Annotated in this window: 47 protein-coding genes, 1 pseudogene and 1 riboswitch (1 of these 49 only partly in view); of the genes and pseudogenes, 31 read left to right on the top strand and 17 right to left on the bottom strand. The window is 72.2% G+C overall.

The window, feature by feature from the left end; all coding sequences use genetic code 11:
• On the bottom strand, window positions 1-106 hold the 5' portion of the coding sequence (locus ACIPUC_RS23055; protein WP_446591899.1) for an AMIN-like domain-containing (lipo)protein. 401 nt of this gene lie to the left of the window's left edge; 106 of the gene's 507 nt are visible here — the first part of the coding sequence; its start codon is at window positions 104-106; the stop codon falls past the left edge of the window.
• A gap of 169 nt (window positions 107-275) precedes the next feature.
• Between ACIPUC_RS23055 and ACIPUC_RS23060 the strand changes: the two genes are divergently transcribed.
• Window positions 276-893, top strand: coding sequence for a hypothetical protein (locus ACIPUC_RS23060; RefSeq protein ID WP_446591773.1), 618 nt, complete (start codon window positions 276-278; stop codon window positions 891-893).
• 54 nt (window positions 894-947) lie between these two features.
• Here ACIPUC_RS23060 and ACIPUC_RS23065 read toward each other — a convergent pair whose 3' ends face one another.
• The 4 genes from ACIPUC_RS23065 to gcvT form a co-directional block, all read right to left on the bottom strand.
• Window positions 948-2,330 (bottom strand): L-serine ammonia-lyase, encoded by a 1,383-nt coding sequence (locus tag ACIPUC_RS23065; RefSeq protein WP_446591775.1) that lies wholly within the window; start codon window positions 2,328-2,330, stop codon window positions 948-950.
• Between the two features lie 259 nt (window positions 2,331-2,589).
• On the bottom strand, window positions 2,590-3,846 hold the full coding sequence (gene glyA / locus ACIPUC_RS23070) for a serine hydroxymethyltransferase (protein ID WP_446591777.1): 1,257 nt from the start codon (window positions 3,844-3,846) through the stop codon (window positions 2,590-2,592).
• A gap of 14 nt (window positions 3,847-3,860) precedes the next feature.
• Window positions 3,861-4,241, bottom strand: a complete 381-nt coding sequence (gcvH, locus tag ACIPUC_RS23075) for a glycine cleavage system protein GcvH (protein WP_446591778.1) — start codon at window positions 4,239-4,241, stop codon at window positions 3,861-3,863.
• A gap of 88 nt (window positions 4,242-4,329) precedes the next feature.
• Window positions 4,330-5,445: a glycine cleavage system aminomethyltransferase GcvT gene (gene gcvT / locus ACIPUC_RS23080; protein ID WP_446591779.1), complete on the bottom strand. Its 1,116-nt coding sequence runs from the start codon at window positions 5,443-5,445 to the stop codon at window positions 4,330-4,332.
• A 161-nt stretch (window positions 5,446-5,606) separates the two neighbouring features.
• A riboswitch (glycine riboswitch) is annotated at window positions 5,607-5,710 on the bottom strand.
• 205 nt (window positions 5,711-5,915) lie between these two features.
• Between gcvT and ACIPUC_RS23085 the strand changes: the two genes are divergently transcribed.
• The 11 genes from ACIPUC_RS23085 to ACIPUC_RS23135 all read left to right on the top strand — a co-directional run bounded on the left by ACIPUC_RS23085 (window position 5,916) and on the right by ACIPUC_RS23135 (window position 17,883).
• Window positions 5,916-6,578, top strand: coding sequence for an AAA family ATPase (locus ACIPUC_RS23085; RefSeq protein ID WP_446591780.1), 663 nt, complete (start codon window positions 5,916-5,918; stop codon window positions 6,576-6,578).
• 84 nt (window positions 6,579-6,662) lie between these two features.
• Complete coding sequence (locus ACIPUC_RS23090) at window positions 6,663-7,400, top strand: enhanced serine sensitivity protein SseB (protein WP_446591781.1); 738 nt, start codon at window positions 6,663-6,665, stop codon at window positions 7,398-7,400.
• A gap of 53 nt (window positions 7,401-7,453) precedes the next feature.
• Window positions 7,454-8,194, top strand: coding sequence for an enhanced serine sensitivity protein SseB C-terminal domain-containing protein (locus ACIPUC_RS23095; protein ID WP_446591782.1), 741 nt, complete (start codon window positions 7,454-7,456; stop codon window positions 8,192-8,194).
• 451 nt (window positions 8,195-8,645) lie between these two features.
• Window positions 8,646-9,641 carry an ABC transporter permease gene (locus ACIPUC_RS23100; RefSeq protein ID WP_446591784.1) on the top strand — a complete coding sequence of 332 codons (996 nt, stop codon included), beginning with the start codon at window positions 8,646-8,648 and terminating at the stop codon, window positions 9,639-9,641.
• Window positions 9,642-9,715: 74 nt separating this feature from the next.
• Window positions 9,716-11,491, top strand: a complete 1,776-nt coding sequence (locus tag ACIPUC_RS23105) for an ABC transporter substrate-binding protein (RefSeq protein ID WP_446591785.1) — start codon at window positions 9,716-9,718, stop codon at window positions 11,489-11,491.
• A gap of 152 nt (window positions 11,492-11,643) precedes the next feature.
• Entirely contained in the window at window positions 11,644-12,642 is a 999-nt protein-coding gene (locus ACIPUC_RS23110; RefSeq protein ID WP_446591787.1) for an ABC transporter permease, read from the top strand.
• Window positions 12,639-13,736 carry an ABC transporter ATP-binding protein gene (locus tag ACIPUC_RS23115; protein WP_446591788.1) on the top strand — a complete coding sequence of 366 codons (1,098 nt, stop codon included), beginning with the start codon at window positions 12,639-12,641 and terminating at the stop codon, window positions 13,734-13,736. Before ACIPUC_RS23110 ends, ACIPUC_RS23115 begins: the two co-directional genes overlap by 4 nt.
• Window positions 13,733-14,845, top strand: a complete 1,113-nt coding sequence (locus ACIPUC_RS23120) for an ABC transporter ATP-binding protein (protein ID WP_446591789.1) — start codon at window positions 13,733-13,735, stop codon at window positions 14,843-14,845. Before ACIPUC_RS23115 ends, ACIPUC_RS23120 begins: the two co-directional genes overlap by 4 nt.
• Window positions 14,846-15,114: 269 nt before the next feature.
• Entirely contained in the window at window positions 15,115-15,771 is a 657-nt protein-coding gene (locus ACIPUC_RS23125) for a trimeric intracellular cation channel family protein (RefSeq protein WP_446591790.1), read from the top strand.
• Window positions 15,772-15,818: 47 nt separating this feature from the next.
• Window positions 15,819-16,673, top strand: coding sequence for a thioesterase family protein (locus ACIPUC_RS23130; RefSeq protein WP_446591791.1), 855 nt, complete (start codon window positions 15,819-15,821; stop codon window positions 16,671-16,673).
• A 46-nt stretch (window positions 16,674-16,719) separates the two neighbouring features.
• Window positions 16,720-17,883 (top strand): cysteine desulfurase family protein, encoded by a 1,164-nt coding sequence (locus ACIPUC_RS23135; RefSeq protein ID WP_446591792.1) that lies wholly within the window; start codon window positions 16,720-16,722, stop codon window positions 17,881-17,883.
• A 31-nt stretch (window positions 17,884-17,914) separates the two neighbouring features.
• Here the strand turns inward: ACIPUC_RS23135 and ACIPUC_RS23140 are convergent, their stop codons facing one another.
• Complete coding sequence (locus tag ACIPUC_RS23140; RefSeq protein WP_446591793.1) at window positions 17,915-18,607, bottom strand: N-acetylmuramoyl-L-alanine amidase; 693 nt, start codon at window positions 18,605-18,607, stop codon at window positions 17,915-17,917.
• A 69-nt stretch (window positions 18,608-18,676) separates the two neighbouring features.
• On the opposite strand from ACIPUC_RS23140, the gene mnmA reads away from it, so the two are divergent.
• Complete coding sequence (mnmA, locus tag ACIPUC_RS23145; protein ID WP_446591794.1) at window positions 18,677-19,813, top strand: tRNA 2-thiouridine(34) synthase MnmA; 1,137 nt, start codon at window positions 18,677-18,679, stop codon at window positions 19,811-19,813.
• 64 nt (window positions 19,814-19,877) lie between these two features.
• Here the strand turns inward: mnmA and ACIPUC_RS23150 are convergent, their stop codons facing one another.
• From ACIPUC_RS23150 to ACIPUC_RS23160, 3 genes and pseudogenes are all read right to left on the bottom strand, one after another.
• Window positions 19,878-20,729 carry an MBL fold metallo-hydrolase gene (locus ACIPUC_RS23150; RefSeq protein ID WP_446591795.1) on the bottom strand — a complete coding sequence of 284 codons (852 nt, stop codon included), beginning with the start codon at window positions 20,727-20,729 and terminating at the stop codon, window positions 19,878-19,880.
• A gap of 78 nt (window positions 20,730-20,807) precedes the next feature.
• A pseudogene (locus ACIPUC_RS23155) lies at window positions 20,808-20,936 on the bottom strand (IS5/IS1182 family transposase); the annotation flags it as partial.
• Between the two features lie 43 nt (window positions 20,937-20,979).
• A complete protein-coding gene (locus ACIPUC_RS23160; protein WP_446591797.1) occupies window positions 20,980-21,903 on the bottom strand; it encodes an NADP-dependent oxidoreductase in 924 nt (307 codons plus the stop codon).
• Between the two features lie 115 nt (window positions 21,904-22,018).
• Here ACIPUC_RS23160 and ACIPUC_RS23165 point away from each other — a divergent pair, with 115 nt between their 5' ends.
• From ACIPUC_RS23165 to gatB, 10 genes are all read left to right on the top strand, one after another.
• Entirely contained in the window at window positions 22,019-23,068 is a 1,050-nt protein-coding gene (locus ACIPUC_RS23165; RefSeq protein WP_446591799.1) for a GlxA family transcriptional regulator, read from the top strand.
• Window positions 23,069-23,156: 88 nt separating this feature from the next.
• Window positions 23,157-26,507, top strand: a complete 3,351-nt coding sequence (locus ACIPUC_RS23170) for a S8 family peptidase (RefSeq protein ID WP_446591800.1) — start codon at window positions 23,157-23,159, stop codon at window positions 26,505-26,507.
• A gap of 92 nt (window positions 26,508-26,599) precedes the next feature.
• The gene (locus tag ACIPUC_RS23175) at window positions 26,600-27,289 is read left to right on the top strand and encodes an SDR family oxidoreductase (RefSeq protein WP_446591801.1); all 690 of its coding nucleotides are present in this window, start codon (window positions 26,600-26,602) and stop codon (window positions 27,287-27,289) included.
• The gene (locus ACIPUC_RS23180) at window positions 27,286-28,269 is read left to right on the top strand and encodes a methionine synthase (RefSeq protein WP_446591803.1); all 984 of its coding nucleotides are present in this window, start codon (window positions 27,286-27,288) and stop codon (window positions 28,267-28,269) included. Before ACIPUC_RS23175 ends, ACIPUC_RS23180 begins: the two co-directional genes overlap by 4 nt.
• 30 nt (window positions 28,270-28,299) lie before the next feature.
• Window positions 28,300-30,501: an NAD-dependent DNA ligase LigA gene (ligA, locus tag ACIPUC_RS23185; protein ID WP_446591804.1), complete on the top strand. Its 2,202-nt coding sequence runs from the start codon at window positions 28,300-28,302 to the stop codon at window positions 30,499-30,501.
• Window positions 30,502-30,926: 425 nt separating this feature from the next.
• On the top strand, window positions 30,927-33,107 hold the full coding sequence (locus ACIPUC_RS23190; protein ID WP_446591806.1) for a putative bifunctional diguanylate cyclase/phosphodiesterase: 2,181 nt from the start codon (window positions 30,927-30,929) through the stop codon (window positions 33,105-33,107).
• Between the two features lie 189 nt (window positions 33,108-33,296).
• Entirely contained in the window at window positions 33,297-33,593 is a 297-nt protein-coding gene (gatC, locus tag ACIPUC_RS23195) for an Asp-tRNA(Asn)/Glu-tRNA(Gln) amidotransferase subunit GatC (RefSeq protein ID WP_030010586.1), read from the top strand.
• Window positions 33,594-33,598: 5 nt separating this feature from the next.
• A complete protein-coding gene (gatA, locus tag ACIPUC_RS23200; protein WP_446591807.1) occupies window positions 33,599-35,092 on the top strand; it encodes an Asp-tRNA(Asn)/Glu-tRNA(Gln) amidotransferase subunit GatA in 1,494 nt (497 codons plus the stop codon).
• Complete coding sequence (locus ACIPUC_RS23205) at window positions 35,089-35,334, top strand: hypothetical protein (RefSeq protein ID WP_030769206.1); 246 nt, start codon at window positions 35,089-35,091, stop codon at window positions 35,332-35,334. Before gatA ends, ACIPUC_RS23205 begins: the two co-directional genes overlap by 4 nt.
• A gap of 38 nt (window positions 35,335-35,372) precedes the next feature.
• Window positions 35,373-36,863 carry an Asp-tRNA(Asn)/Glu-tRNA(Gln) amidotransferase subunit GatB gene (gatB, locus tag ACIPUC_RS23210; protein ID WP_446591900.1) on the top strand — a complete coding sequence of 497 codons (1,491 nt, stop codon included), beginning with the start codon at window positions 35,373-35,375 and terminating at the stop codon, window positions 36,861-36,863.
• 89 nt (window positions 36,864-36,952) lie between these two features.
• On the opposite strand, the gene ACIPUC_RS23215 is transcribed toward gatB, so the two are convergent.
• The 5 genes from ACIPUC_RS23215 to ACIPUC_RS23235 all read right to left on the bottom strand — a co-directional run bounded on the left by ACIPUC_RS23215 (window position 36,953) and on the right by ACIPUC_RS23235 (window position 43,128).
• Window positions 36,953-38,785 carry a protein kinase domain-containing protein gene (locus ACIPUC_RS23215; RefSeq protein WP_446591808.1) on the bottom strand — a complete coding sequence of 611 codons (1,833 nt, stop codon included), beginning with the start codon at window positions 38,783-38,785 and terminating at the stop codon, window positions 36,953-36,955.
• Window positions 38,786-38,910: 125 nt separating this feature from the next.
• Window positions 38,911-39,513, bottom strand: a complete 603-nt coding sequence (locus tag ACIPUC_RS23220) for a GNAT family N-acetyltransferase (protein WP_446591809.1) — start codon at window positions 39,511-39,513, stop codon at window positions 38,911-38,913.
• Entirely contained in the window at window positions 39,510-41,651 is a 2,142-nt protein-coding gene (locus ACIPUC_RS23225; RefSeq protein WP_446591811.1) for a penicillin acylase family protein, read from the bottom strand. Before ACIPUC_RS23225 ends, ACIPUC_RS23220 begins: the two co-directional genes overlap by 4 nt.
• A 63-nt stretch (window positions 41,652-41,714) precedes the next feature.
• Window positions 41,715-42,287 carry a DinB family protein gene (locus ACIPUC_RS23230; protein WP_446591812.1) on the bottom strand — a complete coding sequence of 191 codons (573 nt, stop codon included), beginning with the start codon at window positions 42,285-42,287 and terminating at the stop codon, window positions 41,715-41,717.
• A 46-nt stretch (window positions 42,288-42,333) separates the two neighbouring features.
• The gene (locus ACIPUC_RS23235) at window positions 42,334-43,128 is read right to left on the bottom strand and encodes a GNAT family N-acetyltransferase (protein WP_446591901.1); all 795 of its coding nucleotides are present in this window, start codon (window positions 43,126-43,128) and stop codon (window positions 42,334-42,336) included.
• Between the two features lie 61 nt (window positions 43,129-43,189).
• Here ACIPUC_RS23235 and ACIPUC_RS23240 point away from each other — a divergent pair, with 61 nt between their 5' ends.
• The 6 genes from ACIPUC_RS23240 to ACIPUC_RS23265 all read left to right on the top strand — a co-directional run bounded on the left by ACIPUC_RS23240 (window position 43,190) and on the right by ACIPUC_RS23265 (window position 50,797).
• Window positions 43,190-43,618, top strand: coding sequence for a signal peptidase I (locus ACIPUC_RS23240; RefSeq protein WP_446591813.1), 429 nt, complete (start codon window positions 43,190-43,192; stop codon window positions 43,616-43,618).
• Window positions 43,619-43,828: 210 nt separating this feature from the next.
• A complete protein-coding gene (locus ACIPUC_RS23245; RefSeq protein ID WP_446591815.1) occupies window positions 43,829-46,069 on the top strand; it encodes an MMPL family transporter in 2,241 nt (746 codons plus the stop codon).
• A gap of 21 nt (window positions 46,070-46,090) precedes the next feature.
• Window positions 46,091-46,645, top strand: coding sequence for a GNAT family N-acetyltransferase (locus tag ACIPUC_RS23250; protein ID WP_446591816.1), 555 nt, complete (start codon window positions 46,091-46,093; stop codon window positions 46,643-46,645).
• An 80-nt stretch (window positions 46,646-46,725) separates the two neighbouring features.
• Window positions 46,726-47,304 carry a hypothetical protein gene (locus tag ACIPUC_RS23255; RefSeq protein ID WP_446591817.1) on the top strand — a complete coding sequence of 193 codons (579 nt, stop codon included), beginning with the start codon at window positions 46,726-46,728 and terminating at the stop codon, window positions 47,302-47,304.
• A 179-nt stretch (window positions 47,305-47,483) separates the two neighbouring features.
• Window positions 47,484-47,651 (top strand): hypothetical protein, encoded by a 168-nt coding sequence (locus ACIPUC_RS23260; RefSeq protein ID WP_446591818.1) that lies wholly within the window; start codon window positions 47,484-47,486, stop codon window positions 47,649-47,651.
• An 80-nt stretch (window positions 47,652-47,731) separates the two neighbouring features.
• The gene (locus ACIPUC_RS23265) at window positions 47,732-50,797 is read left to right on the top strand and encodes a helix-turn-helix transcriptional regulator (protein WP_446591903.1); all 3,066 of its coding nucleotides are present in this window, start codon (window positions 47,732-47,734) and stop codon (window positions 50,795-50,797) included.
• Here the strand turns inward: ACIPUC_RS23265 and ACIPUC_RS23270 are convergent.
• From ACIPUC_RS23270 to ACIPUC_RS23280, 3 genes are all read right to left on the bottom strand, one after another.
• Entirely contained in the window at window positions 50,760-50,939 is a 180-nt protein-coding gene (locus tag ACIPUC_RS23270; protein ID WP_446591819.1) for a DUF6191 domain-containing protein, read from the bottom strand. The genes ACIPUC_RS23265 and ACIPUC_RS23270 overlap by 38 nt on opposite strands.
• 42 nt (window positions 50,940-50,981) lie before the next feature.
• Window positions 50,982-52,229, bottom strand: coding sequence for a PQQ-dependent sugar dehydrogenase (locus ACIPUC_RS23275; RefSeq protein WP_446591820.1), 1,248 nt, complete (start codon window positions 52,227-52,229; stop codon window positions 50,982-50,984).
• A gap of 117 nt (window positions 52,230-52,346) precedes the next feature.
• Entirely contained in the window at window positions 52,347-53,354 is a 1,008-nt protein-coding gene (locus tag ACIPUC_RS23280; RefSeq protein ID WP_446591904.1) for an aldo/keto reductase, read from the bottom strand.
• Between the two features lie 76 nt (window positions 53,355-53,430).
• Here ACIPUC_RS23280 and ACIPUC_RS23285 point away from each other — a divergent pair, with 76 nt between their 5' ends.
• Entirely contained in the window at window positions 53,431-54,378 is a 948-nt protein-coding gene (locus ACIPUC_RS23285) for a 2-hydroxyacid dehydrogenase (RefSeq protein WP_446591821.1), read from the top strand.
• A 283-nt stretch (window positions 54,379-54,661) separates the two neighbouring features.
• Window positions 54,662-57,562 carry a putative bifunctional diguanylate cyclase/phosphodiesterase gene (locus ACIPUC_RS23290; protein WP_446591822.1) on the top strand — a complete coding sequence of 967 codons (2,901 nt, stop codon included), beginning with the start codon at window positions 54,662-54,664 and terminating at the stop codon, window positions 57,560-57,562.
• Window positions 57,563-57,671: the final 109 nt, after the last annotated feature.

Genomic DNA, 57,671 nt, shown 5'->3' on the forward strand with positions numbered 1-57,671 from the left:
CGGCGGTGGCGGTGGTGGCGGCCGAGGCAGGCGCGGCGAACGAGAGGCAGGCGGCGAGCAGAGCGCCGGATGCCAGGGCCACGAACTGCCGGAGACGTGCGTGGATCATGACGTCCCCTCGATTCTCGAGAGACGGGGACTTGTGACACAGCCTAGGACGCCGCCGTGGACCTCGCAGTTCCACTTCCTGTCCGGCTTTTTCGCCGGTGCGCAACGGCCTTTGATGGCAGGGTGGTTGAGTGGAGAACCGGCCCCGCTCGACAGGAGAGAACCGGATGCGTCGTCCCCGTTTTCCCCGCCGCGCGGCGGTCGCCGCGGCCCTCGTCCTGGCAGCCGCCGCCTGCGGCGGCGACGCGGACCGCGAGGTCTCACAGGAGGGCAGGGGCGGCTACCCGTGGAAGGCCACGGACGAGATCTGCAACGTGCTCCCGTACGGCGAGCTCGCCGACCCGCTGGGCGCGCGGGAGGAGGCCGCGGACCGGGTCAAACGGACCGGCGGGGGCGCCCCGGGCGTCCAGTGCGTCCAGCCGCTCGTCGAGACCGGCCCGGCGAAGTACGGGAACGTCAGGGTCGAGCTGGACCTCGCCTACACCGAGGGCGTCGACTTCGCGAAGGACGTCTTCGCCAGGGCCCGGGAGAACACGCGCACGGAGAATCCCGGCACCGACCTCGCCGAGGTGAAGGGCGTCGGCAAGGAGGCCTACCGGTTCGGCTTCAACAGGTCGGACGACCGGCGCCAGGTGCGCGAGCTGCGCCTCCGGGACAGCAACCTGATGATCGACATCACCGTCACGGCCGAGGCGCGCTCGCTGCCCACCCCCGAGAGCCTCAAGGCGTTCGACGCGTCCGTGGAGGACTTCGCGAAGGGCTGTCTCAAGGCCCTGCGCACATGACGGCAGGGGCCCGGCGCGCACGCGCGCCGGGCCCCGAACGTCAGCTGCCGTGCGTCAGCACTCGATGACGTTGACCGCGAGGCCGCCGCGGGCGGTCTCCTTGTACTTGACCTTCATGTCCGCGCCGGTCTCCTTCATGGTCTTGATGACCTTGTCGAGGGAGACCTTGTGGCTGCCGTCGCCGCGCATGGCCATCTTCGCCGCGGTGACCGCCTTGACCGCCGCCATGCCGTTGCGCTCGATGCACGGGATCTGGACCAGGCCGCCGACCGGGTCGCAGGTCAGTCCCAGGTTGTGCTCCATGCCGATCTCGGCCGCGTTCTCGACCTGCTCCGGGGTGCCGCCCAGGACCTCGGCGAGGGCGCCGGCCGCCATCGAGCAGGCCGAGCCGACCTCGCCCTGGCAGCCGACCTCGGCGCCGGAGATCGAGGCGTTCTCCTTGAACAGCATGCCGATCGCGCCGGCGGCGAGGAGGAAGCGGACCACGCCGTCCTCGTCCGCGCCCGGCACGAAGTTCGTGTAGTAGTGCAGGACCGCCGGCAGCACACCGGCCGCGCCGTTGGTCGGGGCCGTCACGACCCGGCCGCCCGCCGCGTTCTCCTCGTTGACCGCCATCGCGTAGATGGTCGTCCACTCGCTGCGGTGCATCATCGGGTCGCCCTCGGTGCGCAGCTGGCGCGCGGTGGAGGCGGCCCGGCGCTTGACCCGCAGCCCGCCCGGGAGGATGCCCTCGCGGGACATGCCGCGCGCGACGCAGGACTGCATGACGCGCCAGATCTCCAGCAGGCCCTCGCGGATCTCGTCCTCGGTGCGCCAGGCCTTCTCGTTCTCCAGCATCAGGGAGGAGATCGACAGGCCCGTCTCGTTCGCCAGGCGGAGCATCTCGTCGCCGGAGCGGAACGGGTACTTCAGCACCGTGTCGTCGAGCTTGATCCGGTCCTCGCCGACCGCGTCCTCGTCCACGACGAAACCGCCGCCGACCGAGTAGTACGTCTTCTCCAGCAGCGGGGCGCCGGCGTCGTCGTACGCGAAGAGGGTCATGCCGTTCGCGTGGTACGGCAGGGAGCGCCGGCGGTGCAGGATCAGCTGGCTCGGCTCGTCGAAGGCGATCTCGTGGCCATCGCCTATCTCCGCTCCGAGCAGGCGCAGGCGGCCGCTCTTGCGGATGCGCTCCACCTCGTCGTCCGCGGTCTCCACGTTCACCGTGCGCGGGGAGTGGCCCTCCAGACCGAGCAGGACCGCCTTGGGGGTGCCGTGGCCGTGGCCCGTCGCGCCGAGGGAGCCGAACAGCTCTGCGCGCACGGACGCGGTCTGGGCGAGCACACCGTCCTTCTTCAGGCGCGTCACGAACATGCGCGCGGCGCGCATCGGACCGACCGTGTGGGAGGAGGACGGGCCGATGCCGATGGAGAAGAGGTCGAAGACGGAGATGGCCACTGGCGGACTCCCTTGTCTGCTCGTGGGGTGGGAGGGGGCAGGAGAGGTGGATTGTTCGGATTTTGTCCGGCAGACGAGCTTATCGCGGTGAAATGAACGGATCGTCTGCCGGACGACGTGGTGAGGATTACGCGGACGGGTCGGGCAGGTGTCGGCTCACGCTCCGGAGCCGTTGTCCCGCCCCGCGCGGCCGCTGCCTGTGGTCATGACAAAGGCCCGGCCCTGTGTAATACAAGGCCGGGCCCTCCCGAGCCGTTGCTCAGAGCGACGGGTACAGCGGGAACTTCGCGGCGAGCGCGGAGACTCGCGCCTTGAGCGACTCGCTGTCGTACGCCGGCTTGAGCGCGGCCGCGATGATCTCCGCGACCTCCGTGAACTCCGCGGCGCCGAAACCGCGGGTGGCGAGCGCCGGCGTACCGATGCGCAGACCCGAGGTGACCATCGGCGGACGCGGGTCGTTCGGGATGGCGTTCCGGTTGACCGTGATGCCGACCTCGTGGAGCCGGTCCTCGGCCTGCTGGCCGTCCAGCTCGGAGTTGCGCAGGTCGACCAGGACCAGGTGGACGTCCGTACCGCCGGAGAGGACGGAGACGCCGACCTCGGTGACGTCCGGCTGCACCAGGCGCTCGGCGATGATCTTCGCGCCCTCGAGGGTGCGCACCTGGCGCTCCTTGAACTCCTCCGAGGCCGCGACCTTGAAGGAGACCGCCTTGGCGGCGATCACGTGCTCCAGCGGGCCGCCCTGCTGGCCGGGGAAGACCGCGGAGTTGATCTTCTTGGCCAGCTCCTGCGTCGACAGGATGACACCGCCGCGCGGACCGCCGAGGGTCTTGTGCGTGGTGGTGGTCACGACGTGGGCGTGCGGCACCGGGTTCGGGTGCAGGCCCGCGGCGACCAGGCCGGCGAAGTGCGCCATGTCGACCATCAGGTACGCGCCGACCTCGTCCGCGATGCGGCGGAAGGCGGCGAAGTCCAGCTGGCGCGGGTAGGCGGACCAGCCCGCGACGATCAGCTGCGGCTTGGACTCCTTGGCGAGGCGCTCGACCTCGGCCATGTCGACCTGGCCGGTCTCGTCGACGTGGTACGGGACCACGTTGTAGAGCTTGCCGGAGAAGTTGATCTTCATGCCGTGGGTCAGGTGACCGCCGTGGGCCAGGTTGAGGCCCATGATCGTGTCGCCCGGCTTCAGCAGCGCGAACATCGCGGCGGCGTTCGCCTGGGCGCCCGAGTGCGGCTGGACGTTCGCGGCCTCGGCGCCGAACAGCGCCTTGATGCGGTCGATCGCGATCTGCTCGACCACGTCGACGTGCTCGCAGCCGCCGTAGTAGCGGCGGCCGGGATAGCCCTCGGCGTACTTGTTGGTCAGGACCGAGCCCTGGGCCTCCATGACGGCGACCGGAGCGAAGTTCTCCGACGCGATCATTTCCAGGGTCGACTGCTGGCGCACGAGCTCGGCGTCGACGGCGGCGGCGACGTCGGGGTCGAGTTCGTGGAGAGGGGTGTTCAGTACGGACATCAGGATCCCCTGGGTCAGTTACCGGCGGTGAGCTTGGCGTACGCGTCGGCGGAGAGCAGGTCGTCCGGCTCCTCCGCGACGCGCACCTTGAACAGCCAGCCGCCCTCGAACGGGTCCGTGTTCACGAGCGCCGGGTTGTCGACGACGTCCTGGTTGGACTCGACGACCTCGCCGGAGACGGGGGAGTACAGGTCGCTGACCGACTTGGTCGACTCCAGCTCGCCGCAGGTCTCGCCCGCGGTCACCGTGTCGCCTACCTCGGGAAGCTGGGCGTAGACGACGTCACCGAGCGCGTTGGCCGCGAACTCCGTGATGCCGACCGTCGAAACGCCGCCCTCGGCGTCCGACAGCCACTCGTGCTCCTTGCTGTAACGCAGCTGCTGGGGGTTGCTCATGACCTGATTCTCCTGGATGCGGGGGAGTGGATACGAACAGCGGTCTTGGGTACTGAGACGGCCGGTGCTGCAGAGTCGGTGTACGGGGCTACTTCTGCCGCTTGTAGAACGGCAGGGCCACGACCTCGTACGGCTCATGCGTACCGCGAATGTCCACGCCGACGCCGGAGGTGCCGGGCGCGGCGTGCGCCGCGTCGACGTACGCCATCGCGATCGGCCTGCCCAGCGTCGGGGACGGGGCGCCCGAGGTGACCTCGCCGACGACCTGGCCGCCGGCCACGACGGCGAAGCCGGCGCGCGGGACGCGGCGGCCCTCGGCGATCAGGCCGACCAGCTTGCGCGGCGGGTTGGTGGCGGCGCGCTCGGCGGCGGCCTCCAGTGCGGCGCGGCCGACGAAGTCCCCCTCCTTCTCGAACTTCACGACCCGGCCCAGCCCCGCGTCGAACGGGGTGAGCGAGGTGGTCAGCTCGTGCCCGTACAGCGGCATGCCCGCCTCCAGGCGCAGGGTGTCGCGGCAGGACAGGCCGGCCGGGACCAGGCCGACGCCCTCGCCCGCCTTGGTCAGCGCCTGCCACAGCTCCACGGCGTGCTCGGGGGCGACGAACAGCTCGAAGCCGTCCTCGCCGGTGTAGCCCGTACGGGCGATCAGCGCGGGCACTCCGGCCACCGTGCCCGGCAGGCCGGCGTAGTACTTGAGCCCGTCCAGGTCGGCGTCGGTGAGCGAGGCGAGGATGCCGGGGGACTCGGGACCCTGTACGGCGATCAGCGCGTACGCGTCGCGGTCGTCGCGGACCTCGGCGTCGAAGCCGGCGGCGCGCTCGGTCAGGGCGTCCAGCACGACCTGGGCGTTGGAGGCGTTGGCGACGACCATGAACTCGGTCTCGCCGAGGCGGTAGACGATCAGGTCGTCGAGGATCCCGCCGTCCTCCTGGCAGATGTGCGTGTAGCGGGCGCGGCCGACGCCGACGGTGGAGATGTTGCCGACCAGCGCGTAGTCCAGGACCTTGACGGCCTCCGGGCCGGTCAGGGTGATCTCGCCCATGTGGGAGAGGTCGAAGAGACCGGCCTTGGTGCGCACGGCGTTGTGCTCGTCGCGCTCGCTGCCGTACCGCAGGGGCATGTCCCAGCCCGCGAAGTCGGTCATGGTCGCACCGAGCGAGCGGTGCAGCGCATCGAGGGCGGTCAGACGGGGGGCAGTGCTCATGGGTGTGGCTCCCGAGTCCCAGGGCATGACATGACGAGGAAGGTCCTCCCCATCTGTCATCGGAACCTGAGAGGTTCGCCGAGAGTGCCCCCGTCGCCGGGAACCGTCGGCTTGCACCTTGGGTGGAGCTGTCGGTCGGACAGCTCGCTTTTCAGATCTGCCTCATCCACGCGGTACGGGGCCTGAGAGATTCAAGGGAGGTTCTTGCTCCTTCGGCGCCCGTGCACGGCCTCGCGGCGTGCCGGGACTCTCCCGCGCGGATTCAAGCGGCCGGTATGCAGTTGGTCCAGATGGCGCACATCATTGCACGCCACCGCGGTGATCGGGCGTGGTGCCCCGAAAGTTCGTGCGGGGGCCGGCGGACCTGAACGGAACCGGCCCTCCCGGATTACCGTCTCTTTACACTCAGTGGGCAAGGGTCCTGGTGACCCGATTCGGGGGAGGCGAACACTGTGCGGAGATTCGTAAGTGTGGCGGCAGCGGGGCCCGTGGACGCGGTGCCCGTGCAGCGCGGGGCCGCCGGCGGTGCCGGTGCGGCGTGCGCCGGTACCGGTACCGGCCTGGTACGGGACCTGCGCGGGCCCGGGGCGCGGGGGGCGCGCCGGCTCGTCTTCGCCCAGGGCGACATCGTGGTGGTGTCCGGACTGCCGGGCGGCGGCAAGAGCACGCTGATCAAGAGGGCGGCGGGCGACGGCGGCGCGATCGACTCGCAGGACACGCGCGAGCGCTGGGAGCGGCGCATGCCGGCGGCGCTGCCGTACGGGGTGTACCGGCCGCTGGTGCGTGCCGCGCACTACTGGGGGCTGTGGCGGACCCTGCGCTCCGGAGCCTCGGTGGTCGTCCACGACTGCGGTACCCAGACCTGGGTGCGGGGCCTGCTCGCGGCGGCCGCGCGCCGCCGGGGCCGGGCGCTGCACCTGCTGCTCCTGGACAGCAGCCCGCAGGAGGCGCTGTCCGGCCAGGCGGCGCGGGGGCGGCGGGTCACGGCGTACGCCTTCGCCCGGCACCGGGGCGCGGTGGCGCGGCTCCTGCGCGAGGCCGAGGCCGGCCGCCCCCCGGCCGGCTGCGCCTCGGTCACCCTGCTGGACCGCCGCTCGGCCTCCGCCGTGACGCAGATCGCCTTCCACGACTGAGCGACTGCCGGGGCTCCGGACCGGCGACGGCGCCGCACCGATACCCTCGGCACGACATCCGCGGGATCACGGAGGCAGGGGTACATGCAAGGCAACGGCGGCTGGCCGGGGAATGAGCTGGAGCAGGTGCTCGGGGCGGCGCTCGGGCAGCCGGATGCCGGGGGCCGGATCCTGGAGGTGCTCGGGCGCAGCCAGGTCTGGGTGCCCCTGCCCGGCGGCGGCGCCGCGGACTCCGCCGGCCTCGACCTGCCCACCATGGACATCGGCGGGGCGGCGTACGTCCCGGTCTACAGTTCCGAGGCCCAGTTCCGCTTCTGCGTCGGCCCCGGCATGGACTTCGCCGTGGCCCCCGCCGTCGAGTTCGCCCGCGGCCTGCCGCCGCAGCTCGGCATCGCGCTCAACCCCGAGGGCGCCGTCGGCGTCCCCCTGCCCCCGCCCGCCGTCGCGGAGCTGTGCCGCACCGGGCGGACGCCGCTCGACGGGCCGTCCACCGGCGGTCGCGTCCGGCTCTACGAGCCCGACTGGCAGGAGGACCCCGTGGACTTCCTGGCCGCCGCCGCGGAGGAGTTCCGCACCACCGGCGTGGTCGCCGCCGCCCACCGCTGCCTCGCCAGCGTCGAGGGCGGGGACCCGGAACTGTTCATCGGTGTCCGACTGGTGGGATGGGAGCCTGACATGCGAAACGCGCCGATGGAGGCCCTCGGCCGGGCCCTGACCCGCGTCCCGGCCCCCTGGCCCGTGCAGTTGATCCTCCTCGACGCCGTGCAGGACCCGGTCACGGACTGGATTCGTGAGCGCGTACGCCCCTTCTACCTGCCGTAGCGCCGCTTAAGCTGGGTACGCGTGGACGACGGGCGGACGAAGAGGGGTACCGGGTGAGTGCGTCAGGCACGGCCGCGGCCGGGCAGGTCGAGCACATGCTGCGCCAGGTGACTCCCGGGCGCTATGAGAGCTACGAGTCACTCCTGCATGCCCTCTCCGAGGGCCGGCTGTGGATGCTGCTCTGGCAGGGGCAGCCGGGTTCCCCCGACGCCCAGTACGGCGGCATGGAGGTCGAGAGCCTCGGCTACGCGCCGTGCGTGACCTCCCCGCAGGAGCTGGCCGCCAGCGGCTGGAACCGGGGCTACGAGGTGGTCACCGGTCGGGACATCGCCCGCGCGCTCTACCCGGACCGCTGGGGCCTGTGGCTCAACCCGCACGCCCAGGGCGGCGGCCTCGGCGTCCCGTGGGCCGACCTGCGCCGGATCGCGACCGGCCTGGACCGGATGCCGGCCGGGCCGCTGCGGCTGTCCGAGCCCTCCCTCGAGCTCCCGCAGTTCTACGGGCTGCTGACCCAGCACGCGCACCGCACCCCGGCCGTCCGGTCGCTGCGCCGCGCCTGGGTGCAGCCCGCGCTCGGGTCCGCGTACCTCGCGGTGGGGCTCGACCTGTACGACGCCTCCGCGCCCGCGCTGGAATCCGTACGGGAGATGATGCGCCAGTCGGTCGGCGTGGTCCCCGAGGGCGTCCCGGTGTGCACGGTCGCGCTGGCGGACGAGCACGACCCCGTCGCGATGTGGCTGCGCGCGCAGACCCGCCCCTTCTACGACCGCGAGGGCCAGGCACCGGTGTACTGACCGGAGGGCCGGCCCCTCGCCGCCCGCATTCCAGACATCCGCAGAGCGAGACAACCCGCTCGAAGGCCGCACCGGACCCATCGGTGCGGCCTTCCGCATATCCACCGAATGTACCCAAGATCCATATCCGAAACGGCAGTTGGGCCGGATGTCCGTTCCGCGCCGAACGGGCGGTGTTTCACCGCTCAACAGAGCGCGCGGTTCGGATAACGGAAGGTGGCGGTACAGATCACGGTTGCGCATCACATCCCCGGCAGGGCTGGCGGCCGATTGAGAGGGCGTTGAAGACTCCCCCCACCGAAGGCCGGTCAATCAGACAATCACCAGCCCTTCACGTGCACTTCAGGCGCATTTCGCGCCAATCGCACCATCTAGCGACGCCGAAAGAAACAAGCCGCCACAGCGGCGGGCATGGGCCGGCCACCGTCGGCCGAGAGGGGTCCCCACCACGATGACGGCACCACTGCACGACACCAGCGCGGCCGAGCCCGCAGCCGTGGCCGCCCCCGTAGTTCCCCAGAAGGCGATCGAGGGGCGTTCGCCGTGGCAGATCGCCTGGCTGCGCCTCAAGCGCGACAAGGTCGCCCTGGCGGGCGGTGTCATCGTGCTCCTGCTGATCCTCGTCGCGATCTTCGCGCCGCTGATCGTCAAGGCCTTCGGCCACCCGCCGGAGGAACTGCACGAGGACCTGCTGGACCCGCTGCTCGGCCTGCCGGCCGGCGACTGGGGCGGCATGAGCAGCGATTTCCTGCTGGGCGTCGAGCCGGTCAACGGCCGCGACGTCTTCAGCCGGATCGTCTACGGCGCCCGGATCTCGCTCCTGGTCGCCTTCCTGTCCGCCTTCGTGGCGGTCACGCTGGGCACGTTCTTCGGCATCATCGCGGGCTACTTCGGCGGCTGGATCGACGCGGCGATCAGCCGCGTGATGGACCTCCTGCTGGCCTTCCCGCAACTGCTCTTCATCATCGCGCTGATCTCCGTCATCCCCGGCAAGCTCTGGGGCTTCGAGGGATCGGGCCTGCGGATCGCCGTCCTGGTGCTGGTCATCGGCTTCTTCGGCTGGCCCTACATCGGCCGCATCGTGCGAGGGCAGACCCTGTCGCTGCGCGAGCGCGAGTACGTCGAAGCCGCGCGCAGCCTCGGCGCGGGCCGCATGTACATCCTCTTCCGCGAACTGCTCCCGAACCTGGTGGCGCCCATCACCGTCTACTCGACGCTGATGATCCCCACCAACGTGCTGACCGAGGCCGCCCTGAGCTTCCTCGGAGTCGGCGTCAAGCCGCCCACGCCGTCCTGGGGAGAAACCCTCTCCACGGCCGTGCGGACCTACGAGGACGATCCGCTCTTCATGATCTTCCCCGGCGTAGCGATCTTCATCACCGTGCTGGCCTTCAACCTCTTCGGCGACGGCGTCCGTGACGCCCTCGACCCGAAGGGCTCCCGCTAGCCATCGCAGGGCACACCAGGAACCGGCTTCGAGCCGTACGTACACCGTAACTACAACGGAGGGTTGCGAGCATCGTGACTACCCATCGCACGTCGAAGCGCAGGCTTGCCGCTGGCACAGCCGTCGTGCTCGCGGTCATGCTGACCGCGACCGCCTGTGGCGGAGACGACAAGAAGGAAGACAAGCCGGCCTCCGCCGGCGGCTTCAACGCCGGCATCGGCAAGATCTCCAACCCGTCGGACAAGAAGGGCGGCGAGCTCAAGTTCGTCGGTACCCAGGAAGCCGACTCGTGGGACCCGCAGCGCGGTTACTACGGCTTCATGTGGGACTTCTCCCGCTACTACACCCGTCAGCTGGTCAGCTACAAGCCGGGCCCCGGCACCGAAAGCACCGAGCTCGTCCCCGACCTCGCCACGGCCAAGGCCGACATCAGCGACGGCGGCAAGACGTACAAGTACACCCTCAAGGACAACGTCACCTGGGAGGATGGCACGCCCATCACCGCCCAGGACATCAAGTACGGCATCGAGCGCACCTGGGCCCAGGACGTCATCTCCGGCGGCCCGGTCTACCTGATGCAGGTCCTCGACCCGAAGACCGAGTACCCGGGCCCGTACAAGGACACCGCCCCGGACAAGCTCGGCCTCAAGGCGATCGAGACGCCGGACGCGAAGACCATCATCTTCAAGCTCCCGCAGCCCAACGGCGACTTCGAGCAGATGCTGGCCATGCCGGCGGCGAGCCCGGTCAAGCAGGAGAAGGACACGGCGGCCAAGTACGGCCTGAAGCCCTTCTCGAGCGGCCCGTACAAGATCGACTCGTACGAGCCCAACAAGAGCATGAAGCTCTCGCGCAACGAGAACTGGAAGCCCGAGTCGGACACCATCCGCAAGGCCCTTCCGGACTCCATCTCGGTCACGTTCATGTCGAACGCGGACGACATGGACAAGCGCCTGATGAACGGCGAGTTCGACCTCGACCTCAACGCGACCGGCATCGGCCAGGCGGCCCGCGCCACTGCGCTGAAGGACCACAAGGACAACCTGGACAACGGCCAGACCGGCTTCATCCGGTACGCCGTGTTCCCGCAGACCGTCGCGCCGTTCGACAACATCGACTGCCGCAAGGCCGTCATCTACGCGGCCGACAAGAAGTCCCTGCAGACCGCCCGCGGCGGCCCGCAGGCCGGTGGCGACATCGCCCCCAACATGCTCCCGCTGGGCATCAAGGGCTCCGACGCCAAGTACGACCCGTACGAGGTCCTGAAGAACGACGGCAAGCCGAACGTCGAGAAGGCCAAGGAGGCCCTCAAGGCCTGCGGCAAGCCGGAAGGCTTCAAGACCACCATCGCGGTCCGCAACAACAAGCCGGTCGAGGTCGCCACGGCCGTCTCCCTGCAGAACGCCCTGAAGCAGGTCGGCATCGAGGCCGACGTCGACCAGTTCGACGGCGCCCAGACCTCCGGCATCATCGGTTCGCCGAAGGTCGTCAAGGAGAAGGGCTACGGCATCATCATCATGGGCTGGGGCGCCGACTTCCCGACCGGGCAGGGCTTCTCCCAGCCGCTGGTCGACGGCCGCTTCATCCTGCAGAGCGGCAACAACAACTTCTCCGAGCTGAACGACCCGGCGATCAACAAGCTGTTCGACGACGCCATCGCGGAGACCGACCCGAACAAGGCCGGCGAGATCTACAAGGCGATGAACCAGAAGGTCTCCGAGGCCGCGGTCTACCTTCCCTTCGTCTACGACAAGACGATCAGCTGGCGCTCGAGCCGTCTGACGAACGCGTACACCACCGACGCCTACAACGGCCGCTACGACTACGCGTCGCTCGGTGTCATGAAGTAACGGTTCGTCCGTCAGGCAGTCAGCCAGGCAGTCCAGTTCCAGTGTTCCAGTGCCACACCCGCTAGGCACGAAGGGCAGGTGATGGCCGCGGTTGCGGCTTGGGGGCGCTCTCCAGAAGAGGGCGCCCCCGGGCCGCAGCCAGGCCGAGCGCAGTGCTTGCATATCTCATCCGACGGATCTTCGCCGTCATCGTCATGCTGTTGGTCATCTCCCTGGTGACCTTCGGAATCTTCTTCCTCTTCCCGAAGCTGATCGGGACGGATCCGGCGCTGTACTTCGTCGGGAAGCAGTCCGACCCCGCCGCCATCGAGGGCATCCGGCAGAAGATGGGTCTCGACGACCCGATCCTCGTCCAGTTCGGCAAGTTCGTCGTCGGGCTGGTGGCGGGTCGTACGTACGCCAACGGCTCCGACGTCACGCAATGCGCCGCGCCCTGCTTCGGCTACTCCTTCAAGACCGAGCAGGAGGTGTGGCCGCTGCTGCTGGACTGGCTGCCGGTCACCCTGGCGCTCGCCGCCGGCGCCGTCGTGCTCTGGGTCATCGGCGGTGTCGCCACCGGCGTCATCTCCGCCCTCAAGCGCGGTACGGTCCTGGACCGCTCGGCCATGGGCGTCGCCCTCGCCGGCGTCTCCCTCCCCATCTACTTCACGGGCATGCTCTTCATCGCCTTCTTCTCCGACCAGCTCGGCTGGTTCGGACGCCCCGAGGCGACGTTCGCCGACGATCCGGGCAAGTGGTTCAACGGCATGATCCTGCCGTGGGTCTCGCTCGCCTTCCTCTACGCGGCGATGTACGCGCGGCTCACCCGCGCGACCATGCTCGAAGTCCTCAACGAGGACTACATCCGCACCGCCCGGGCCAAGGGCCTGACGGAGCCCGTCGTCATCGGCAAGCACGCCATGCGCTCCACGATGACGCCGATCCTGACCGTCCTCGGCCTGGACCTCGGCGCCCTGATGGGCGGCGCGGTGCTGACCGAGTCCACCTTCTCGCTGCACGGCCTCGGCTACAACGCGGTCCGCGCCATCAGCGACCACGACCTGCCGGTCATCCTGGGCATCACCCTGATCTCCGCGTTCTTCGTCGTCGCCGCGAACCTCATCGTTGACCTCATGTACGCGGTGATCGACCCCCGAGTGAGGCTGTCATGACCGATCTCACCAAGACCGGAGCTCTGAACGAGCCCGTCGACGGTACGCGGCCCTCCACCGCCTTCCTCGAGGTGCGCGACCTCAAGGTGCACTTCCCGACCGAGGACGGACTGGTCAAGTCCGTCGACGGACTCTCCTTCTCGCTGGAGAAGGGCAAGACCCTCGGCATCGTGGGCGAGTCCGGCTCCGGCAAGTCGGTCACCTCGCTCGGCATCATGGGCCTGCACCGCGTGGGCCAGTACGGCCGCCAGCGGGCGCAGATCTCCGGCGAGATCTGGCTGAACGGCAAGGAACTGCTCTCCGCCGACGAGGACGAGGTGCGCAGGCTGCGCGGCCGGGAGATCGCGATGATCTTCCAGGACCCGCTGTCCGCGATGCACCCGTACTTCACCATCGGCAAGCAGATCGCCGAGGCCTACCGGGTCCACAACAAGGTCGACAAGAAGGTCGCGCGCACGCGCGCCGTCGAGCTGCTGGACCGCGTGGGCATCCCCGAGCCGCACAAGCGGGTCGACAGCTACCCGCACGAGTTCTCCGGCGGCATGCGCCAGCGCGCCATGATCGCGATGGCGCTGGTCAACAACCCCGAGCTGCTCATCGCGGACGAGCCGACGACCGCCCTGGACGTCACCGTCCAGGCGCAGATCCTCGACCTCATCCGGGACCTCCAGCAGGAGTTCGGCTCGGCGGTCATCATGATCACGCACGACCTCGGCGTCGTCGCCGAGATGGCCGACGAACTCCTGGTGATGTACGGCGGCCGGTGCGTCGAGCGGGGCACGGCGGAGAAGGTCTTCTACGAGCCCCGGCACCCGTACACCTGGGGCCTGCTGGGCTCGATGCCGCGCATCGACCGGGAACAGACCGAGCGGCTCATCCCGGTCAAGGGCTCGCCGCCCAGCCTCATCAACATCCCGAGCGGCTGTGCCTTCAACCCGCGCTGCCCGTACGCCGACGTACCCAAGGGCAACGTGACCCGCACGGTGCGGCCGGAGCTGGTCGAGGAAGACGGCACCCGCCACTGGTCCGCCTGCCACATGTCGCAGGAGGAGCGGACCCGGATCTGGACCGAAGAGATTGCGCCGAAGCTGTGACCGACATCAAGAAGACGGATCCGGCCGTCATTCCCGAGCAGGCCGCGGACTCTCCCGACGTCCCTGAGCTGCTGCTCAAGGTCACCGGCCTGACCAAGCACTTCCCCCTCACCAAGGGGCTGCTGCGGCGGCAGGCGGGGGCGGTCAAGGCCGTCGACGGCATCGACTTCGACGTCCGGCGCGGTGAGACCCTCGGCGTCGTCGGCGAGTCCGGCTGCGGCAAGTCGACCATGGGCCGCCTGATCACGCGGCTGCTCGAACCGACCGGCGGCACCGTCGAGTTCGAGGGCAAGGACATCACGCACCTCGGCGTCGCCGGGATGCGGCCGATGCGCCGCGACATCCAGATGATCTTCCAGGACCCGTACGGCTCGCTGAACCCCCGGCACACGGTGGGCACCATCGTCAGCGCGCCCTTCAAGCTGCAGGGCGTCGAGCCGGAGGGCGGCCTCAAGGCGGAGGTGCAGCGGCTGCTGTCCCTCGTGGGCCTCAACCCCGAGCACTACAACCGCTACCCGCACGAGTTCTCGGGCGGCCAGCGCCAGCGCATCGGCATCGCGCGGGCCCTGGCGCTGAACCCGAAGCTGGTCGTGGCCGACGAGCCCGTTTCGGCGCTGGACGTCTCCATCCAGGCCCAGGTGGTCAACCTGCTGGACGACCTCCAGCAGGAGCTCGGCCTCACGTACGTGATCATCGCGCACGACCTCTCGGTCATCCGGCACGTCTCCGACCGCATCGCGGTGATGTACCTCGGCAAGATCGTCGAGCTGGCGGACAACGCGTCGCTGTACGGGGCGCCCATGCACCCGTACACCACGGCGCTGATGTCGGCCGTGCCGGTGCCGGACCCGCGGCGGCGCGGCGCGAAGAGCGGCCGCATCCTGCTGAAGGGCGACGTGCCGTCGCCGATCTCGCCGCCGAGCGGCTGCCGCTTCCACACGCGGTGCTGGAAGGCGACGCAGATCTGCACGACGCAGGAGCCGCCGCTGCTGGCCTTGAAGACCGGCCACCAGGTGGCCTGCCACCACCCGGAGAACGCCCCCGACCAGGCACCGGGCGACACGCCCCTGCCGGGCGCGGCGGACGCGGTGGTCACGGTTTCGGAGTAGCGGCCGAAGCCGCGGGCGGGGCTGGAGCAATCCAGCCCCGCCGGCACCCATCCGGCGCGGGCAAACTCAGCCCCGCCGGCGTTTGAGGCGTGGGGGTCCCCCCGGACGGAGTCTGGGGGAGGGTCTGGGGCAGAGCCCCAGGTCTTGAACCCGCACGGGCCGGCGAGCCCGCAGCCGTGTCGGCGGGGCGGAGCCGAGCTTGAACCGGGACCGGCCCGGCGGCCTGAGCCCCGGCGGGGGAGCGGCCCGCCACAGGCGACAATGGCCCGGTGCTCCACGATCTCTTCCCGCCGGGGATTCAGCATGCCCTGGACCTCGCCGGCATCTTCGTCTTCGCCACCGCCGGCGCCCTGCTCGCCGTCCGCAAGAACTTCGACGTCTTCGGCATCGCCGTCCTCGCCCTGGTCACCGCCCTCGGCGGCGGCCTCTTCCGCGACCTCGTCATCGGCGCGGTCCCCCCGGCTGCCTTCGGCGAGCTCAGCTTCTTCCTCACCCCGCTGATCGCCGCCGCGCTCGTCTTCTTCCTGCACCCCGAGGTCCAGCGGATCAACCGCGCCATCAACGTCTTCGACGCGGCCGGCCTCGGCCTGTTCTGCGTGACGGGCACGACGAAGGCCTACGAGTACGGCCTCGGCCTCACCGCGTCCGCCGCCCTGGGACTGGCCACGGCCGTCGGCGGCGGCGTCCTGCGCGACGTACTCGTCAACGAGGTGCCGTCGCTGCTGCGCGACCGCGAGATGTACGCCGTGCCCGCCGTCGTCGGCGCCTCGATGGTCGCCGTCTTCATCGGCTTCGACGTCCTCAACGCCGTGACCACCGGTCTCGCGATCGTCACCACGTTCGTGCTGCGCCTGCTCGCCATGCGCTACCACTGGCGCGCACCCCTGGCCTGGAACCGCCGCTCGTCGGTGGCCGAAGAGCCGTAACAAAAGAAAGCTACCGCTTAGTAGCAGCCGGGTGTACCGTCGGTTTCATGTCACACGCAGCTGCCCAGGCAACCATCGGCGACAGCGAGTTCGACCGCGACACCACCGTCACCGCGCGCGCGGACGAGCCCGGTGTGTACGACGCGGAGCTCTCCTCCGGCTGGACGATCATCAGCGCCGTCAACGGCGGATACCTGCTGGCCCTGGTCGGCCGGGCCCTGTCGGCGGCCCTGCCGCACCCGGACCCCTTCACCGTCTCCGCGCACTACCTGACCTCCTCCGTGCCCGGCCCCGCCGTGATCCGCACGCAGGTCGTACGGGTCGGCCGCACCCTCTCCACCGGCCAGGCGTCCCTGTTCCAGTACGACGAGAGCGGCGCCGAGGTCGAGCGCATCCGCGTCCTCGCCTCCTACGGCGACCTCTCCGCCCTGTCCGACGAGGTACGGACCACGGCGCTGCCGCCCGTCATGCCGTCCTACGAGGACTGCATCGGCCCCGAGGCCGGCCCGGCGCCGATCCCCGGGAGCTCCGCGATCGTCGACCGGCTCCGGCTGCGGCTGGACCCCGCGACCGCGGGCTGGGCGCTGGGCGCGCCCTCGGGCAAGGGCGAGATGCGGGCCTGGTTCGAGCTGGCCGACGGCCGTGACGCCGACCCGCTGTCCATGCTCCTGGCGGTGGACGCGCTGCCGCCGACCGCCTTCGACCTGGGCCTGATGGGCTGGACCCCGACCGTGGAGCTCACCACCCACATCCGGCGCCGTCCGGCCCCGGGCCCGCTGCGGATCGCCATCACCACCCGCAACCTGGCCGGCGGCTTCCTCGAGGAGGACGCGGAGGTCTGGGACTCGGCCGGCCACCTGGTAGCCCAGTCCCGCCAGCTCGCCCGCGCCCCGCGTACCTGACGGGCGGGGCGAGGGAGCCCCTGCGGGCTCGTAGAATCGGGGGATCATGGCCTACCTCGACCACGCCGCCACCACCCCGATGCTGCCGGAGGCCGCCGCGGCGATGACCGCGCAGTTCGCCGCCACGGGGAACGCGTCCTCCCTGCACGCCGCCGGCCGCCGGGCGCGCCGAACCGTCGAGGAGGCCCGCGAGGCCCTCGCCGACGCGATCGGCGCCCGCCCCAGCGAGGTGGTCTTCACCGCCGGCGGCACGGAGGCCGACAACCTCGCCGTCAAGGGCCTGTACTGGGCCCGCCGGGACGCCGACCCGGCCAGAACCCGGATCCTGGCCAGCCCCGTCGAGCACCACGCCGTGCTCGACGCCGTGCACTGGCTCGCCGAGCACGAGGGCGCCCAGGTCGAGTACCTGCCCGTGGACCACCACGGGCGGGTACACGCGGACGCCTTCCGGGAGGCGGTCGAGCGCAACCCCGACGACGTGGCCCTGGCCACCGTCATGTGGGCGAACAACGAGATCGGCACCGTCATGCCGATCCGCGAACTGGCCGCCGCCGCCCGGCAGCACGGCATCCCGCTGCACTCCGACGCCGTCCAGGCCTTCGGACAGCTCGACGTCTCCTTCGCCGACAGCGGCCTCGCCGCCATGACCATCAGCGGTCACAAGGTCGGCGGCCCGTACGGCATCGGCGCCCTGCTGCTGGGCCGCGACCAGACCCCCGTCCCCGTACTGCACGGCGGCGGCCAGGAGCGGCACGTCCGCTCCGGCACCCTGGACGTGCCGGCCATCGCCTCCTTCGCGGTGGCCGCCGTCCTCGCCGCCGAGCGGCGCGAGCGCTTCGCCACCGAGATCGGCGGCCTGCGCGACGAGCTGGTCGCCGCCGTCCGCGCGGCCGTTCCGGACGCCGTCCTCGGCGGAGACCCCGACGACCGGCTGCCGGCCAACGCCCACTTCAGCTTCCCCGGCTGCGAGGGCGACTCCCTCCTGCTGCTGCTCGACGCCCAGGGCATCGAGTGCTCCACGGGATCGGCCTGCACCGCCGGCGTGGCACAGCCGAGCCACGTCCTGCTGGCCGCCGGCACCGACCCCCAGCTGGCCCGCGGCACCCTGCGCTTCTCGCTGGGCCACACCTCCACCAAGGACGACGTGGCCGCCCTGGCCGCCGCCATCGGCCCGGCCGTGGAACGCGCCCGCACGGCGGGCCTCAGCTAGCGAGTGCTGTGAACTGGCCCGGCGAACCCGATCAGCTCGACAGCGCCGCGCCGACCATGCGTATGTAGCGGTCCCAGTCCCAGTGGCGGCCCGGGTCCGTGTGGTCGGCGCCCGGGACCTCGGAGTGGCCGACTATGTGCGTGCGGTCCGCCGGTATGCCGTACCGGCGGCAGACGTCGGCCGCCAGGCGGGCCGAGGCCGCGTACATCGCGTCCGTGAAATCCTTCGGCCGGTCGACGAATCCCACATGCTCGATACCGATGCTGCGCTCGTTCATGGAGCGGTTCCCCGCGTGGAACGCCACGTCCATCTCGCGCACCAGCTGCTCGACATGGCCGTCCCCGCGCACGATGTAGTGCGCCGACGCCTTGTGCCACGGGTTCTTGAAGGCGTCGACCGACGACTGGAAGCCGCCCTGCGTGACATGGACGACGATCCGATCCACCCGGTAGTCGTCGGGCCGGTCCGCCATCCGCCAGTTCGCCGGCGAGGCCGCCGTCCAGCTCGCGCCCGTGTGGTCCAGCTCGCCTTCCTTGCGCGGCTTGGACACCCCGGGCAACAGCCACCAGGCACGGCCGATCTCCTCCCGGCCGGCGATCGCCGCCGCCGTGAAGACCCCGAGCCCCCCGAAGAGCACGGCCCTGCGCGTCCGGCTCGGCTTCTTCGGTGCCTTCACCGGCGCCCTCTGCGGCGCCTTCTTCCCTGCGTTCCCCTGCTCGACCATGTGATCCACCCCCCGTACCCCGATAACGCGCCGTGACTCCGCACGGTTCCCCGTACCCTGGAGGGTGCTATGACTGAGAACCTGCCGCGCACCGCCCGCCCCCTCCGCGTCCTGGCCGCCATGTCCGGCGGCGTGGACTCCGCCGTCGCAGCCGCCCGCGCGGTCGAAGCCGGGCACGACGTGACCGGCGTCCACCTCGCGCTCTCCGCGAACCCGCAGTCCTTCCGGACCGGCGCCCGCGGCTGCTGCACCATCGAGGACTCCCGCGACGCCCGCCGCGCCGCGGACGTCATCGGCATCCCCTTCTACGTCTGGGACCTCGCCGAGCGCTTCCGCGAGGACGTGGTCGAGGACTTCATCTCCGAGTACGAGGCCGGGCGCACCCCGAACCCCTGCCTGCGCTGCAACGAGAAGATCAAGTTCGCTGCGCTGCTCGACAAGGCCCTCGCCCTCGGCTTCGACGCCGTCTGCACCGGCCACTACGCCACCGTCGTCGAGAACGCGGACGGCTCCCGCGAGCTGCACCGCGCCTCAGACATGGCCAAGGACCAGTCGTACGTCCTCGGCGTCCTCGACGAGAAGCAGCTGGCCCACGCGCTCTTCCCGCTCGGCGACACCCTCACCACCAAGGAAGAGATCCGCGCCGAGGCCGAGGAGCGCGGCCTGGCCGTGGCCAAGAAGCCCGACAGCCACGACATCTGCTTCATCGCCGACGGCGACACCCAGGGCTTCCTCGCGAACCGCCTCGGCAAGGCCGAGGGCGACATCGTCGACGAGTCCGGCGAGAAGGTCGGCACCCACGAGGGCGCCTTCGGCTTCACCATCGGCCAGCGCAAGGGCCTGCGCATCGGCCACCCCGCCGCCGACGGCAAGCCGCGCTACGTCCTCGACATCTCCCCGGTGAACAACACCGTCACCGTCGGCCCGGTCGAGGCCCTGGACGTCACGGCACTCACCGCGATCCGCCCCCGCTGGTGCGGCTCCACGGCCGCCGCCCCGGGCACCTACACCGCCCAGCTGCGCGCCCACGGCGGCGAGACCGAGGTCTTCGCCGAGCTCGTGGACGGCGAGCTGCGCGTCTCCTTCACCGAGCCGGTCCGCGGCGTGGCACCCGGCCAGGCGATCGTTCTCTACGACGGCACCCGCGTGGTCGGATCCGCCACCATCGCCACGACCAGCCGGGCCACGGCCCCCGCCTCCGCCTAGGGGCGTGTTTTAGAGATGGCCGGCCGCGTACGCGGCAGCTCCCGAGGCCGCGCGGCAGCGCCGCTCACGTCCCCGACGGCCGCGGCTGCTCCGGCGGAACCGAGCTCTCGGCGGCCGCCATCCACTGGTCCAGGTCGCTCTGGGTGAACTCCGTCCACGGTGGGATTCCGGGGAGCTGGCGGAGGAGGTCGTAGGCCTCGGGGATCCGGGCTCCGCGGAGGACCGGGCAGTGGCAGCCGGCGATGACCTCGGCGTTCAGGTGTTGGAAGTCGGTCACGACCGCCTCGAACTTTTGGGCGTCCAGCAGGGCGACCCAGGGGGAGACCAGCCTTCCGCCGAAGAACTGGCCGTCGCGGAATTCGTCCGGCGACAGCGCCGCCATGTCGGGCATGGGGGCCGGCACGTTCGTGGCGAAGGTGTCCACGGCCCACAGGACGTCGGCCTTCGAGTCGAAGAGGGCGCGGGTGGTGGGGTTGTCGTACAGGGGCGGTCGTTTGGCGACCAGGGTGCGGTCGCCCGCGTCGATCGTGTCTCCGTCGGTCATGAAGCGGCACCTGTTGATGGGGGTCTCCCACTCGTCGGCCATGCGGCCGATGGAGAACCATGTCGTCAGCAGGGTCGCGTTCGGGCATGCGGCGAGGACCGCCAGGAGGTTGCCGGCGTGGTCGCGGTCGTCGTGGGTGAGGAAGATCCACCGTACGTCCAGGGGATCCACGACGGACCAGGCCGCCTCCAGCCACTGGGCGCGCACTGCGGGCGCCCCGGTGTCCACGAGGACCGGTTCGGTTCCCCGGATCACCATCGAGTTCATCGGGAAGTGGCCGACCGGCGGGGCCTCAAGGGCCCACGGGATGACGAACGTCTCCTCGGCGATCTTGTACGGCTCCAGAAGGCTGAAACTCTCCAGGGTTGTCATCGCTGCTCTCCTCAGGACGGAGTCGCCGCAGCGTCCATGAATCCAGTGCAGCCCCGGGCCGGGCCGTCGTCAAACGCAGTGGGCGCCGTCGGCAATCACCGTCGTCCCGGCTGCGGCGGCCGGCAGGTCCGGCTCCCACCGGACATGGGCGCCGGCCTTGTTGCCGGGCGCCGGCCGGGCCGACGCGATCACCAGCCGCGTGTGCGCGCCGTCCACGATCCACAACCCGCCGAGCCTTCCGCAACACCCTTTAGACGACCGTCAGGACGATCTTTCCGGTCGTCCGGCCCTGCTCGCCGATCTCGTGGGCCTTCGCGGCCTGGGCCAGCGGCAGCACCGTGTCGACCAGCGGCTTCAGCAGCCCCTGGTCGGCCAGGGCCGCGATCTCCTGCAGGCCCTTGAGGTCCGGCTCCACGAGCACCCACGCCGCCCGCACGCCCCGGGTGTCGGCCGGGATGCCGTCCGGGCCGGGCAGGGTCACCAGGTGGCCGCCCGGCTTGAGCACGTTCAGCGAGCGCTGTCCGTAGTCCCCGCCGATGGCGTCGATCACGACGTCCACGTCCGCGACGGCGTCCTCGAAGTCCGTGGTGCGGTAGTCGATCACCTCGTCGGCGCCGAGGCCGCGCAGCAGCTCGTGCTTGCCCGCGCTCGCGGTGCCGATCACGTACGCGCCCCGCGCCTTGGCGATCTGCACCGCCAGGTGCCCGACCCCGCCGGCCGCCGCGTGCACCAGCACCCGCTGCCCGGCCGTGACGCCGGCCGTGTCCACCAGCGCCTGCCAGGCGGTCAGCGCCGCCAGCGGCAGCGCGGCCGCCTGCACGTGGTCGAGGGAGGCGGGCTTGCGGGCGAAGTGCCGGGCCGGAGCCACCACGTACTCGGCGTAGCCGCCCGCCTGCCGCGGGAACAGCGGCATCCCGTACACCTCGTCGCCCGGGGCGTAGAGGGTCACGCCGGGGCCGGCCGCCTCGACGGTGCCGGAGACGTCCCAGCCGACGATCGGGGTCTCGCCCCAGGTGATCAGTCCGCCGCTGGCCCGCGTCTTCCAGTCGACCGGGTTCACGCCGGCCGCGTGGACGCGCACCAGGATCTCGTTCAGGCCCGGCTCGGGCCGCTCGATCTCGGTCTCGGTCAGGACCTCGGGGCCGCCCCACTCGTTCACGACCATCGCGCGCATTTCTTCTCCTCGAAGCAGTTCGCGGCCGGTTCCGGCCGCTGGTGTGACCCCAGCTTCGGCCGGGAGCGGCAGGCCTGGTATTGGCCTGATGGCCACTATGTGACAGGATCTGGCCATGGACGAGGTGGGTACGGCACGTACGGCAGGTACGGCGCCGGCGCGGGCGAACGGCGGACGGGACCGGCACCGGATCGCGGTGCTCGCGCTGCCCGGCTTCCCGCCGTTCGAGCTCGGGATCCCCTCCCGGGTCTTCGGCAGCGCCGTGGACGAGGACGGCGGCGCCCTGTACGAGGTCGTCGTCTGCACCGCCGACGGCGGCCCGGTGATGAGCGACTCCGGGTTCACCCTCCAGCCCGCCGCCGGGCCCGAGGCCCTCGCCGCCGCCGACACCGTGATCCTCCCGCCCACCCACGCCATGCCCGAGCTGGCCCGCGGGGGCCCGCTGCCGCCCGAGGTGGCCGCGGCCATCGCCGGCATCCGCCCCGGCACCCGCCTGGTCTCGATCTGCACCGGCTCCTACGTGCTCGCCGCCGCCGGACTCCTCGACGGCCGCCCCGCGACGACGCACTGGAACCTCGCCCACGAGTTCCGCCGGGCCTACCCCAGGGTCCGCGTCGACGAGGACGTCCTCTTCGTCGACGACGGCGACGTCCTGACCTCCGCCGGGGTCTCGGCCGGCGTCGACCTGTGCCTGCACCTGATCCGCCGCGACCACGGGGCCGCCGTCACCAACCGCGCCGCCCGCATGTGCGTCGTACCGCCGTGGCGCGACGGCGGCCAGGCCCAGTACATCGACCGCCCGGTCCCCGAGCCCACCGTGGCCACCACCACCGCCACCCGCGCCTGGGCCCTGGACCACCTCGCCGAACCCCTGACCCTCGCCGAGCTCGCCGCCCACGCCCGGATGAGCCTGCGCACCTTCACCCGGCGCTTCCGCGACGAGGTCGGCATGACCCCCGTCCAGTGGCTCACCGCCCAGCGCCTGGAGATCGCCCGGAACTTGCTGGAGTCCAGCGACCTGCCGGTCGATCTGGTGGCCCACCGTTCCGGCTTCGGCTCAGCCAACTCCCTCCGAGCACACATGCGTTCCGCCATCGGCATCTCACCGATCGCCTACCGCCGCACTTTCAGCCGCCCCAACAATCTTGTGCTGACGCATAGTTGAGTGTCCATCACCCCCAGGTGATACTTCGGGACCCGCCGGGCGAGATCCATCCCGCCCGGCGATCACCGTTCTCCCAGGGGGAATTGACGTGCGAATACCTCGCAATCGGCGGACGGGGGCGGCCGCGACGGCCGCCCTGGCCGCCCTCGCACTCGCGGCGGGCCTGACCGCACCCGCCGCGGCCGCGCCCACACCCGGCCCCTCCGGCGCCGGGCAGCGCCACCAGCCCGCCCGGCAGGGCCTGACCCACCTCACCCTCATCACCGGAGACCGGGTCACCGTCGACGCCGAGGGCCGCCCCGTCGGTTTCCAGCCCGCCCCGGGACGCGAGAAGACCCCCGTCTCGATGGAGCGCAACGGCGACCGGACCAGCCTCGTCCCGGCCGACGCCCAGCGCCTGATCGACACCGGCCGCCTCGACCCGCGCCTCTTCGACATCACCGAGCTCAGCAGGCCCGAGTACCGCAGGGCCCGCGGCGACCGGCTCCAGCTGATCGTCCGCTACGAGGCCGGCGCGGCCCCGGCGGCCCCGTCCGCGCTGCACGCCGCCGGCGGGCTCCGGGTGGACCGTACGTACGGCTTCCTCGGCGCCGAGGCCGTCAGCGCGAGCCCCGGCGGGGCGGCGGCCGTCTGGACCGCCCTCACCGGCGCCCGGGCCCGCGGCACCGCTCCCGGCATCGCCACCGTCTGGCTGGACGGCGTACGCGCCGCCACCCTCGACAAGAGCACCCGGCAGATCGGCGCCGACCACGCATGGAACGCCGGCTACGACGGCACCGGCGTCAAGATCGCCGTCCTCGACACCGGCGTCGACGCCGCCCACCCCGACCTCGCCGGGCAGATCGCCGCCGAACAGAACTTCTCCACCGCCGCCGACGCCAAGGACCGGCACGGACACGGCACCCACGTCGCCTCCATCGCCGTCGGAACGGGCGCCATGTCGGGCGGCTCCTTCAAGGGCGTCGCCCCCGGCGCCAAGGTCCTGAGCGGCAAGGTGCTCGACGACGAGGGGTACGGCGACGACTCCGACGTCCTCGCGGGCATGGAATGGGCCGTTGCCCAGGGAGCCCAGGTCGTCAATCTCAGCCTCGGCTTCCCCGACGGCCCCGGCACCGACCCGCTCGAAGCGGCCGTGGACCGGCTGAGCGCCGACCGGGGCGTGCTGTTCGCCATCGCGGCGGGCAACAGCGGCGCCGCGGGCCCCGGCAGCATCGCCTCCCCGGGAAGCGCGGACGCCGCGCTCACCGTCGGCGCGGTCAACGACGGCGACGCCATCGCCGACTTCTCCAGCGTCGGCCCCCGGGCCGGCGGCGGCGCGCTCAAGCCGGACGTCACCGCACCCGGCGTCGACATCACCGCGGCGGCCGCCGCCGGCAGGGGCGGCGGCCAGGAGCCCGACGGCTACCGCACCCTCTCCGGGACCTCGATGGCCGCCCCGCACGCCGCCGGCGCCGCCGCCCTGCTCAAGCAGCAGCACCCGCAGTGGACCGGCACCGAGCTCAAGGGCGTGCTCGCGGGGTCCGCGAAACCCAGGCGGGCCGGGGCGTTCCTGCAGGGCAGCGGCCGGATCGCCGTCGACAGCGCGCTGCGCCTCGAACTCGTCGCCGAACCGGTCTCGCTGGTCTTCGCCGGCCAGGCGTGGCCGCACCACGACGACACCCCGGAGAAGAAGCAGCTCGCCTACCGCAACCTGGGCGCCGCCCCGGTCACCCTCGACCTGGCCGCGACCGTCACCGACCCCGATGACAAGCCGGCCCCGGCCGGCATGGTCACCTTCGACGCGCCCCGGGTGACCGTCCCGGCGGGCGGCACCGCATCCGTCGGCGTCACCGTCGACACCCGGCTGGGCACCCCGGTGGACGGCACCTACACGGCGTACGCGACGGCCACCGGCCCCGACGGACAGCGCGTCACCACCGCCGTGGCCGTCGAGCGCGAGGCCGAGGCGTACAACCTGACCCTCGAGCACCTCGGGCGGGACGGCAAGCCCGCCACGGAGTACCGGTCCGCCCTCCGGGGCCTGACGGGCCTCGCCGCCGGCAAGCGGTACGCGTGGGGCTCGGACTCCGGGCCGGACACGCTGCGGGTGCCGGCGGGCGGCTACCTGCTCAACACGAACATCCTCGTCGACCCGGAGGACTTCACCAAGGGGATCGACTGGATCGCCCAGCCCCGGCTGGAGGTCACCGGCGACACCGCGGTGACCCTCGACGCCCGCACCACGGAACCGGTGGACATCACCGTGCCGTCGCGGACGGCGGCGATGGGCTTCGCCGCACCGGCCTACCGGGTGAGGACGCAGGGCTCGGAACACAGCTTCGGGTGGTGGCTCGACTCCTTCGCCGGGCTGCGCACCCGGCACCAGGGCCCGGACGTGGCGGCGGACACCGACCTCTACCAGCAGTGGAACGCGCACTGGCAGGACGGCGCGACGGACGAGTACCACGCCGCGCTCGGCCGCCCGGTCGCGCGCCTGGCCACCGGCTACGTCCGGGAGCTGAAGCAGGCCGAGTTCGCCACGGTCGTGGCGGAGCACGGCGCCTCGGTGCCCGGCAAGGAGGGCGATGTCCTGGCCCTGGGAGGGCTCCCGGACGGCACCGGCACCACCGGGTTGTCCCGCCGCAGGGCCTTGCCGGGCCCGGTCACGCTCCACCTGTCGGCGGTGGACGGGGGGCAATGGCACCTGGCCGCCACCCAGACCGGAGAGCCGGACGAGAACGGCTTCCCGCGGGAGGAGACCCAGTACCACACGGACGGCCCGCGCACCTTCCAGGCGGGCCGGACCTACCGGGAGCGCTTCAACGCCGGAGTCTTCGGCCCGCGCATCGACGCCGCCGCGGAGCTGGGCCTCTACCGCCAGGGCGACGAACTACGGGGAACGCTGCCGCTGCTCGCGGACGGCGGCGGGCACGACGGCGGCGAGAACCCCGCCAAGGGCCGGACGGTCCTCTACCGCGACGGTGTGCCGATCGGCACCCACGACGGCGAATGCCGCAACGGGGCGCCCTTCGCCGTCCCGGCGGCCGGGGCCCCGTACAAGCTGGTCACCTCGGTCGCCCGCGCGGACACGGTCTCCCGGGTCTCCTCCAAGGTGACCGCGACCTGGTGGTTCCGCTCGGGGACCACACCCGAGGACGCCCCGGCCCCGGTCCCGGTCTCCGCGGTCCGCTTCGCCCCCGAGCTGTCCCTGACCGGCACCTCCCCGGCGGGCCGGAGCGTCCGTGTCCCGGTCGCCGTCCAGGGCGCGGCCGCGACGTCCCTCACGGTCCAGGTCTCGTACGACGACGGCTACACCTGGCGCACCGCCCCGGTCCGGTCCGGCGCGGTGACGGTCAAGAACCCCGCGAAGGGCGGACACGTCTCCCTCCGCGGCACGGCGACCGACGGCTCGGGCAACAAGTCCGAGATCACGATCACCCGGGCCTGGTTCGCGGACTGACACCGCCCCGTCCAGGGCACCGCACGGCGCGGTCCCGCAGGCAACCACCTGCGGGGCCGCACCCCCGCGCGGCGGAATGCGAGCATGGGCGCATGGCTACTCACCTGATCACCGGTGCCGGATCCGGCATCGGCGCCGCCGTCGCCGCCCGACTGCACGCACGGGGCGACGACCTCGTCCTCCTCGCCCGGGACGCCGCCCGGGCCAAGCAGCTCGTCGAGCGCTACCCCGGCGCGCGGGCGCTCGTGGGCGACCTCGCCGATCCGGACCGGCTGTCGTGGGCCTTCTCCAAGCAGGCGATCCCCGAGCGGATCGACTCGCTCCTGCACATCGCCGGGATCGTGGACCTCGGACCCGTCGGTGAGCTCCGGCCCAAGACCTGGCACCAGCAGCTCAACGTGAACCTGATCGCGCCCGCCGAGGTCACCCGGCTGCTGATGCCGACCCTGCGCGCCTCCAAGGCCACCGTCGTCTTCGTGAACTCCGGCGCCGGGCTGCACGCCCACGCCGACTGGAGCGCGTACGCCGCCTCCAAGCACGGCCTCAAGGCCCTCGCCGACTCGCTGCGCGAGGAGGAGAAGGCGAACGGGATCCGCGTGACCTCCGTGTACCCGGGGCGCACCGCCAGCCCCATGCAGGCCAAGGTGCACTCGCAGGAGGGCAAGGAGTACGACCCCGCCGCCTGGATCGACCCCGAGTCCGTGGCGACCACCGTCGTCATGGCCGTCGACCTGCCGCGCGACGCCGAGGTCAACGACCTGACCGTCAGGCCCGGCCGATGAGCGCGAGTGCCACCGGCGTCGGTTCGCTGCCCGGCGGAGACGCCCGCGAGGCCGCCAAGACCGTGACGGGCTCCTTCGAGGAGTTCCCGTACCTCGCCGAGCTGCCCGCCCGCGGCCCCGGCGCGGACATGATCGGTCGCTCCCTCGGGCTGCTGGTCGACATGTACGCGCACGTCGAGCCCAGCGGCTGGCGGATCAGCGACCGCCCGGGGCGCGACAGCAAGCGCTCCCGGTCCTGGCTCGGCGAGGACCTCGACGCCCTGGAGGAGTCCACCCAGGGGTACACCGGCAAGCTCAAGGTCCAGGCCGTCGGGCCGTGGACGCTGGCCGCCGCCCTGGAGCTGCACGGTGGGGAGGCCATGCTCCAGGACGCGGGCGCCTGCCGGGACCTGGCCGGATCACTCGCCGAGGGCCTGCGCGAGCACCTGGCCGACGTGCGCAAGCGGATCCCCGGCGCCGACGTGGTGCTGCAGTTCGACGAGCCGTCGCTGACCGCCGTACTGCTCGGGCGGGTGCGGTCCGCGAGCGGGTACCGGACGTACCGCGCCGTCGACCGGCAGGTCGTCGAGGGCACGCTGCGGGACCTGTTCGCCGTGCACGACGGGGACGTGATCGTGCACTCCTGCGCGCCCGAGGTGCCCTTCGGGCTGCTGCGGCGGGCCGGCGCCGCGGGCGTGTCGTTCGATTTCTCGCTGCTCACCGAGCGCGAGGACGACGCCATCGGTGAGGCCGTCGAAGGCGGTACGAAACTCTTCGCCGGAGTGGTGCCGGGCACCGACGGCCCGTTGTCGGACCCTGCCGGTAGCGTCATGGGTGTCAGGAAGCTTTGGCGCAGGCTGGGGCTGGCCCCGGGGACTCTGGCGGAGTCCGTCGTGGTCACCCCGTCGTGCGGTCTGGCGGGCGCTTCGCCCGCCTACGCCCGCGCGGTGCAGGCGCATTGCGTCAGGGCGGCGAGGTCGCTCGCCGACAACCCTGAGTGACGGTCGAGACGGGCCACGGGAGGACACGGCATGGCAGCCGAACAGCAGGACACGGCAGTACCGGCGGCGGTGCGTGAGCAGCACGCGCTGCTGGCCGAGCAGATCGAGGAGCACCGCTTCCGGTACTACGTGAACGACCAGCCGGTCGTCAGCGACGCCGAGTTCGACAAGCTGCTGCGCTCGCTCGAGGCCCTGGAGGAGGAGTACCCGGAGCTGCGTACGCCCGATTCGCCCACCCAGAAGGTGGCCGGGGCGTACGAGACGGATTTCGCCTCCGTGCAGCACCGGGAGCGGATGCTCTCCCTCGACAACGCCTTCGACGAGGAGGAACTGGCCGCCTGGGCCGAGCGGGTGGCCCGGGACGTGAGCACCTCCGACTACCACTACCTGTGCGAGCTGAAGGTGGACGGCCTCGCCGTCAACCTCACCTACGAGAACGGCCGGCTGACCCGCGCCGCCACCCGCGGCGACGGCCGCACCGGTGAGGACATCACACCCAACGTCCGCACCATCGCCGAGATCCCGGACCGGCTGAAGGGCGACCGGATCCCGGCCCTCGTCGAGATCCGCGGCGAGGTCTACTTCCCGATGGAGAAGTTCGAGGAGCTCAACGCCCGGCTCGTGGAGGCGCAGGGCAAGCCCTTCGCCAACCCGCGCAACGCGGCGGCCGGTTCACTGCGCCAGAAGGACCCGAAGGTCACCGCCACCCGTCCGCTGCACATGGTGGTGCACGGCGTCGGCGCGCGCGAGGGCCTGGAGATCGAGCGCCAGTCACAGGCGTACGAGCTGCTGCACGAGTGGGGCCTGCCCACCGCCGCGCACGCCAAGGTGGTCTCCTCGCTCGCCGAGGTCCGGGAGTTCATCGCGTACTACGGCGAGAACCGGCACTCCGTGGAGCACGAGATCGACGGCGTGGTCGTCAAGCTCGACGAGATCGCGCTCCAGGGCCGGCTCGGGTCCACGGCGCGCGCGCCGCGCTGGGCGATCGCCTGGAAGTACGCCCCCGAGGAGGTCAACACCAAGCTGATCGACATCAAGGTCGGCGTCGGCCGCACCGGGCGCGTGACCCCGTACGCCCAGGTGGAGCCGGTGACGGTGGCCGGCTCCGAGGTCGAGTTCGCGACCCTGCACAACCAGGAGGTCGTCAAGGCCAAGGGCGTGCTCATCGGGGACACCGTCGTGCTGCGCAAGGCGGGCGACGTCATCCCCGAGATCCTCGGCCCGGTGGTGGACCTGCGGGACGGCAGCGAGCGGGAGTTCGTGATGCCGGCCGAGTGTCCCGCGTGCGGGACGGAGCTGCGGCCGATGAAGGAGGGGGACATCGACGTCCGGTGCCCCAACGCCCAGACCTGCCCCGCCCAGTTGCGCGAGCGGCTCTTCTACCTGGCCGGCCGGCAGTCCCTCGACATCGAGAACTTCGGCATGGTGGCGGCCGCCGCGCTGACCGCCCCGCTGGAGCCGGCGGAGCCGCCGCTGCTGGACGAGGGCGACCTCTTCGGCCTGACCATCGAGGACCTGCTGCCCATCAAGGCGTACGTCCTGGACCCGGACAGCGGGCTGCCCAAGCGGGACCCGAAGACGGGCGGGGAGAAGGTCGTCACCGTCTTCGCCAACCAGAAGGGCGAGCCGAAGAAGAACGCCCTGGCGATGCTGGAGAACATCGCGGCCGCCAAGAGCCGCCCGCTCGCCCGCATCATCAACGGCCTGTCGATCCGTCACGTCGGCCCGGTCGCGGCGGAGGCCCTCGCCCGCGAGTTCCGGTCGATCGAGCGCATCGAACAGGCCACGGAGGAGGAGCTGACGGCCACCGAGGGGGTCGGTGCGATCATCGCGGCCTCCCTCAAGGAGTGGTTCGCCGTCGACTGGCACCAGGAGATCCTGCGCAAGTGGCGCGAGGCCGGGGTACGGATGGAGGAGGAAGGTTCCGCCGAGGAGGAGGGGCCGCGCCCGCTGGAGGGGCTGACCGTCGTCGTCACCGGCACGCTGCAGAGCCACACCCGGGACGGCGCGAAGGAAGCCCTGCAGAGCCGCGGCGCCAAGGTCACCGGATCGGTGTCGAAGAAGACCTCCTTCGTCGTGGTCGGCGACAACCCGGGCTCGAAGTACGACAAGGCCGTGCAGCTGAAACTGGCCATCCTCGACGACGCCGGGTTCGAAGTGCTGCTGGAGCAGGGCCCGGACGCGGCGCGCGAGGCGGCGCTTCCGGTGGACGGCGACGGCGGAGCGGAGTAAGTGGAGTAGGGGGAGCAAGCGGAGCAACGGCCGGAAGGCAATCACCCGGACAGATCTGCGGGGGAGTGGCGAAGGTGAACGGATGCATGGCGTGAGGCCGTACGGGCGGGCGCACGCCAGGCGCATCGGACGGTGGTAAACGGCTGGTACAAGGCTGGTGGCAGGCCCCTGAGCTGTCGGATCATCGGATGGGTGACCGGGGGGTCCTGGTCCAAACTCACCCGTTCGGCGGATACCGTACTGATGAGGATGGCTGGGTCGCATTCGGGCAACCACTGCCGACCGCTGCCCCTGGGACCCTCCCGCGTCCTACTGTTGAGGGGTGCGCCTGTCGTGCACGGCTGCCGGATGCGATTCCAGCCGTGATGGCATGACATCGGGGCCATCGCGTGACATCGGCATCGCCGGCTGTGAGAGGGACGGGCATGAAACCCACCGAAAGCGCCGACCCGTCACCTGAATTCGGCGGGGACATCCCGTCCATGCGGGCGGGCCGGCTGGGTGTCCTGGGGGCCAGGACACCGGACACCAGGCCGCTCGGCACCGGTGCGGACGGACCGGGGCGGCGCGGCGTGCTGTCCTTCGCCGTCGTGGGTCTGGCCGTCGTGGTGCTCGGAGCCGGGGTCGCCTCGGCCCTGAGCGGCCGTCATGCGCTGTTCCCCGGTGGCGCGGTGGGCTGGGCGCTCGCCCTGCTCACCGGCATCATCGTCGGCCACCTCGTCGCGCTGGGCCGCGACCGCTGGTGGGGCGGCACCGGCTCGGGCGCGGCACTCACCCTCGGCGTGCTCCTCCTCTACGGGTGGGTGCCCGCGGGACTCGTCTCGCTCGCGGTGGTCTCCCTGGTCGGCGCCGCGCGCCGGCACCGCTGGCGGCAGGGCCTGCTGCACGGCTCGGCCGACATCCTCGGCATCGGCGCGGGAGCCCTCGTGATGGCAGCCTTCGGCGAGGCGCCGTCCGTGGAGAACCCGTGGCGGCCCACCACCTGGGAGATCGACGCCGTACCCGAGATCGTCCTCGTGGCGGTCGCGTACCTGCTCGCCACCCGGGTCCTGCTGTGGATCGCGCTGGCCCCGCGCGGCGGCGGCCTGCCCACCGTGGCCCGCACGGCCCTGCTCCGCCAGGCCTTAGTGGCGGTCGCGCTGCTCGGGATCGCCCCGCTGATCTGCGTCGTCGCGGTCACGCAGCCGGTCCTGCTGCCGCTGTTCGCCGTGCCGCTGATCGCCCTGGACTCCACCCTGTGGATCGCCCGGGCGCGCGCCGAGGAACAGCTGCGGGACCCGCTGACCGGGCTGCCGAACCGGCAGTGGCTGCTGGAGCGGGCCTGGACCGCCCTGGACGAGGCTGAACGTTTGGGCACCCGGGCAGCTCTTGTGCTGATCGACCTGGACCGCTTCCGGGCGGTCAACGACACCCTCGGCCACCTGGCGGGCGACCGGCTGCTCCTGCAGATCGCCGACCGGCTGCGCCAGGCGCTGCCCGAGGACGCGGAGGCCGCCCGGCTCGGCGGCGACGAGTTCGCCGTCCTGCTGCCCGTCGCCGACTCCACCACCAGTGCCCAGCGCATCGCCCGCCACCTGGTCGCGGAGCTCAGCTCCCCGCTGGACCTGGACGGCCTCACGCTCGTCCTGGAGGCCAGCGCCGGCCTCGCCGTCTTCCCCGACCACGCCCTGGACGCCGAGGGGCTGCTGCGCCGCGCCGACGTGGCGATGTACCAGGCCAAGCGCGACCGCACCGGCGTGGAGGTGTACGAGTCCAAGCGGGACAGCAACACCCCCGACCGGCTCGGCCTCCTCGGCGATCTGCGCCGGGCCCTCGACGCCGGCGAAGTGGAACTCCACTACCAGCCGAAGGTCCGCTTCGACGGGCAAGTCGCAGGCCTCGAGGCGCTGGTGCGGTGGGTGCATCCGGAGCGCGGGCGGGTCTCCCCGGACGAGTTCATCGCGATCGCCGAGACCTCCGGGCTCATGCCGCACCTGACGGAGTACGTCCTGGAGACGGCCCTCGCGCAGGTCGCGCGGTGGCGGGCGCAGGGCCTGAAGGTGCCGGTCGCCGTCAACGTCTCGCCGCGCGACGTCCACACCCCCGGATTCGCGGGAGCGGTGGCCGCCAGGCTGGCCCGGCACGGGGTGCCGGCGAGCGGCCTCCAGCTGGAGATAACGGAGCACGTGCTGCTCGAGGACCCGCAGCGGGCGGCGGACACCATGGCCGGGCTCACCGGCCACGGCGTGAAGATGTCCTTGGACGACTTCGGCACCGGGTACTCCTCGCTGGTCCACCTGCGGCGGCTGCCGGTCAGCGAGCTGAAGATCGACCGGTCGTTCGTGGGCCGGCTCGCCGTCGACGCGCAGGACGCGGAGATCGTCCGCTGCACCGTCGACCTCGCCCACTCGCTGGGGCTGCTCGTGGTCGCCGAGGGCGTGGAGGACGACGAGACGTGGGAGCGGCTGCGGGACCTGGGCTGCGACGCGGTGCAGGGGTGGCTGGTCGCCGCCGCGATGCCTCCGCAGGAGGCCACCGCCTGGCTCCTCGCCCGAGGCGAACGCGGCTGGCGCCGCCCGGCCGACATCTCGGCCGAGCTGGCCGCGGCCGAGGCCGACGCGGGCTGAGCCCCCGGGCTCCGCCGGGTCCGAATGGTGCGGCGCCACTGCCGGGGCGGAGCCCGGGAAGCCCCGCGCAGCGGCCCCGCCACCCGCCCCCGTACCGGCACAACCGCAATCCGTTTCGTGGGTGGGGGGCCCGGCCCCATAGGATTGAGTCCGAAACCACACATCCACCCACCCCCAGAGGATCGCTGCATGCCTGGCATTACGCGCGAGGAGGTCGTCCACCTCGCTCGGCTGGCGCGCCTTGAGCTGTCCAGCAACGAGCTGGATCACTTCGCCGGACAGCTCGGCGACATCATCGGCGCGGTCGCCCGCGTGTCCGAGGTCGCCGACCAAGACGTCCCGCCGACCTCCCACCCGCTGCCCCTGACGAACGTCATGCGCGCGGACGAGGTCCGTCCCTCGCTCACCCCCGAGCAGGCGCTCTCCGGCGCTCCCGCCCAGGAGCAGCAGCGATTCAAGGTGCCGCAGATCCTGGGGGAGGACTAACAGCCATGACGGACATCATCAAGCTCACGGCGGCCCAGACCGCCGAGAAGATCGCCTCCGGCGAGCTCACGGCCGTCGAGGTCACCGAGGCCCACCTGGCCCGCATCGACGCGACCGACGAGAAGGTCCACGCCTTCCTGTACGTCGACCGCGAAGGCGCCCTCGCGCAGGCCCGCGCCGTCGACGCCAAGCGCGCAGCCGGCGAGAAGCTCGGCCCGCTGGCCGGCGTACCGCTCGCCCTCAAGGACATCTTCACCACCGTCGGGGTCCCGACCACCGTCGGTTCGAAGATCCTCGAAGGCTGGATCCCGCCGTACGACGCCACCCTGACGCGCAAGCTGAAGGAAGCCGACGTCGTGATCCTCGGCAAGACCAACATGGACGAGTTCGCCATGGGGTCCTCGACGGAGAACAGCGCGTACGGCCCGACCGGCAACCCGTGGGACCTCACCCGGATCCCCGGCGGCTCCGGCGGCGGCTCCGCGGCCGCGCTCGCCGCGTACCAGGCGCCCCTCGCCATCGGCACGGACACCGGCGGCTCCATCCGCCAGCCCGCCGCCGTCACCGGCACCGTCGGCGTCAAGCCGACCTACGGCGGCGTCTCCCGCTACGGCATGGTGGCCTTCTCCTCCTCCCTCGACCAGGGCGGCCCCTGCGCCCGCACGGTCCTGGACGCGGCCCTCCTCCACGAGGTCATCGCCGGGCACGACCCGCTCGACTCCACCTCCATCGACGCCCCGGTCCCGCCGGTAGTCGAGGCCGCCCGCAACGGCTCCGTCGCCGGCATGCGCGTCGGTGTGGTCAAGCAGTTCGCCGGTGAGGGCTACCAGGCCGGCGTCGTCCAGCGCTTCAACGAGTCGGTGGAGCTCCTCAAGGAGCTCGGCGCCGAGATCGTCGAGCTGGACTGCCCGTCCTTCGACCTCGCGATGGCCGCGTACTACCTGATCGCGCCGTCCGAGTGCTCCTCGAACCTGGCCCGTTTCGACGCCATGCGCTACGGCCTGCGCGTCGGCGACGACGGCACCAAGTCCGCCGAGGACGTCACCGCCCTGACCCGCGAGGCCGGCTTCGGCGACGAGGTCAAGCGCCGCGTCATCCTCGGCACGTACGCGCTCAGCTCCGGCTACTACGACGCGTACTACGGCTCCGCCCAGAAGGTCCGCACGCTCATCACGAAGGACTTCGAGAAGTCCTTCGAGCAGGTCGACGTGATCGTCTCCCCGACGACCCCGACCACCGCCTTCCCGATCGGTGAGCGCACCGACGACCCGCTGGCGATGTACCTCGCGGACCTGTGCACCATCCCGACCAACCTGGCAGGCAACTCCGCCATGTCGCTCCCCTGCGGCCTGGCCCCCGAGGACGGCCTCCCGGTCGGGCTGCAGATCATCGCCCCGGCGATGAAGGACGACCGGCTCTACAAGGTCGGCGCGGCCGTCGAGGCCGCCTTCACCGCGCGCTGGGGTCACCCGCTGCTTGAGGAGGCACCGTCGCTGTGAGCACCAGTGCACTGTCCAAGGCCAAGGGCTTCAAGAAGTCCAAGACCGGCACCTACCTGTCGATCGGCACCACCGCCTTCGGCGCCATCAGCGTGATCAAGCAGGTCAAGAAGGCCCGCAGCGAGAACGACGTGCTGAAGCTGGTCGACGCCGCCGTGTCCGCCGCCGCCATCGTCACCGGCCTCGCGATCCTGTACCGCGAGCTGAAGCGCCTGGGCGACGACGACGTCCTGCTGGGCTGAGAGGGAAAAGTTTCACCGTGAGCACCTACACCGAACTGATGTCGTACGAGGACGCTCTCGCCTCGTTCGACCCCGTCATGGGCCTTGAGGTCCATGTCGAGCTCGGCACCAAGACCAAGATGTTCTGCGGCTGTTCCACCGAGCTGGGCGCCGAGCCCAACTCGCAGACCTGCCCCACCTGCCTCGGTCTGCCCGGCTCCCTGCCGGTCGTCAACGCGATCGGCGTCGAGTCCGCCATCAAGATCGGCCTCGCGCTGAACTGCGAGATCGCCGAGTGGTGCCGCTTCGCCCGGAAGAACTACTTCTATCCGGACATGCCGAAGAACTTCCAGACCTCCCAGTACGACGAGCCCATCGCCTTCAACGGCTACCTGGACGTCCAGCTGGAGGACGGCGAGATCTTCCGCGTGGAGATCGAGCGCGCCCACATGGAGGAGGACACCGGCAAGTCGCTGCACGTCGGCGGTGCCACCGGCCGTATCCACGGTGCGTCCCACTCCCTGCTGGACTACAACCGCGCCGGCATCCCGCTCATCGAGATCGTCACCAAGCCGATCGAGGGCGCGGGCGTACGGGCCCCCGAGGTCGCCAAGGCGTACGTCGCCGAGCTGCGCGAGGTCATCAAGGCGCTCGGCGTCTCCGAGGCCCGCATGGACAAGGGCCAGATGCGCTGCGACGTGAACCTGTCGCTGCGCCCGACCCCCGAGTCCGAGTTCGGCACCCGCAGCGAGACGAAGAACGTCAACTCGCTGCGCTCCGTGGAGCGCGCGGCCCGCTTCGAGATCCAGCGCCACGCGGCCGTGCTGAGCGGCGGCGGCTCGATCGTGCAGGAGACCCGGCACTTCCACGAGGAGGACGGCTCCACCACGGCCGGCCGCATCAAGGACAACGCCGAGGACTACCGGTACTTCCCGGAGCCCGACCTGGTCCCCGTGGCCCCGGCCCGCGAGTGGGTCGAGGAGCTGCGCGCCGGCCTGCCCGAGATGCCGCGCGTGCGCCGCAACCGGCTCCGCGAGGACTGGGGCGTCAGCGAGCACGACATGCAGTCGATCCTCAACGCGGGCGCGGTGGACTCCATCGTCGCCACGATCGAGGCGGGTGCCGACTCGGCCGCCGCGCGCAAGTGGTGGATGGGCGAGCTGGCCCGCAACGCCAACGAGCAGGGCGTCGTCGTCGACGAGCTGCCGATCACCCCGGCGCAGGTCGCCCGGGTCGCGGCACTGGTCGCCGCGGGCGAGCTGAACGACAAGCTGGCCCGCCAGGTCCTCGAAGGCGTCCTCGCCGGCGAGGGCACCCCGGACGAGGTCGTCGAGAAGCGCGGGCTGAAGGTCGTCTCGGACGAGGGCGCGCTCGGCGCGGCCGTGGACGAGGCCATCGCGGGCAACGCGGCCATCGCCGACAAGATCCGCGGCGGCAAGGTCGCGGCCGTCGGCGCCCTGGTCGGCGCGGTCATGAAGACCACCCGCGGCCAGGCCGACGCGGCGCGCGTCAAGGAGCTCATCCTGGAGCGCCTGGGCGTGTCCGAGTAGTCGAGCAGGTGCCGCGCAGGCAGTGCGTCGGCGGCCCCGCACCGGAGTTCCGGTGCGGGGCCGCCCCTTTTTCCCGGCGTGCGCGGGGTTCAGCGCGTCAGCTGCGGGGCGGCGATGACCACCTTGCCCATGTCGCACCCCGCGTCCACCTTGATGCGCAGGCGCAGGGCGCCGGTCACCTCCACCCTCTTGGTGACCGGCTTGCCGAGCCCGACGAGTTCGGAGAAGGCGGCCGGCTGGCCGTCGAGCGAGATGCTGACCCGCCCGTTCTCCCGGCTGGAGCCGTCGTCGACTCCGGCCGTGAAGTCCAGGTACTTCCACTCGCGGTTGAGATCGAACTCCGCGATCGCATCGCCGTTGCAGCCCAGCTCGGCGATGAACGCGGCACCGTACTGCTTGGTGTTGATCTTCGCTGCTCCGACGGTGAACTCGCCCAGCCCGTCCACGGGGTGCATGACGGTCAGATCGGCGGCGTTGACGTCGGGTGCGGTGCCGTTGGCGGGCTTCGACGCGGTCGTGGTGGGCTCCACCACGGCGTCATCGGTGGCCGACGACGAGGTGTCGGGCGTCGGGGTCGGCGTCGGTGTCGGGGTCGCGGGCCGGCCGGACGCAGCGGCCGCCGGCCCGTCCGCACCCGACGCCTGCCCGGCTCCCCGGTCCTTGCCCTTCAGGAGCTGTACGCCGAGCGCGGCGAGGGCCGCCAGCACCACGACGGAGGCCACCGCGCCCAGGACCAGGCCGGTCCGCCGCTTCTTCGGACGGGGCGGCTCCGGGGCGGGCGCCGGGCCCGGGCCGTACGCGGGCCCGTACCCGGCGGGAACCGCGGGCTCGGGAGCCGGAGCTGTGGGAAGCGGTTCGGCCGCCACCGGTTCCGTCCGCACGGGTTCCGTCGGCGCGGGTTCCGTCCGCGCGGGTTCCGTCGAGACGTGGACCGCGGGCGCGGCGACGGGCTGCGGCGGGACGACGGGCTGCGGCGGTACGGCCGGCTTCGGCGGCGTGTCCTGGACCGCGCGCTGAGAGGCGGAGGTGGTCGTGGACACCACCGCGTGCCGGACGTCCTTCATCCAGCCGGCCAGGCTCACCGGGCGCTTCCCCGGATCGGCCGCGTAGATCGAGGTGATCCGCGCCCGCTGCTCCGCGTCCAGTACGGCGATCTGCGGCAGCGCGGCCAGCGCCTGGGCCAGCTGCTCGGGCGTGGCGGGCGGCGACTGGCCGCTCAGCAGGAAGTACGCGATCGCCCCGAAGGCGTACCGGTCCGTGCCCGGTGTCCGCTTGCCGTCGAAGACCTCGGGCGCCGCGTAGCCCGGGGTGAACCAGACCTCCGCCGTCTGGTGGTCGGCGGTCAGCTTGCTGAGGCCGAAGTCCACCAGCGTGGCCTGGCCGTGCGCGTCGACCATCACATTGCCGGGCGAGAGGTCGCCGTGGATCACCTGGCGCCCGGACGGGGTGGCCTTCCCCGAGTGCAGCCAGTCCAGTACGTCGGCCAGCTGCTCCAGCGTGCGCATCACCTCCCGCCGCTCGGCGGCGGTGGCGAGCGTCCGCTCCGCCCGCCAGTCCCGCAGGTCGAGCCCGTCGACGTGGTTCATGACGAGGACGAGGGCCCGCCCGGTCAGGGTCGACGACTCCCCGGGCCGGTGGATCGGCGGGCCCTCGAAGTGCTCCCGTACGCCCACCACTCCGGGCCGGTGGACGAAGCGCAGCAGCTCCGCCTGCTCGTTCCACTTCTGGCTGATGCGGTCGAAGATGTCGGGCGTGATGGTCGTCTTGGAGTCGAGCACCTTGACGACGACGGGTTCGGACCCGCCGGCGAGCTCGATCTCCGCGAGATAGAGCACGGCCTCCCCGCCGCGCCCGATGGACCGGAGCAGCCGATAGCGGTCTGCCGCCGTGTCCGGCCCGATGTGCAGGTTCTGGCTGGTCAATTTCCCCCCAGCGCCAATGATGTGAGTGGGGATCAGCTTCGAGCCGTCGGGCGCGCGGGGTCAATGGGAATGGCCGTCCCGTTCGGGTGACGATCCGTTCGCGGCGGGGCCGGCCGGGAGGCGCGTCAGCGGCTGTCCGGCAGCGGCGCCGGTGCGCCGAGGAAGGCAAGGCGGGCCGCCTTGGCGGGGAGGTAGACCTCGGGCAGGTCGATCTCCGGGAGTTCGACCTCCGGGCCGAGCACGAAGCCGGACCGCTCCAGCAGGGCGATCGCCTTGGTGTTGCGCGCGTCGGGCTCGGCGACGATCCGGCGGGCGGCGGGGTCGGAGAACAGGTAGGCCGTGAAGGTCCCCACCAGCGCGGCGGTGAAACCGCGCCGGGTCGCGCCCTGGCTCGGGCCGATCATCAGGTGCACGCCGACGTCCCCGGCCTGCACCTCGTAGCACTCGGCGACCCGGTCCTCGGCGCAGTCGTACGTCTGGAAGAGCGCGACCCGCTCCCCGTCGCGGGCCACCATGAACGCGTGGTGGGTGGTGCGGCGGTCGACGTCCTCGTAGATCTCCTGGACCAGTTCGCGGCTGGCCTCGCCCATGCCCCAGAAGCGCGCCCGCTCCTCGGTGACCCAGCTGTGGATCAGCGCCGAGTCGGCGGCGGGGTCGACGGGGGTGATCGTGACCGTGCCGAAGCCCTCCACGAGCCGGCTGTACACGGGCTGTCTGGTCGAGATCATGCGGATTCCTTGGTGAGGCGGGCCCAGTCGGTGACGACGGGGACGAGTTCGCAGCGTGCCCACAGGGGGAGCTGATCGCGGTGGTGGGGTGCGCCGGTGACGCCGTCCGCGCCGAGCGGGACCGCCCAGAGGCTGTCCTCGCGGCGGGCGAGGTCCCAGACGTAACGGGCCGCCGAAGCGCGGGCGGTGAGGTCGGTGAAGCCGGGGACGGAGGAGGTGGCGTTCACGCAGTCGTGGTCGCCGCCGAGGCCGGGCCACTGGGCCTCCGGGTCCGGCAGCGCCGACCAGGGGGCGAGGCGGTGGACCTCCGCCCAGGGCCTGTCGGGGGCGCCTGCCGCGGCCGTCTCCTCGAGGGCGGCCCGGACGTGCGCGGCGCGGTCGAGGCCGGGGAGGAGGGAGGTGGTGAGCAGCCCTTCGAGGGCGTAGCCGACCCGGGGGACCAGGTAGAGCCACGGGTGGAACACCTCCGGGCCGGTGGGGGCGCCCGCCAGCTCCGCGAAGACGGCATCGGCGGCGAGGCGGCGTACGGTCGCGGTCCGGAAGGCCGAGAAGACGGTGGCGTCGGTGCTGTCGGCCGCCATGTGCCGGTCCCAGGCCAGCAGCCGGGCGCGCAGGGCCGCCGCGGCGGGGGACAGCCCGTCGAGCGCGGGCAGCAGGGCGAGCAGCGGCCCGGCGGAGGCCAGGTGCGTGTCTGCGTGTACGTCGGCCATCGCCTTCGGCGACCAGTCGGCGGAGCCGCTGAGCAGCTCGCGGATGCGGTTGGCGCGGTGCGGGGGCGCGAACTCCACGCCGAGCGGGGAGGCGATGCCGCGGGCGTTGGCCATGACGGCGAAGCCCTGTACGGGCTCGGCGGGGGTCGCGGCCCAGCCCTGCCAGTCGTGGCGCCGGTCCCACGCCGGTACGGGGCGCAGCCGGTTGGCGCTGTCGCGCAGCGGCACGGCGCCCGCGACGCGGTGCAGCAGGCCGCCCGCGGAGTCGGCGGCGTGGACGACGTTGACGGGCTCCGCCCAGCCGTCGAGGGCGCGGTCGATGTCGGCGACGGTGCGGGCGCGCAGCAGGGCGGGGAGGGCGGCGAAGCCCAGGTCCTCGCGGACGCGCGGCGGGTAGCGGAGGGAGAGCGCCTCGGCGGCCGGACCGGTGTCGGGGGCCGTCACGGCGTCGGGGACGGTCCCGGCGTCGGCGGTGGTCCCCGCGTCGGCGTCCCTGCGGACGATCACCGGACCCCGGGCGGTCTCCATGACCTCCACCTCGACCTCCTCGCCGCCGGCCACGGCGATGGTCTCGACGTGGCGGTGCACCGGCTCCCACCGGCCGTCCGGCCCCAGCGCTTCCACGGTGGAGCCGGACCCGCGCAGCTGCTCGGTGTACAGGTCCTGGTAGTCGGCCATCGCGTTGGTGATGGCCCAGGCGGCGGTGCCGGTGTGCCCGAAGTGGGCGAGGCCGGGGACGCCGGGGACGGCCAGGCCGAGGACGTCGTACTCCGGGCAGGACAGGCGCATCTGCTGGTAGACGCCCGGGTCCTCGATGAACCGGTGCGGGTCGCCGGCGATGATCGCCGCGCCGCTGGTGGTGCGGTCGCCCGGCACCAGCCAGCCGTTGCTGCCGGCGGTGCCGGGCCCGTCGGTGGCGAAGAGGGTGACCGCGTCCTCGCCCAGGGCGCGGGCCACGCGCTCGCGCCACAGCTTGGTGGCGAAGCCGGCGAACAGGATGTGCGCGGCGGTCCAGATCGCCATCGGAACCCAGGGTTCCCAGGGGGCGGGCACCAGTCCGGTGCGCGCGAAGCGCTCGTCGCGGGCGGCGCCGGCGGTGAGCCCGTCGTTGACGCCGTCGACGTACGCGCGGACCCAGGCGGCGGTCTCGGGATCGCCGGCGTCCAGGGCCTCGTAGCAGCGGCGGGCGGTGTCGGCGATGCGGCTCTGGCGGGCGAACCGGTCCCAGGCCACGCAGTCCGCGCCGAGGAAGGAGGCGCTGGAGCCCTGGGCGCGGTGCCGTTCGACCTCCAGCTGCCAGGCGCGGTCGAGGGCGGTGACGCGGCCCTGGGCGTAGGCGAGGCCGAGGGCGTCGGCGGCGCGGAGGTGGGGGATGCCCCAGCTGTCCCGGTAGAGCTCGAAGGCGTCCGCGTCGGTCACAAGGCTCACACTCGTCCCCCAGTCGTTAGGTTAGGCTGCCCTAACTATAGGGGGGTGTGTGACCGGACTCCGTCAGGCCCCGGTGGTGCCGTCGATGGCCTCGCGGAGGAAGTCGGCGTGACCGTTGTGCCGGGCGTACTCGTGGATCAGGTGGAGCATGACCAAGCGCAGCGACGCCTCCTCCTTCCAGCTGGCCACGTAGGCCGTCACCTCGAGGGACTCGGCGGCCGCCTCGATCCGGCGGGCGTGCCCGACCTCGGCCTCCCAGGCCGCGAACGCCTCCTCGCGGGTGGCGCCGCTGGAGTCGTAGGCGGCCTGGAAGTCGTGGGTGTCGGACCAGAGGTGGGGCAGCCGCTCCCCGTTCAGGGTGCGGCGGAACCAGTGGCGCTCGACCTCGGCCATGTGCCGGACCAGGCCGAGGAGGGTGAGGGTGGACGGCGGCATGGAAGCGCGGCGCAGTTCCTCGTCGGTGAGGCCCTCGCACTTCCAGGCGAGGGTGGCCCGGTGGTAGTCGAGGTAGGCGCGCAGCGTGTCGCGCTCGTTGCCGGTCAGGGGCGGTCCGGTGCGCTCGACGCGTTCCGGGCGTTCCGGGTGTTCCGGGCGTTCCGCGCGTCCCGTGCTCTCCGTGCTTTCCGTTCGTTCCATGAGGGCGATCCTGCCCCCTGGTCCCGTGCGGGGGGAAGCCGCCGGCTCAGGCCGCCGTCCACACGTACGGCGTCGTCACCCCGAGCACCCCGAAGCCCAGCCGCTCCAGGATCGGGCGGCTGTCCGCCGACGCGTCCACCTGGAGGTACGGGATGCCCAGTTCCGCTGCCCGGCGGGCCCGGTGGGCCACCAGCAGGCGGTAGATGCCGCGCCCGCGCCACCGGGGGTCCGTACCGCCGCCCCAGAGTCCGGCGAACGGGGCACCCTGCGGCATCTCCATACGGGCCGCGCTGACCGGGGTGTCGCCCGCCATCGCCACGACCGCCGCGATGGTGTCCGGTGCCTCCCGCAGCAGGCTCAGCATCTGCTCCCGGATCTGCGGCCGCTCGGTGCCGAAGGCCCGCGCGTGGACCTCCATCATCAGGTCCACCCCCGCCTCGTCGGTCACGACCCGCAGGGTGATGCCCTCCGGCGGCTCCACGGGCAGTGCGGCGAGCTCCGCCGCCTTGCCCACCATCAGCGTCTCGGGCGGCTCCGGTGCGAAACCCGCCGCCCGGAGCCGTGTGCCCAGGTCCGCGGGGCGGTCGTGGTCGTAGAGCTTCCACTCGAACTCCGGCGTCCCCAGTCCCGCGAAGTGCGCGACCTGCGCCGCGATCTCCGCGTCCGCCGTCTCCTCGTCGAGGTCCGACCAGAGCACGCCGTTCCAGCCGAGGCCGGGCACGGTCTGGCGGACGACCGCGCCCGCCCGCTCCACGCGGGCCTGCGCCGCGTCCGGGTGGGCGTCCCGGCGCATCCGGGCGTCGTAGGCGGCCCGCACCTTCAGGAGTTCATCGTGATCCATGGTCATCGGCCCAGCTGACCAGTGTCCGCCCGGGCCGCACAACTGCATTAGCCTCACCCCCGTGAACGACGACTCCACCATCTACACCGGTAAGGCCACCCCCGACGCGGCAGCCGACCGCGGCTGGCTCCTCGGCCACTTCAAGGACCCCTCCGACCCCCGTCACAGCGAAGACGTGGAGATCAAGTGGGGCGTGCACCCGAAGGGCGACGAGCGGGAGCGCTGGGCCACCGCGGAGAAGCGCACCGCGCTGCTGGTGCTGATCAGCGGCCGCTTCCGGCTGGAGTTCCCGGGGCGGACCGTCGTCCTCGCCGAGCAGGGCGACTACGTGCTCTGGGGGCGTGGCGTCGACCACTCCTGGTACGCGGAGGAGGACGCCGTCGTCCTCACCGTCCGATGGCCCTCGATCCCGGGCTACCGGGTCGACGAGCCCGACGACCGGGACCACCTTCACAGCCGCCGCGAGCCCTCCGGCCAGACCTCACGGTGACCAAGGTCCCGCACCTCCCGCCCCGCCTGTGACAATGCACACGAATGGGGCCAACGATCACGAATCGCTGAGATCGTTGAGGTGTAGACCATCACGGCCAGGACTTCCGGGGCGATCCTCCGGACCTCCGGCCAGGCCTTCACGAGTTCACGCGTTCTTTGCGACGGGCTGTCTCCCGGTAAAGACCCGAACCATCAGGGAGCACGTCCGTTGGCAGCGATCGCACGGTGGTGCATGCGGCACCGACTCCTCACCGTACTGATCTGGCTGCTCGCCCTCGGGGGGACCGCGGCGGCCGCAGCAACCGCCGGATCGGCGTTCTCCAACGACTACGAGGTCCCCGGCACCGAGTCCGGCAAGGCGCACGACCTGCTCCGCAAGGGTTTCCAGGGCCAAGGCGGAGACACCGACACCATCGTGTGGCGGGCCCCCGAGCACCAGAGCGTCCGCAGCCCCGGCGTCGAGCAGCGCATGACCCGCGCGCTCGACGCCGTCGCCGCGCTCCCCGGCGTCGGCTCGGTCGCCGGCCCCTACGGCCCGGGCCCCGAGGGCGCCGCCCGGATCAGCCCCGACGGCCGCACCGCCTACGCCGTGGTGACCTTCGACCGGCCGGCCGACTCCGTACCCAAGGCCCAGGCCAAGGCGGTCGTCCACGCGGCGAAGAACCCGGCCACCGAGACCGACGGCCTCCAGGTCGAACTCGGCGGCCGCGCCATAGCCCTGACCGAGGCCCCCACCGCCCACGTCGCCGAGGTCATCGGCGTCGCCGTCGCGGCCCTCGTCCTCTTCCTGGCCTTCGGCTCGCTCGCCGCGAGCCTGCTGCCCATCGCGACCGCCCTGGTCAGCGTGGGCACCGCCTATTTCGGCATCACCCTGCTCGGCCACGCGATGCCGGTCGCCGACTTCGCCCCGATGCTCGGCACCCTCGTCGGGCTCGGCGTCGGCATCGACTACGCGCTGTTCATCGTCACCCGGCACCGCAAGGGCCTCGCCCGCGGACTGCCCGTCGAAGAGGCCGCCGAGAACGCCGTCGCCACCACCGGCCGGGCCGTCGTCTTCGCCGGGGCCACCGTCTGCATCGCGCTGCTCGGCATGCTGGTGCTGCGCCTCAACTTCCTCAACGGCGTCGCGATAGCGGCCTCCGTGACGGTGATCCTGACGGTGGCCGCCTCGGTCACGCTGCTGCCGGCCCTCCTCTCCTGCATCGGCATGCGCGCCCTGTCGCGGCGCGAACGCCGCAGGCTCGCCGCCGAGGGCCCGCGGCCCGACCACACCACCGGCTTCGCCGCCCGCTGGTCCGCCTTCGTGGAGCGCCGCCCCAAGCTGCTCGGCGTCGTCGCCACCGCGGTCATGCTGGTGCTGGCCCTGCCCACGCTCTCCCTCCACCTCGGCACCTCCGACCAGGGCAACAACCCGGCCGGCTCCACCACCCGCCAGGCCTACGACCTGCTGGCGGAAGGGTTCGGGCCCGGTACGAACGGCCCGCTCACCGTCGTCGCCCGCCTGGACGGCGCGGGCGACCGGCTCGCCGTGGACCAGCTGGCCGAGGCACTCCGCACCACCGAGGGCGTCGCCTCCACCGGCCCGGCGGTCCTCAACCGGAGCGGGGACACCGCCGTCCTCACCGTCGTACCCGACTCCGCCCCCCAGTCCCGGGCCACGAGCGACCTCGTCGACACGCTCCGCGAGGAGGTCATCCCGCGCGCCGGGCACGGCAACTCCATGGAGGTCCACGTCGGCGGCGTGACGGCCGGCTACGACGACTTCGCCGAGGTCATCATCGGCAAGCTCCCGCTCTTCGTCGCCGTGGTCATCGCCCTGGGCTGCGTGCTCCTGCTGCTGGCCTTCCGGTCCATCGGCATCCCGGTCAAGGCGGCGGCCATGAACGTCGCCGCCGTCGCCTCCTCGTTCGGTGTCATCGTGGCGATCTTCCAATGGGGCTGGGGAAGCGAACTGCTGGGCCTGGGCAGCGCCGGCCCCATCGAACCCTTCCTGCCGGTGATCATGGTGTCCGTCCTGTTCGGACTGTCGATGGACTACCAGGTCTTCCTCGTCAGCCGGATGTACGAGGAGTGGCTGGAGACCGGCGACAACCGGCGGGCCGTCCGCGTGGGCCTCGCCGAGACCAGCCGGGTCATCAACTCGGCCGCCGTCATCATGATCTCCGTCTTCCTGGCCTTCGTCCTCAGCGGCGACCGGATCATCGCGATGTTCGGCATCGCCCTCGCCGCGGCCGTCGCCCTCGACGCCTTCGTACTGCGCACCCTGCTCGTCCCGGCCCTCATGCACATGCTCGGCGGCGCCAACTGGTGGCTGCCGGCCTGGCTCGACCGGCGGCTGCCCCGGATCAGCATCGAGCCCCCGGACCGCGGCCCGCGTGCGAAACTTCCGGCACAGCGGCCGAGCGAAGACAGCGCGGAGCCGGCTGACTCCGTACCCGTGTCCCGCTGACCAGCCGTAAGGACTCCACGCATGTTCGCGATAGACCTGGCCGAAAACGCCCAGCTGAGGCCGCTGGAGGTGTGGCACGCCGAGGAGTTCCTCGCCCACATGGACCGGGGCCGCGAGTTCATCGGCCAGTTCGTCGGTTTCCCCGACCGTGCCACCGACCTGGACTCGGCGCGCGAGCTGCTCCGTTCGAACGCCGAGAAGGCCGCGCACGACGGCACCCGCTTCTTCGGCATCTGGGTCGACGGCACGCTCGTCGGAGGAGTGCTCTACCCGGCCTTCGACGCCGCCGCAGGCAACTGCGAGGTCGGCTGCTGGCTGGAGCCCGCCGCCGCCGGACGCGGGCTGGTCACCGCCGCCTGCCGGGTGCTCATCGACTGGGCGTTCAACGGGCGCGGCATGCACCGCGTGGAGTGGCACGTCGCCACCGGGAACAAGAAGAGCATCGCGGTCGCCGAGCGCCTCGGACTGACCCGTGAGGGCGTCATGCGCGAGAACCACCTGCACCGGGGCGTGCGCCAGAGCACCGAGATCTGGGCCGTCCTCGCCCACGAGTGGTCCGCGGACCGACCCGCCTGAGACCGGCCCGGGCCCCCGCCGCGGCGGGGCCCGCCGCATTTCTCATGAGACTCTCAGACGGGCCGCCTACGGTGCCCCGCATGGACACCACCAAGACCCCCGCCACGAACGCCTCCGAGGCGGACACCACCCCGGCCGACCTGACCAAGGCCGAGACCCCCCAGGCCGCCGAGGCCGAGGCCGACGCCGTGCTCACCGACGGGGAGCCGGACGACGACAGCTTCGACGAGGACCAGGCCGAGGACGCGCAGCCGAGCCACGTCGGAGCCGCCGCCTCCGCGATCGTCGCCGCGGGTCTCTCCGTCGTCGCCCTCAGCGGCAGCTGGGTCGCCGGCATCGTGTCCGAGCGCAAGAGCATCACCGGCCGCCTTGAGCTCTCCCAGGCCGCCGACGCCAACGCGCAGATCGCCGCCCAGTTCGTCGGCCCGTGGCACACCACCGCCCTGGTGAACGGCATCTTCTCCACCCTCGCCCTGATCATCGCCGTCTTCGTGCTGGCCCTGCCCGCCTTCGGCACCCCCGAGCGCACCCTTCCCGCCTGGGTGCGGTCCGTCTCCTGGGCGGGCATCGCCCTGGGCGCCCTGGGCATCCTGCTCTTCGTCCTCATGTACTTCGACCTCCTCCTCGCCATCCCGAAGGCAGCCGGCGCAGCCGGCTAGGACCGCTCCTAGGCACTGCCTTAGGTCTCCTGAGTCCGCCAGGGCGACCTTCCGCCCTGGACTAAGGCCCCCTGCCCCCGGCAGATGCGGCATGCGACCGATGTGCCGGTACCCCCTGGGACGCGAAGCTTGGACCACACCGAACGAGGTGCCCGAGCAGCGCAACCAGGGAGTACGAGATGTTCGAGTACGAGATCGCAACCGCCCGCACCGCCGACCTCATCCGCGAGGCCGACGAGTACCGCCTGGTACGGGAGGCCAAGAAGGCACGCCGCGCCTCGGCACGGAGCCAGGAACCCGAAGCGGCGGTGAGAGGACACCGCGGCCGCTTCGCCCGCGCCGCGTAACCCGCGCCGCGACACGCGTGAACTGACACGTGATGAGAAGCGCAGCGATAACGAGTGCCGCCGAGCAGGACGTCTGTGCGATGCTCGGCGACGTGGAGACCAGATCTGTCAGCCCGGTGTTCGTCGGCCGAGCCGACGAACTGGCCCTGCTCACCGACGCACTGACCCGCGCCGCAGGCCGGGAGCCCCAGGCGATGCTCATCGGGGGAGAGGCCGGGGTCGGCAAGACCCGCCTCACCGAGGAGTTCCTCGGGGAAGCGGCCCGCCGCGGCGCCGTGGTCGCCGTCGGAGGCTGTGTGGAGATCGGGGCGGAGGGACTTCCCTTCGCCCCGTTTTCGACGGCCCTGCGCAGCCTGCACCGGCAGCTCCCCGAGGAGCTCGCCGCCGCTGCCGCCGGCCAGGAGGGCGAACTCGCCCGGATCCTCCCCGAACTCGGCGACACCCCCCGTGGCCCGCACGACGAGGAGAGCACCGCCCGGCTGTTCGAACTGACGGCCCGGATGCTGGAACGCCTCGCCGCCGAACGCCTCGTCGTCCTCGTCCTGGAGGACCTCCACTGGGCGGACACCTCCACACGGCACCTGCTCTCCTACCTCTTCCGCACCCTCGGCAGCGGCCGGCTCGTCGTCGTCGCCACCTACCGCGCGGACGACGTCCACCGCCGCCACCCGCTGCGCCCGCTCCTTGCCGAACTGGACCGGCTCCGCACCGTCCAGCGCATCGAGCTGCCCCGCTTCAACCGGGCCGAGGTACGCCGCCAGCTCGCCGGAATCCTCGCCTCGCAGCCCGACGAGGCCTTCGTGGACTCCGTCTTCGAGCGCTCCGACGGCAACGCCTTCTTCGTCGAGGAACTCGTCGCCTCCAAGGCGAGCGGCTGCCGCGCCGGACTCACCGAATCCCTGCGCGACCTGCTCCTCGTCCGCGTCGAGGTGCTCCCGGACGAGGCCCAGCGCGTGGTCCGCATCGTCGCCGAGGGCGGCTCCACCGTCGAGTACCCGCTCCTGCGCGCCGTCGCCGGGCTCACCGAGGACGAGCTCATCGAGGCCCTGCGGGCCGCCGTGGGCGCCAACATCCTGCTCGCCACCCCCGACGGCGACGGCTACCGCTTCCGCCACTCGCTGGTCCGCGAGGCCGTCAGCGACGACCTGCTGCCCGGTGAGCGCTCCCGCCTCAACCGCCACTACGCCGAAGCGCTGGAGGCCGACGACTCCCTGATCCGCGCCGAGGAGCGGGTCATCCGGCTGGCGAACTACTGGTACCGGGCGAACGACCCGGCCAAGGCGCTGCCCGCCGTGCTCGCCGCCTCCGTGGCCGCCCGCCGCCGGCACGCCTACTCCGAGCAGCTGCGCCTGCTGGAACGGGCCATGGACCTGTGGGACAGCACCCCGGAGGAGGTCCGCGAGGCGCTGCGCCCGGCGGACGACACCGACGTGTACCCGCCGTGCGGCTGCGATCCGGCCACCACCCCGCTGCAGCGGCTCGACCTGCTGGCGGAGGCGACGGTCGCGGCCCGCTACGGCGGGGAGCGGGAACGCGCCCTGAAGATCACCAAGACGGCACTGAGGACGCTGGAGGACGGCCACGACCCGCTGCGGGCCGCCTGGTTCTGGACCGAGCGCTCCCGCCTGGTCGCCGGCCTCGGCCGCAGCGACGGCTGGGAGGAGATCGCCAAGGCGCAGGAGCTCGTCCAGGGGCTGCCCCCGTCCCAGGTGCACGCCGAGGTCCTCGTCCGGGCCGCGGGCTGGGGCATGCTCCACAACCCGGGTCCCGGCAACCTCGACGCCGCCCAGCGCGCCGTCGCCTACGCGCGGATGGTCGGCGCGGAGGAAGTGGAACTCAACGCCCGGATCACGGTCGGCTGTCTCCTCACCGACGCCGGCACCGGCGAGACCGGCCTCGCCGAGCTGCGCGCGGTCAAGGACCGGGCCACCGAACTCGGGCTCACGATGCTTGCGGGACGTGCACATATCAACCTCACCTCTCAGCTGGAAAGCATGGGACGGTCACGGGAAGCGGTGGAGCTGGCCGAAGAGGGAGCGGAACTCGTCGGCAGGGCACGGCTGCTGGACACCGAGGCATGGGTGCGCGGCAACATGGCGGAGAGCCTCTACAGCCTCGGCCGCTGGGACGAGGCCACCGCCGCGGCCCGGCGCACCCTGCTCGTCGGCCAGAGCGCCGCCCCGCGCGGATCCGCCTCCGCACGGCTGGCCTACCTCGCCCTGGCCCGGGGAGAGCTGACCGAGGCGGCCCACCAACTCGCCGCCGCACACACCCACTTCGGTACCCACGACACCCAGCCACAGCACCGGATACCGCTCTTCCGCCTCGCGGTCGGGATCGCCGCGGGCGAGGGCCGGATCGCCGACGTCCGCTCCGAGGTCGCCGCCGCCGTCGCATACGGGTTCCCGCTCGGCCAGCACCGGTACGCCTGGCCGCTGCTCCTCGCGGCCGCCACGGCCGAGGCCGACTCCCGGGGCCTTCCCGCCGCCGACGCCGGCCGCGCCGCCGCACTGGACGTGCTGCGCACCGCCGCCCGCACCCTCGCCACCCCGGTTCCGGTGTGGACCGCCCACGCCGAGTACCTGCGCGCCGAGCTGCTGCGGGCACAGGACCGGGACACCGTCGCCGACTGGACCGCCGTCGAAGCGGCCGTCCGCCCGCTGGAGCGCCCGTACCTGCAGGCCCGGGCCCGCCACCGGCTCGCGGAGGCCCTGCTGGCCGCCGGCGGCGACCGGGACTCCGCGGCAGCCCTGCTCCGCGACGCCCACGCCACCGCCGACCGGCTCGGCTCACGCCGGCTGCGTGAGGACCTGGCCCTGCTCGCCCAGCGCGCCCGGCTCCCGCTGACCCCCGCCGACACACCCCCGGCCCTGCCCGCACCGGAGGCGGACCCGGTGGAGGCGCTCGGCCTGACCAGCCGAGAGCGGGACGTCCTGCGCCTGGTGGCTGCCGGCAGCACCAATCGCAAGATCGCCGAGGAGCTGTTCATCTCCCCGAAGACGGCGAGCGTCCACGTCTCGAACATCCTGGCCAAGCTGGGGGTCGCAGGCCGTGGCGAGGCGGCCGCCCTCGCCCACCGGCTGCGGCTCTTCGCCCCGCCAGGGTCGGTCAGTCCCCGGCGGGAGGCCGCTCACCGAGGCGTATGAGCACCTGACCGGAGTCCAGGTCTATCGGCCCCCGTCCCGGGTCCCCGTCATCGGCGTCGACCCGGGACAGCTCCAGCCGCTTCTTCTCCTCGTCCGTGTGCTTGCGTCCCGGGTTGAAGAGCTCCTCGATCATGTTGAACACCGAATCCACCACCCTTTTCGGACCCCGGCGGGGTCAAGCCGGTCACCGCACCGTCAGTGTCAGGATCCTGTCGTCGCCCGCTTCCGGCGACCCGCGCCCGTCCGTCTCGCTCGTCACCAGCAGCAAGCGGTCCCCGCCCAGGGACACCACCGAGCGCAGCCGCCCGTACTTCCCCTCCAGGAAGGCCTCCGGCTCGGCCACCGGCTCCGCCCCGGCCAGCGGGATCCGCCACAGCCGGTTCCCCTTGAGCCCGGCCATCCACACCGAGCCCTCGGCCCACGCGATCCCGCTCGGCGAGGCGTCGTCGGTCTTCCACACGGCCACCGGATCCCGCAGGCCGGGCCTGCCCGCCTTCCCCTCGGCCTCCGGCCAGCCGTAGTTCGCACCGGGCTCGATCAGGTTCAGCTCGTCCCAGGCCTTCTGGCCGAACTCGGCCGCCCACAGGCGTTTGTCCTTGTCCCACGCGAGCCCCTGCACATTGCGGTGCCCGTAGGAGTAGACGACCGAATCCGGCTCCGGATTGCCGTGCACCGGATCCCCGTCCGGGGTCATCCGCAGGATCTTGCCGCCCAGCGACTTCTTGTCCTGCGCGAGCCCGGTCTCACCGGTCTCGCCCGTCCCCGCGTAGAGCATCTTGTCGGGGCCGAAGGCGATCCGGCCGCCGTTGTGGATCAGACCCTTGGGAATGCCCCGGAGCACCGTGTCCGGCGCGCCCAGCTGCTGCCCGGCGGGCCGCTGCTCGTCATAGCGCATCCGGGCGATGCGGTTGTCGGACTCCGTCGTGAAGTACACGTACACCAGCCGGTCCGAGGCGAAGGAAGGCGACAGCGCCAGACCCAGCAGCCCGCCCTCCCCGCCCGGTGCCACCCCCGGCACCTCGCCGATCTGCGTCACCGCGCCCGAGCCCACCGCGACCCTGCTGACCGTCCCCTTGTCCCGCGAGGCCACCAGCAGGTCCCCACCGGGCAGCGGGGCCACGCCCCACGGCGACTCCAGGCCCTTGGCGACCTCGCCGGTCACCGTCACCGCGCCCTTCGCAGGCGGGCCGGACGCCGACGGCGAGGCGGACGCACTACCCGACGGGCCGGCCGGCCCCGAGCCCGCTGCCGTGCCCGGTGGAGAACTCCCCGGCTCCGCTCTCGGCCCCGCGCCCGGGCCTCCCGACGGCGAACATCCCGCCGCCAGGAGGGCGCCGCAGCCGGCCAGCGCCACCGCCGCCAGCACGCCCCGGCGCCGCGTGCCCAAGGCCCCGTACCCCACCTGCCGCCCGCGAGGACTTCCGTATCGCATCGCCCTGCTCCCTTCCGGTCGTCCGATCCTGCCCTTCCACAGACTCAACAGCCGCGGCGGTTCCCGAAGTTCCATCACTCGTACACCCGATCGAGTGGTTGTGCGTCCCGGGCCCGGTCAGTCCCAGGCTCCCACCGCGACCGGCAGGGCCGCGATCTCGGCCAGGTCCCCGGCCGTCAGCCGGACCTCGGCCGCCCGCGCGTTCTCCGCCGCCCACCGCGCCCGGTCGGCCCCCGGCACCGGAACCACCTGCGGCCCCTGCGCCAGCACCCACGCCAGCGCCACCTGCGCGACCGTGACCCCGGACCCGTGCCGCCCCGCCACCCGCCGCAGACCCGCCACCAGCGCCTGGTTCGACGCCATCGCGTGCGCCGTGAACCGCGGATGCCTGGCCCGCACGTCCTCCGACTCGAAGCCCTCACCCGGAGTGAGCGTCCCCGTCAGGAACCCGCTGCCCAGCGGCATCGCCGCCAGGAACCCCACGCCGCGCGCCGCACACCACGGCAGGAGCTGCCAGGCCGCCTCCGGCGACCACACCGACAGCTCCGCCTGCACCGCGCTCACCGGGAACACCTGCTGCGCCCGCTCCAGGTGCCGCACGGTCGTCCCGTACGCCCGGTCCCCGCGCCGCCCGGCCCCCGGCCCGGCCCCGGCCCCCAGCGCGCAGAACCCGAGGGCCCGCACCTTCCCCGCGCCCACCAGCTCCGCCATCGCGCCCCAGGTCTCCTCCACCGGCACGTCCGGATCGACCCGGTGCAGCTGGTAGAGGTCTATGACATCGGTCCGCAGCCGCCGCAGCGTGGCGTCGCAGGCCCGCCGCAGATAGCCGGGCCGCCCGTCGGCCACCACGTGCTGGTCGCCGGCGCGCAACCCGACCTTGGCCGAGACGAACGCCTCCGACCGCCGCTCCGCCAGCACCCGCCCCAGCAGCAGCTCATTGGTGAACGGCCCGTACAGATCGGCCGTGTCCAGCAGGTTCGACCCCAGGTCCAGCGCCGTGTGCACCGCTGCCAGCGACTCCTGACCCCGCCGCCGCGAAGGCGCGTACGCCCAGCTCATCGGCATACAGCCGAGCCCGACGGCGCCCACCGCCAGCGCCCCCGCCCCGATCGACCTGCGCTCCACCCGTGCGTCCCCCTCCCGGTCCGGCACACAACCTAACCAACGGCTTGATCCGAACGCTTGGCATAGCCTCGTGATCATGACTGTAAAGACACGCGACGTCTGGCTCCCGTTCCCCGCCGAGGAGATCGGCGGACTGCCCGGCACCTTCACGTACCGCCACTGGGACGGGGAGGACGACTTCCCGGCCGATCCCGCCGACTGCGTCTTCTACGTCACCCCGTACATGAAGTCCCCTGCGGTCACGGTGCGTCCGCTGGCCGCCATGCCCGCCCTCCAGGTAGTCCAGACCCTCACGGCGGGCACGGACCACATCCTCGGCGGCCTCGGCGACCTGCGCCCCGGCGTGCGTCTGTGCAACGCGGCCGGGGTGCACACGGCGAGCACCGCCGAGCTCGCCCTCGCGCTGACCCTCGCCTCCCTGCGCGGCATCCCCGGCATGGTCCGCGGCCAGGACCGCGAGGAATGGCGGTTCGGCGTCTACGACGCCCTCGCCGACAAGTCCGTACTGATCATCGGCTACGGGTCGATCGGCTCGGCCGTCGAGGACCGGCTCGTGCCCTTCGAGTGCGAGCGGATCACACGCGTCGCCCGCTCGGCGCGCACCGCACCGCGCGGACCCGTCCACGCCCTGGCCGATCTGCCCGAACTCCTGCCGGGCGCCGACGTGGTGATCCTCACGACCCCGCTGGACGACACCACCCGCGGGCTGGCCGGGGCCGAGTTCCTGGGCCGCATGAAGGACGGCGCCCTGCTGGTCAACGTCGCCCGCGGCCCCGTCGTCGACACCAAGTCCCTGCTGGCCGAGGTCGAGTCGGGCCGGCTGCGCGCGGCGCTCGACGTGACCGACCCGGAACCGCTGCCCGCCGGCCACCCGCTCTGGCACGCCCCGAACGTCCTGATCACGCCCCATGTCGGCGGCAGCAGCACGGCGTTCGAGCCGCGGGCCAAGCGCATGCTGGCGCGCCAGCTCACCCGGTTCGCCGCCGGAGAGCCCGTGGAGCACACGGTACTGATCACCACATGACACGCGGTACACACGCTCCGCAGTCACCCGAATGCACTCAGTGGACCACAACTCCCCGCGTGGTAACGGAGCGTAGATAAAGTATGTCCCTGAGTGACGAAAGTGGTGTATCGTCCGGAAGAAGGGGCTGCGCCACGAACGTCTGGCGCTGGGGAGTGATCGGACACTTTGGGGGGCGACGGGCGATGCACGGCCAATGGACGAAGGATCCGACGCGGCACAGCCGCCGGAGGCGACGGTGCCGGGACTGGGCTGCGCCGGAACCAGCCGGCGAGGGGGACCGGTGAGCGCCCCGGGGGCGGCGCTCCTGAACCGTCCGTCCCTCTCCGGCGGAGGCAGGGGCCTGGCCATGCAGCTGCTCCTCGCGTTGGTCAGCGGGGGATACGCCGTCGGCGCCGCCCTCAACTGGGGCTCAGAGGAAGTCGCCGAGATCATGGGTGACTTCGGGCTCAGCGCGGCCGGCCTGCTCGCCGCGGTCTCCTGCTACTCCTACGCGCGGGCGATCGACAGCCGCGAGCGCCCCGCCTGGGTGCTCTTCGCCTTCTCCTCCCTCATGGGCGCCTCCGGCAACGCGGTCTGGGGCTGGTACGAGGTGGTCCTCGGCCAGGCCGTGCCGAAGCCCTCGGTGGCCGACTTCGCCTTCCTGTGCTTCGCCCCGCCGGCCATCGTGGGCCTCCTCGTCCTGGCCAAACGCCCGGTCACCCGCGCCGGGTGGGTCTGCCTCGGGCTCGACTCCTGGCTCATCGGCGGCTCCCTGCTCACCCTCTCCTGGAGCCTGGCGCTGGCCCACGCGGCGCAGACCGCGCAGTCCGGCGCCCCCGGCAGCGTCCCGCGCGCCGCCCTCTCCCTGGCCTATCCGCTCCTGGACATCGCGCTGGTCTCGATGGTCCTCGTCCTGCACTTCCGGCGGTCCGAGACCAACCGCTCCGCCGTCAACACCGCCATCGCCGCGCTCGCCCTGACCGTGCTCAGCGATGCCCTCTTCACCTCGCCGCTGCTCAGCGCGGAGTACCAGTCCGGCCAGCTGCTCGACGCCGGCTGGTTCGCGGGCTCGCTGCTGCTCGCGTACGCCCCCTGGGGCGCCCGGCGCGTCCACCCGGGGCCGGAACCCGTGGGACCCCGGCGCGTCGAGAGGCCGCACAGCCGCCCCATCACCGGGTCGCTGCCCGCCCTCACTCCGTACCTCGCGGCCGCCGTGTGCACCCTGGGCATCCTCTACAACGTCGTGGACGGCCGGAAGGTCGACCGCGTGGTCGTCTTCACCGGCTGCACCGTCGTGCTCGCCCTCGTCATCCGCCAGGGCATCATGCTCCTCGACAACATCGCGCTGACCCAGGAACTTGCGCAGAAGGAGAACCACTTCCGCTCCCTGGTGCAGGGATCCAGCGACGTCATCATGATCGCCGCACCCACCGGGACCCTGCGGTACGTGAGCCCCGCCGCCGCCGGGGTCTACGGCCGCGAGGCGGAGGAGCTGGTCGGCACCGAGCTCGCCACCCTGATCCACCCCGACGACCTCGGCAGAGTGGTCCACGAGGTACGCCGCTTCCTCGCCGCCCCGCCGGCCGAGGAGCCCACCACCCGGATCGAATGCCGCTTCAAATCAGGCGGCGGCGAGTGGCTCAACGTGGAGTCCACGGTCAACCGCCACCAGGGCGGGCTCATCCTCAACAGCCGGGACGTCACCGAACGGGTCCGCCTCCAGGCCCAGCTCCAGCACAGCGCCGAACACGACCCGCTGACCGACCTGCCCAACCGGGCCCTGTTCACGCGCCGCGTCCGCCAGGCCCTGACCGGCCGGCGCACGGGCGACCACAGCTCCGCCGTGCTCTTCATCGACCTCGACGGCTTCAAGGCGGTGAACGACACCATCGGCCACCAGGCCGGCGACGAGCTGCTCATCGAGGCCGCCCGCAGGCTCCAGGACTCGGTCCGCGCCGGGGACACCGCGGCCCGCCTCGGCGGCGACGAGTTCGCCGCACTGATCCTCGGCGACGGCAGCCGGGACCGCAGCGCCCGCGAGTACCAGGTGCGCGAGATCGCCGACCGGCTGCGCACCACGCTCTCCCAGCCGTACCGGATCGCCGGCAGCGAGGTCCGGGTCGCGGCCAGCATCGGCGTGGCCTTCGCCGACCCCGGCATCACCCCTTCGGACCTGATGCGCAACGCGGATCTCGCGATGTACCGGGCCAAGGCGGGCGGCAAGGACCGCGTCGAGCTGTACGCCCCGCAGATGCAGGCCGAGGTCGTACGGAAGGCCGAGCTGGCGGGGCGGCTGAGGACCGCGCTCCACGAGGGGGAGTTCGCCCTGCTGCACCAGCCCGTGGTCTCGCTGGCCACCGGCGAGGTCTCGGCCGTGGCGGCGCAGGCCCGCTGGCGCTCGGCCCAGGGGATCCTCTTCACCCCGGCGGAGTTCCTCCGGGTGGCCGAATACAGCGAGGGCGCCGCCGCGGGACCGGACACCCCTCCCGGCTTCCCCAGGGGGATCAGCACCCGCAGCGCCGAGCTGGGGCGCTGGCTGCTGGAGCAGGCCGTGGAGCAGGCCGCCGACCGGCACCGGGCCGGGCACGACGTACCCGTGGCCGTCCGCATGACCGCCCAGCGGCTGCTCGACCGGGCCGTGCCCCTGGGCTCCGTGGAGGCGCTGCTGGCCCGGCACGGGCTGCCCTCCGGGGCCCTGGTCCTGGAGCTCGCCGTTTCCGACCCCAGAGTGCCCTTCGACGATCTGGAGCGCCGCCTCACGGCTCTGCACCGGCTCGGGGTGGGCATCGCCCTGGACGGCTTCGGCAGCGGCTATGCCGCGATCAGCGCCCTGCGCCGGCTGCCGGTGGACATGCTGAAGCTGGATCGAGGCCTGGTGGAGGGCGTCGTGGAATCGGCCCGCCTCCACAAGATCACCGCGGGATTGTTGCGGATCGCAAACGACCTGGGCATGCAATCGGTGGCCGACGGGGTGGATCTCCCCGAGCAGGTCATGGCACTGCGCGCCATGGGGTGCACGCACGGCCAGGGGATGGCCTTCTCCGGGCCACTCGATGAATACAGGCTGCGGCGCGCGCTGGTGCGCGGTACTTTCCCAGTACCGGGCGGAACGGCCCAGCCGGCTCTGGCCGGCGGTTCCCCCGGGGGATCGATGGCCATCCGCAGAGGCTCACATAATGAGACGCCCGTCCCACCTACTTGACATCACCCTCCCGCCGGAGGGAGGGTCAGTGTCATGCGCACCCGAATTCTCGTACTTGGAAAGCGCGTCGGCTGAAGCTGGGACCAGCATGTCCCCGCTCAACGCACCC

Source organism: Streptomyces sp. LARHCF249, from assembly GCF_052871255.1.

What these genes read in the sequence shown, in the direction of transcription:
- ACIPUC_RS23060 (WP_446591773.1), top strand. Translation starts at nt 276, where the DNA reads ATGCGTCGTCCCCGTTTTCCCCGCCGCGCGGCGGTCGCCGCGGCCCTC.
- glyA (WP_446591777.1), bottom strand. Translation starts at nt 3,846, where the DNA reads ATGTCCGTACTGAACACCCCTCTCCACGAACTCGACCCCGACGTCGCC.
- gcvH (WP_446591778.1), bottom strand. Translation starts at nt 4,241, where the DNA reads ATGAGCAACCCCCAGCAGCTGCGTTACAGCAAGGAGCACGAGTGGCTG.
- gcvT (WP_446591779.1), bottom strand. Translation starts at nt 5,445, where the DNA reads ATGAGCACTGCCCCCCGTCTGACCGCCCTCGATGCGCTGCACCGCTCG.
- ACIPUC_RS23090 (WP_446591781.1), top strand. Translation starts at nt 6,663, where the DNA reads ATGCAAGGCAACGGCGGCTGGCCGGGGAATGAGCTGGAGCAGGTGCTC.
- ACIPUC_RS23100 (WP_446591784.1), top strand. Translation starts at nt 8,646, where the DNA reads ATGACGGCACCACTGCACGACACCAGCGCGGCCGAGCCCGCAGCCGTG.
- ACIPUC_RS23115 (WP_446591788.1), top strand. Translation starts at nt 12,639, where the DNA reads ATGACCGATCTCACCAAGACCGGAGCTCTGAACGAGCCCGTCGACGGT.
- ACIPUC_RS23130 (WP_446591791.1), top strand. Translation starts at nt 15,819, where the DNA reads ATGTCACACGCAGCTGCCCAGGCAACCATCGGCGACAGCGAGTTCGAC.
- ACIPUC_RS23135 (WP_446591792.1), top strand. Translation starts at nt 16,720, where the DNA reads ATGGCCTACCTCGACCACGCCGCCACCACCCCGATGCTGCCGGAGGCC.
- ACIPUC_RS23140 (WP_446591793.1), bottom strand. Translation starts at nt 18,607, where the DNA reads ATGGTCGAGCAGGGGAACGCAGGGAAGAAGGCGCCGCAGAGGGCGCCG.
- mnmA (WP_446591794.1), top strand. Translation starts at nt 18,677, where the DNA reads ATGACTGAGAACCTGCCGCGCACCGCCCGCCCCCTCCGCGTCCTGGCC.
- ACIPUC_RS23150 (WP_446591795.1), bottom strand. Translation starts at nt 20,729, where the DNA reads ATGACAACCCTGGAGAGTTTCAGCCTTCTGGAGCCGTACAAGATCGCC.
- ACIPUC_RS23160 (WP_446591797.1), bottom strand. Translation starts at nt 21,903, where the DNA reads ATGCGCGCGATGGTCGTGAACGAGTGGGGCGGCCCCGAGGTCCTGACC.
- ACIPUC_RS23165 (WP_446591799.1), top strand. Translation starts at nt 22,019, where the DNA reads ATGGACGAGGTGGGTACGGCACGTACGGCAGGTACGGCGCCGGCGCGG.
- ACIPUC_RS23175 (WP_446591801.1), top strand. Translation starts at nt 26,600, where the DNA reads ATGGCTACTCACCTGATCACCGGTGCCGGATCCGGCATCGGCGCCGCC.
- ACIPUC_RS23180 (WP_446591803.1), top strand. Translation starts at nt 27,286, where the DNA reads ATGAGCGCGAGTGCCACCGGCGTCGGTTCGCTGCCCGGCGGAGACGCC.
- ligA (WP_446591804.1), top strand. Translation starts at nt 28,300, where the DNA reads ATGGCAGCCGAACAGCAGGACACGGCAGTACCGGCGGCGGTGCGTGAG.
- ACIPUC_RS23190 (WP_446591806.1), top strand. Translation starts at nt 30,927, where the DNA reads ATGAAACCCACCGAAAGCGCCGACCCGTCACCTGAATTCGGCGGGGAC.
- gatC (WP_030010586.1), top strand. Translation starts at nt 33,297, where the DNA reads ATGCCTGGCATTACGCGCGAGGAGGTCGTCCACCTCGCTCGGCTGGCG.
- gatA (WP_446591807.1), top strand. Translation starts at nt 33,599, where the DNA reads ATGACGGACATCATCAAGCTCACGGCGGCCCAGACCGCCGAGAAGATC.
- gatB (WP_446591900.1), top strand. Translation starts at nt 35,373, where the DNA reads ATGTCGTACGAGGACGCTCTCGCCTCGTTCGACCCCGTCATGGGCCTT.
- ACIPUC_RS23220 (WP_446591809.1), bottom strand. Translation starts at nt 39,513, where the DNA reads ATGATCTCGACCAGACAGCCCGTGTACAGCCGGCTCGTGGAGGGCTTC.
- ACIPUC_RS23230 (WP_446591812.1), bottom strand. Translation starts at nt 42,287, where the DNA reads ATGGAACGAACGGAAAGCACGGAGAGCACGGGACGCGCGGAACGCCCG.
- ACIPUC_RS23235 (WP_446591901.1), bottom strand. Translation starts at nt 43,128, where the DNA reads ATGGATCACGATGAACTCCTGAAGGTGCGGGCCGCCTACGACGCCCGG.
- ACIPUC_RS23250 (WP_446591816.1), top strand. Translation starts at nt 46,091, where the DNA reads ATGTTCGCGATAGACCTGGCCGAAAACGCCCAGCTGAGGCCGCTGGAG.
- ACIPUC_RS23255 (WP_446591817.1), top strand. Translation starts at nt 46,726, where the DNA reads ATGGACACCACCAAGACCCCCGCCACGAACGCCTCCGAGGCGGACACC.
- ACIPUC_RS23260 (WP_446591818.1), top strand. Translation starts at nt 47,484, where the DNA reads ATGTTCGAGTACGAGATCGCAACCGCCCGCACCGCCGACCTCATCCGC.
- ACIPUC_RS23265 (WP_446591903.1), top strand. Translation starts at nt 47,732, where the DNA reads ATGCTCGGCGACGTGGAGACCAGATCTGTCAGCCCGGTGTTCGTCGGC.
- ACIPUC_RS23275 (WP_446591820.1), bottom strand. Translation starts at nt 52,229, where the DNA reads ATGCGATACGGAAGTCCTCGCGGGCGGCAGGTGGGGTACGGGGCCTTG.
- ACIPUC_RS23285 (WP_446591821.1), top strand. Translation starts at nt 53,431, where the DNA reads ATGACTGTAAAGACACGCGACGTCTGGCTCCCGTTCCCCGCCGAGGAG.